General features: G+C 64.0%; 53 protein-coding genes (2 of these 53 running past the window's edge). 25 read left to right on the top strand and 28 right to left on the bottom strand.

The window, feature by feature from the left end:
• Positions 1-568: the 3' portion of an ABC transporter ATP-binding protein gene (locus HNQ08_RS06635; RefSeq protein WP_184128746.1), read on the top strand. The gene continues 125 nt to the left of window position 1, outside the view; 568 of the gene's 693 nt are visible here — the last part of the coding sequence; the start codon falls outside the window, past its left edge; its stop codon occupies positions 566-568.
• Between the two features lie 59 nt (positions 569-627).
• Here the strand turns inward: HNQ08_RS06635 and HNQ08_RS06630 are convergent, their stop codons facing one another.
• Positions 628-1,713 (bottom strand): NADH:flavin oxidoreductase/NADH oxidase, encoded by a 1,086-nt coding sequence (locus tag HNQ08_RS06630; protein ID WP_184128744.1) that lies wholly within the window; start codon positions 1,711-1,713, stop codon positions 628-630.
• 77 nt (positions 1,714-1,790) lie between these two features.
• Between HNQ08_RS06630 and HNQ08_RS06625 the strand changes: the two genes are divergently transcribed.
• Positions 1,791-2,192 carry a GNAT family N-acetyltransferase gene (locus tag HNQ08_RS06625; RefSeq protein WP_184128743.1) on the top strand — a complete coding sequence of 134 codons (402 nt, stop codon included), beginning with the start codon at positions 1,791-1,793 and terminating at the stop codon, positions 2,190-2,192.
• A gap of 189 nt (positions 2,193-2,381) precedes the next feature.
• On the opposite strand, the gene HNQ08_RS06620 is transcribed toward HNQ08_RS06625, so the two are convergent.
• The 4 genes from HNQ08_RS06620 to HNQ08_RS06605 all read right to left on the bottom strand — a co-directional run bounded on the left by HNQ08_RS06620 (position 2,382) and on the right by HNQ08_RS06605 (position 5,919).
• The gene (locus HNQ08_RS06620) at positions 2,382-3,095 is read right to left on the bottom strand and encodes a hypothetical protein (protein WP_184128741.1); all 714 of its coding nucleotides are present in this window, start codon (positions 3,093-3,095) and stop codon (positions 2,382-2,384) included.
• Positions 3,095-3,880: an ABC transporter permease gene (locus HNQ08_RS06615; protein WP_184128739.1), complete on the bottom strand. Its 786-nt coding sequence runs from the start codon at positions 3,878-3,880 to the stop codon at positions 3,095-3,097. Before HNQ08_RS06615 ends, HNQ08_RS06620 begins: the two co-directional genes overlap by 1 nt.
• Positions 3,881-3,992: 112 nt before the next feature.
• Positions 3,993-4,787: an ABC transporter permease gene (locus HNQ08_RS06610; protein ID WP_184128737.1), complete on the bottom strand. Its 795-nt coding sequence runs from the start codon at positions 4,785-4,787 to the stop codon at positions 3,993-3,995.
• A 103-nt stretch (positions 4,788-4,890) separates the two neighbouring features.
• Positions 4,891-5,919, bottom strand: a complete 1,029-nt coding sequence (locus HNQ08_RS06605) for an ABC transporter ATP-binding protein (protein WP_184128735.1) — start codon at positions 5,917-5,919, stop codon at positions 4,891-4,893.
• Positions 5,920-6,067: 148 nt separating this feature from the next.
• Between HNQ08_RS06605 and clpS the strand changes: the two genes are divergently transcribed.
• From clpS to HNQ08_RS06580, 5 genes are all read left to right on the top strand, one after another.
• Positions 6,068-6,397: an ATP-dependent Clp protease adapter ClpS gene (gene clpS, locus HNQ08_RS06600; protein WP_184128732.1), complete on the top strand. Its 330-nt coding sequence runs from the start codon at positions 6,068-6,070 to the stop codon at positions 6,395-6,397.
• Positions 6,394-8,610 carry an AAA family ATPase gene (locus HNQ08_RS06595; RefSeq protein ID WP_184128729.1) on the top strand — a complete coding sequence of 739 codons (2,217 nt, stop codon included), beginning with the start codon at positions 6,394-6,396 and terminating at the stop codon, positions 8,608-8,610. Before clpS ends, HNQ08_RS06595 begins: the two co-directional genes overlap by 4 nt.
• A 226-nt stretch (positions 8,611-8,836) precedes the next feature.
• On the top strand, positions 8,837-9,418 hold the full coding sequence (locus tag HNQ08_RS06590) for a hypothetical protein (protein ID WP_184128726.1): 582 nt from the start codon (positions 8,837-8,839) through the stop codon (positions 9,416-9,418).
• A gap of 145 nt (positions 9,419-9,563) precedes the next feature.
• On the top strand, positions 9,564-10,697 hold the full coding sequence (locus tag HNQ08_RS06585; protein WP_229789681.1) for an LCP family glycopolymer transferase: 1,134 nt from the start codon (positions 9,564-9,566) through the stop codon (positions 10,695-10,697).
• 129 nt (positions 10,698-10,826) lie between these two features.
• Positions 10,827-12,449, top strand: coding sequence for an alpha-amylase family glycosyl hydrolase (locus tag HNQ08_RS06580; protein WP_184128723.1), 1,623 nt, complete (start codon positions 10,827-10,829; stop codon positions 12,447-12,449).
• 84 nt (positions 12,450-12,533) lie between these two features.
• Here the strand turns inward: HNQ08_RS06580 and HNQ08_RS06575 are convergent, their stop codons facing one another.
• The gene (locus HNQ08_RS06575; protein WP_184128720.1) at positions 12,534-13,286 is read right to left on the bottom strand and encodes a serine/threonine-protein kinase; all 753 of its coding nucleotides are present in this window, start codon (positions 13,284-13,286) and stop codon (positions 12,534-12,536) included.
• Positions 13,287-13,418: 132 nt separating this feature from the next.
• Here HNQ08_RS06575 and HNQ08_RS06570 point away from each other — a divergent pair, with 132 nt between their 5' ends.
• Positions 13,419-14,222, top strand: a complete 804-nt coding sequence (locus HNQ08_RS06570) for a patatin-like phospholipase family protein (protein ID WP_184128716.1) — start codon at positions 13,419-13,421, stop codon at positions 14,220-14,222.
• 132 nt (positions 14,223-14,354) lie between these two features.
• Positions 14,355-15,134, top strand: a complete 780-nt coding sequence (gene lepB / locus HNQ08_RS06565) for a signal peptidase I (RefSeq protein WP_184128713.1) — start codon at positions 14,355-14,357, stop codon at positions 15,132-15,134.
• Positions 15,135-15,220: 86 nt separating this feature from the next.
• Here lepB and HNQ08_RS06560 read toward each other — a convergent pair whose 3' ends face one another.
• A complete protein-coding gene (locus tag HNQ08_RS06560; RefSeq protein ID WP_184128710.1) occupies positions 15,221-15,682 on the bottom strand; it encodes a hypothetical protein in 462 nt (153 codons plus the stop codon).
• A gap of 320 nt (positions 15,683-16,002) precedes the next feature.
• Between HNQ08_RS06560 and metH the strand changes: the two genes are divergently transcribed.
• From metH to HNQ08_RS06540, 4 genes are all read left to right on the top strand, one after another.
• Complete coding sequence (gene metH, locus HNQ08_RS06555) at positions 16,003-19,803, top strand: methionine synthase (protein WP_184128707.1); 3,801 nt, start codon at positions 16,003-16,005, stop codon at positions 19,801-19,803.
• Complete coding sequence (locus HNQ08_RS06550; RefSeq protein ID WP_184128704.1) at positions 19,800-20,540, top strand: methylenetetrahydrofolate reductase; 741 nt, start codon at positions 19,800-19,802, stop codon at positions 20,538-20,540. Before metH ends, HNQ08_RS06550 begins: the two co-directional genes overlap by 4 nt.
• 138 nt (positions 20,541-20,678) lie before the next feature.
• Positions 20,679-22,223 carry a catalase gene (locus HNQ08_RS06545; protein ID WP_184128701.1) on the top strand — a complete coding sequence of 515 codons (1,545 nt, stop codon included), beginning with the start codon at positions 20,679-20,681 and terminating at the stop codon, positions 22,221-22,223.
• Positions 22,224-22,294: 71 nt separating this feature from the next.
• Positions 22,295-22,735, top strand: a complete 441-nt coding sequence (locus HNQ08_RS06540) for a Fur family transcriptional regulator (RefSeq protein WP_184128699.1) — start codon at positions 22,295-22,297, stop codon at positions 22,733-22,735.
• Between the two features lie 63 nt (positions 22,736-22,798).
• Here HNQ08_RS06540 and HNQ08_RS06535 read toward each other — a convergent pair whose 3' ends face one another.
• The 8 genes from HNQ08_RS06535 to HNQ08_RS06500 form a co-directional block, all read right to left on the bottom strand.
• A complete protein-coding gene (locus tag HNQ08_RS06535) occupies positions 22,799-24,097 on the bottom strand; it encodes a DUF4139 domain-containing protein (protein ID WP_184128696.1) in 1,299 nt (432 codons plus the stop codon).
• Positions 24,098-24,218: 121 nt separating this feature from the next.
• Positions 24,219-25,250 (bottom strand): ABC transporter ATP-binding protein, encoded by a 1,032-nt coding sequence (locus HNQ08_RS06530; protein ID WP_425321336.1) that lies wholly within the window; start codon positions 25,248-25,250, stop codon positions 24,219-24,221.
• The gene (locus tag HNQ08_RS06525) at positions 25,247-26,305 is read right to left on the bottom strand and encodes an ABC transporter ATP-binding protein (RefSeq protein ID WP_184128693.1); all 1,059 of its coding nucleotides are present in this window, start codon (positions 26,303-26,305) and stop codon (positions 25,247-25,249) included. The genes HNQ08_RS06530 and HNQ08_RS06525 overlap by 4 nt, the downstream gene beginning before the upstream one ends.
• A gap of 73 nt (positions 26,306-26,378) precedes the next feature.
• Positions 26,379-27,521, bottom strand: a complete 1,143-nt coding sequence (locus HNQ08_RS06520) for an ABC transporter permease (RefSeq protein WP_184128689.1) — start codon at positions 27,519-27,521, stop codon at positions 26,379-26,381.
• A gap of 6 nt (positions 27,522-27,527) precedes the next feature.
• A complete protein-coding gene (locus HNQ08_RS06515; protein WP_184128687.1) occupies positions 27,528-28,508 on the bottom strand; it encodes an ABC transporter permease in 981 nt (326 codons plus the stop codon).
• Between the two features lie 102 nt (positions 28,509-28,610).
• Positions 28,611-30,377 (bottom strand): ABC transporter substrate-binding protein, encoded by a 1,767-nt coding sequence (locus HNQ08_RS06510; RefSeq protein WP_184128684.1) that lies wholly within the window; start codon positions 30,375-30,377, stop codon positions 28,611-28,613.
• A 295-nt stretch (positions 30,378-30,672) separates the two neighbouring features.
• Positions 30,673-30,897, bottom strand: a complete 225-nt coding sequence (secG, locus tag HNQ08_RS06505) for a preprotein translocase subunit SecG (protein WP_039683104.1) — start codon at positions 30,895-30,897, stop codon at positions 30,673-30,675.
• Between the two features lie 582 nt (positions 30,898-31,479).
• Complete coding sequence (locus HNQ08_RS06500) at positions 31,480-31,977, bottom strand: LEA/WHy family protein (protein ID WP_184128681.1); 498 nt, start codon at positions 31,975-31,977, stop codon at positions 31,480-31,482.
• A 76-nt stretch (positions 31,978-32,053) separates the two neighbouring features.
• Here HNQ08_RS06500 and HNQ08_RS06495 point away from each other — a divergent pair, with 76 nt between their 5' ends.
• The 4 genes from HNQ08_RS06495 (at position 32,054) to HNQ08_RS06480 (ending at position 35,663) form a co-directional block, all read left to right on the top strand.
• The gene (locus HNQ08_RS06495) at positions 32,054-33,016 is read left to right on the top strand and encodes a hypothetical protein (RefSeq protein WP_184128678.1); all 963 of its coding nucleotides are present in this window, start codon (positions 32,054-32,056) and stop codon (positions 33,014-33,016) included.
• A gap of 74 nt (positions 33,017-33,090) precedes the next feature.
• Complete coding sequence (locus HNQ08_RS06490; protein ID WP_184128674.1) at positions 33,091-33,765, top strand: outer membrane lipoprotein carrier protein LolA; 675 nt, start codon at positions 33,091-33,093, stop codon at positions 33,763-33,765.
• 169 nt (positions 33,766-33,934) lie between these two features.
• Complete coding sequence (locus HNQ08_RS06485) at positions 33,935-34,972, top strand: prohibitin family protein (protein ID WP_184128671.1); 1,038 nt, start codon at positions 33,935-33,937, stop codon at positions 34,970-34,972.
• A 130-nt stretch (positions 34,973-35,102) separates the two neighbouring features.
• Positions 35,103-35,663, top strand: coding sequence for a hypothetical protein (locus tag HNQ08_RS06480; protein ID WP_184128668.1), 561 nt, complete (start codon positions 35,103-35,105; stop codon positions 35,661-35,663).
• Between the two features lie 121 nt (positions 35,664-35,784).
• On the opposite strand, the gene typA is transcribed toward HNQ08_RS06480, so the two are convergent.
• On the bottom strand, positions 35,785-37,566 hold the full coding sequence (gene typA, locus HNQ08_RS06475) for a translational GTPase TypA (protein WP_184128665.1): 1,782 nt from the start codon (positions 37,564-37,566) through the stop codon (positions 35,785-35,787).
• Between the two features lie 320 nt (positions 37,567-37,886).
• Here typA and HNQ08_RS06470 point away from each other — a divergent pair, with 320 nt between their 5' ends.
• Genes HNQ08_RS06470 through HNQ08_RS06460 form a run of 3 tightly spaced genes read left to right on the top strand, consistent with a single transcriptional unit; the run spans position 37,887 to position 40,070 of the window.
• The gene (locus HNQ08_RS06470; RefSeq protein ID WP_221284007.1) at positions 37,887-38,384 is read left to right on the top strand and encodes a GbsR/MarR family transcriptional regulator; all 498 of its coding nucleotides are present in this window, start codon (positions 37,887-37,889) and stop codon (positions 38,382-38,384) included.
• Positions 38,381-39,292, top strand: coding sequence for an ABC transporter ATP-binding protein (locus HNQ08_RS06465; RefSeq protein ID WP_184128662.1), 912 nt, complete (start codon positions 38,381-38,383; stop codon positions 39,290-39,292). Before HNQ08_RS06470 ends, HNQ08_RS06465 begins: the two co-directional genes overlap by 4 nt.
• The gene (locus HNQ08_RS06460; RefSeq protein ID WP_184128659.1) at positions 39,282-40,070 is read left to right on the top strand and encodes an ABC transporter permease subunit; all 789 of its coding nucleotides are present in this window, start codon (positions 39,282-39,284) and stop codon (positions 40,068-40,070) included. The genes HNQ08_RS06465 and HNQ08_RS06460 overlap by 11 nt, the downstream gene beginning before the upstream one ends.
• Before the next feature lie 78 nt (positions 40,071-40,148).
• Here HNQ08_RS06460 and HNQ08_RS06455 read toward each other — a convergent pair whose 3' ends face one another.
• The 10 genes from HNQ08_RS06455 to HNQ08_RS06410 form a co-directional block, all read right to left on the bottom strand.
• Complete coding sequence (locus tag HNQ08_RS06455) at positions 40,149-41,375, bottom strand: ABC transporter ATP-binding protein (RefSeq protein ID WP_184128656.1); 1,227 nt, start codon at positions 41,373-41,375, stop codon at positions 40,149-40,151.
• Positions 41,376-41,624: 249 nt separating this feature from the next.
• A complete protein-coding gene (locus HNQ08_RS06450) occupies positions 41,625-42,701 on the bottom strand; it encodes a PilT/PilU family type 4a pilus ATPase (protein ID WP_184128653.1) in 1,077 nt (358 codons plus the stop codon).
• Positions 42,698-43,594, bottom strand: coding sequence for a pantoate--beta-alanine ligase (gene panC / locus HNQ08_RS06445; RefSeq protein ID WP_184128650.1), 897 nt, complete (start codon positions 43,592-43,594; stop codon positions 42,698-42,700). Before panC ends, HNQ08_RS06450 begins: the two co-directional genes overlap by 4 nt.
• Positions 43,578-43,946: a phage holin family protein gene (locus HNQ08_RS06440; protein WP_184128647.1), complete on the bottom strand. Its 369-nt coding sequence runs from the start codon at positions 43,944-43,946 to the stop codon at positions 43,578-43,580. The genes panC and HNQ08_RS06440 overlap by 17 nt, the downstream gene beginning before the upstream one ends.
• Before the next feature lie 502 nt (positions 43,947-44,448).
• On the bottom strand, positions 44,449-45,756 hold the full coding sequence (gene purB / locus HNQ08_RS06435) for an adenylosuccinate lyase (protein WP_184128644.1): 1,308 nt from the start codon (positions 45,754-45,756) through the stop codon (positions 44,449-44,451).
• 284 nt (positions 45,757-46,040) lie between these two features.
• The gene (locus HNQ08_RS06430) at positions 46,041-46,373 is read right to left on the bottom strand and encodes a DUF503 domain-containing protein (RefSeq protein ID WP_184128641.1); all 333 of its coding nucleotides are present in this window, start codon (positions 46,371-46,373) and stop codon (positions 46,041-46,043) included.
• Positions 46,374-46,375: 2 nt separating this feature from the next.
• Entirely contained in the window at positions 46,376-46,600 is a 225-nt protein-coding gene (locus tag HNQ08_RS06425; RefSeq protein WP_184128638.1) for a heavy-metal-associated domain-containing protein, read from the bottom strand.
• Complete coding sequence (locus HNQ08_RS06420; RefSeq protein ID WP_184128635.1) at positions 46,600-47,142, bottom strand: DUF1999 domain-containing protein; 543 nt, start codon at positions 47,140-47,142, stop codon at positions 46,600-46,602. Before HNQ08_RS06420 ends, HNQ08_RS06425 begins: the two co-directional genes overlap by 1 nt.
• A 9-nt stretch (positions 47,143-47,151) precedes the next feature.
• Entirely contained in the window at positions 47,152-48,066 is a 915-nt protein-coding gene (locus tag HNQ08_RS06415; RefSeq protein WP_184128632.1) for a ribokinase, read from the bottom strand.
• Between the two features lie 50 nt (positions 48,067-48,116).
• Positions 48,117-48,662: a nucleoside deaminase gene (locus HNQ08_RS06410; protein WP_184128629.1), complete on the bottom strand. Its 546-nt coding sequence runs from the start codon at positions 48,660-48,662 to the stop codon at positions 48,117-48,119.
• Positions 48,663-48,889: 227 nt separating this feature from the next.
• Here HNQ08_RS06410 and HNQ08_RS06405 point away from each other — a divergent pair, with 227 nt between their 5' ends.
• Positions 48,890-50,620, top strand: a complete 1,731-nt coding sequence (locus HNQ08_RS06405; RefSeq protein WP_184128628.1) for a long-chain-fatty-acid--CoA ligase — start codon at positions 48,890-48,892, stop codon at positions 50,618-50,620.
• Positions 50,621-50,717: 97 nt separating this feature from the next.
• Here the strand turns inward: HNQ08_RS06405 and tsaD are convergent, their stop codons facing one another.
• The gene (gene tsaD / locus HNQ08_RS06400) at positions 50,718-51,719 is read right to left on the bottom strand and encodes a tRNA (adenosine(37)-N6)-threonylcarbamoyltransferase complex transferase subunit TsaD (RefSeq protein WP_184128627.1); all 1,002 of its coding nucleotides are present in this window, start codon (positions 51,717-51,719) and stop codon (positions 50,718-50,720) included.
• Positions 51,720-51,777: 58 nt separating this feature from the next.
• Between tsaD and mnmC2 the strand changes: the two genes are divergently transcribed.
• The 3 genes from mnmC2 to HNQ08_RS06385 are packed head-to-tail and all read left to right on the top strand — an operon-like array spanning position 51,778 to position 54,508.
• Positions 51,778-52,446: a tRNA (5-methylaminomethyl-2-thiouridine)(34)-methyltransferase MnmC2 gene (gene mnmC2, locus HNQ08_RS06395; RefSeq protein WP_184128625.1), complete on the top strand. Its 669-nt coding sequence runs from the start codon at positions 51,778-51,780 to the stop codon at positions 52,444-52,446.
• On the top strand, positions 52,425-53,468 hold the full coding sequence (locus HNQ08_RS06390) for an FAD-dependent oxidoreductase (protein WP_184128623.1): 1,044 nt from the start codon (positions 52,425-52,427) through the stop codon (positions 53,466-53,468). Before mnmC2 ends, HNQ08_RS06390 begins: the two co-directional genes overlap by 22 nt.
• Before the next feature lie 41 nt (positions 53,469-53,509).
• Positions 53,510-54,508 (top strand): isocitrate/isopropylmalate dehydrogenase family protein, encoded by a 999-nt coding sequence (locus tag HNQ08_RS06385; protein WP_184128621.1) that lies wholly within the window; start codon positions 53,510-53,512, stop codon positions 54,506-54,508.
• A 71-nt stretch (positions 54,509-54,579) separates the two neighbouring features.
• Here the strand turns inward: HNQ08_RS06385 and HNQ08_RS06380 are convergent, their stop codons facing one another.
• Positions 54,580-55,764 carry an aminotransferase class I/II-fold pyridoxal phosphate-dependent enzyme gene (locus HNQ08_RS06380; protein ID WP_184128619.1) on the bottom strand — a complete coding sequence of 395 codons (1,185 nt, stop codon included), beginning with the start codon at positions 55,762-55,764 and terminating at the stop codon, positions 54,580-54,582.
• A gap of 275 nt (positions 55,765-56,039) precedes the next feature.
• Here HNQ08_RS06380 and dxr point away from each other — a divergent pair, with 275 nt between their 5' ends.
• Positions 56,040-56,175, top strand: partial view of a 1-deoxy-D-xylulose-5-phosphate reductoisomerase gene (gene dxr / locus HNQ08_RS06375; protein WP_184128617.1) — the 5' portion only. Its footprint extends 1,025 nt past the window's final position; only the first 136 of its 1,161 coding nucleotides appear in the window; it begins with the start codon at positions 56,040-56,042; its stop codon lies off the right edge, out of view.

Below are 56,175 nucleotides of genomic sequence, written 5' to 3'. Positions count from 1 at the left end.
GACCGGACCATCGGGCAGCGGAAAGAGTACGCTGTTACACCTGCTGGGCGGGCTGGACGTGCCAGATGAGGGGCAGATCTGGTGGGCCGGGGAGCGGGCCGACACGCTGGACACGCAGGCAAGAGCAGTGCGGCGGGCCGGCCGGGTGGGGCTGGTCTTTCAACACCATTATCTGCTGGAGGACCTGAGCGTGCTGGACAACGTACTGATCCCCATGCGGCTAGTCGGCCAGAGCGACTCCGCCCGTGCACACGCCCTGCTGGCCCGCGTGGGCCTATCCGGGCGCGAGGCCACCTTTCCAGACGTTCTCAGTGGTGGCGAGCGCCAGCGGGTGGCGGTGGCCCGAGCACTGGCCTCCGGCCCGGCGGTGGTGCTGGCCGACGAACCCACCGGGAGCCTGGACCGCGCCAATGCCACCAACGTTGCCGCCCTGCTGGTGGCCCTGGCCCGTGAGGAAGGCGCAGGCGTGCTGCTTGTGACGCACGATGACCGTCTGGCCGGATACGCCGACCGGGTGCTGCACCTGCTGGACGGCCGCTTTACCGATGAGTTGCCCGTCTACGGCTGACGAGCTTGCGGTGTGCGGGAGTGAGAGGCAGTGGGCGACGACTTTCGGCGGCGCAGCCGTTAGTCCAATCGATTGCCACGCTGGTACTGCGCGGCCACTTCTGGCTTGACCCCGAGTTGCTGCGCGGCGTGCCACGCCCAGTGAGGATCACCCAGCAACGGACGCCCCAGCGCAATCAGGGCGGCCTCATCCTTTTGAAGAATGTCCTCGGCCTGCTGCGGACTCTCGATCATGCCCACGGCCATGACTTCCAGTTCGCTTACTGCATGCTTGACCGCCGCCGCAAACGGCACCTGGTAACCCGGAGCGGACGTGATCTGCTGCGCCGTGGTCAAACCGCCGCTGCTGACGTCCAGCACGTCCACACCCTCGCGCCATAGCAGACCTGCGAGCTTGACCGTCTGTTCCAGATCCCAGCCGCCCTCGGCCCAGTCGGTCGCGCTCACGCGTACGAACAGCGGCTTGTGCATGGGCCAGCCGCCGCGTACGGCGCGCACGACTTCCATGACAAAACGTGTCCGGTTCTCAAAGGAGCCGCCGTAGTCGTCGGTGCGCGAGTTCGACAGCGGCGACATGAACTGGTGCAGCAGGTAGCCGTGCGCGGCGTGAATCTCGACGACATCGAAGCCCGCGATTTCCGCACGCTGGGCGGCAGCAACAAAGTCCTGCGTGACGCGCTCGATATCAGCGGTGGTCATGGCATTCGGGGTGTGAAAGGTGGGCGAGAAGGGCTGTGTGTCCGGCCCGATGACGCCCCAGCCCCCGTACTCATGGGCCACTGCTCCCTTCCCTCGCCACGGCGCGTAGGTGCTGGCCTTGCGCCCGGCGTGCGCCAGCTGAATGGCGATCCGACCACCCTGCGCGTGGATAAAGTCAGTAATGCGCCCCAGCGGAATGATGTGTTCGTCGGCCCACAGACCCAGATCCTCGGGGCTGATCCGGCCCTCGGGTGAGACGGCGGCGGCCTCCGTGAAAATCAGACCCGGCGCGGCCAGCGCAAACTGGCCCAGGTGGACGAGGTGGAAATCGTTCGCCAGTCCGTTGTGTGCGCTGTACATGCACATGGGCGACACGACAATCCGGTTGGGTAGAGTCAGCCCCTGAAGTTTGAGCGGTTGGAACAGCTTGGGAGTGGCGTCGGGCATGCGGTCAATGTAAGGCGATCACACAAAGTGCGCCAGATGGCCGATGCTTAGGCTTGGATCATGCTTCAGGCTGGAGCATGCACCTTCAAACGACCCTGGAAGGCATCACGCCTGCTGAGCTGAACGGCTTTTTCGAGGGCTGGCCCAACCCGCCCACACCCCAGACCCTTCACCGGATTCTTACGGGCTCCCACCGGATTGCCCTGGCTGTAGAGGGCGGGCAAGTGATTGGCTTCGTCAATGCCATCAGCGACGGCGTGCTGTGCGCGTATATTCCGCTGCTGGAGGTTCGCTCCCAGTGGCGCGGGCTGGGCATAGCCTCAAGCCTGATGGAGAGTCTGTTCGCGCAACTGGACGGCCTGTACATGATTGATACCGCCTGTGACGACGAACTGGTGCCGTTCTACAAACGTTTAGGCATGACGCGCGGCAACGCGATGATCCGCCGGGATTACGCACGGCAGGGCGGGCAAGGCTGACCCTTATTTCAGATCGAAACTTTAGCCAAAGTATGACGTTTAAAGACGACTGAGTATCAGTCCATCGGCTGATCCGCCGTCAAGACTGAAGCCGCTCCCGTAGGGCGTCCAGTTTGACGGATTCCCAGTCCGTGCCAGACAACTATTCCCATCTACCGCCAGGGAAGTAGCCACCAGAGCAGGCCCAGCTTAACGCCCATGCCTTGTCTGCCATCCCTCCCAGTCCCGCCGCGCCTGGGCCTTTGCCGCATCCCAGAAGGCGGATTCCAGCGTGGCCAGATCAACCCCCATAGCTGTGCCAGACGACTGGCGATAATCGGTGGCCTCCAGTCGGGCCAGCAATGAGGGCTGGTCCGCTTGCCCCAGAGCGGCGTCCAGCGCCTGATCTTCCTGCGCCTGCGAGGCGGCCCTGACCAGTTCGCCGTACAGTCGGCCCAGAAGCTGGAGATCGGCCACATTGGCGGTATAGACCCAGGGACCATGCTCGCCCAGCAGCCCCACCAGCCCAGACCACTGCGACTGCATGACGGCGGGGACAACCTCCTTCGGAGGCGTGCGCGAATCGAGCCATGGACGCGCGGCCAGCAGATCGGGGGCCAGCCACCGCTCGCCCGCGAATTCGCGGCCCACTCGTTCGGCGTCGGCGGGTGAAAAGACGTCGCGCAGATCAGTCAGGTGCGACAGGCGGGCGCGGGCCTCTGTCGTGAGCCTGACACGCTGGGGGCTGGCCTGTCCCAGTGCAGCCCAGGCGACCCGGCGCAGGGTTTGAAGCTCCAGAACGACGTCCTGAGATTGCAACGAGGCGTCCAGCGCGGCGAGGCTGGTGGGGTCTACCTCGGCCCGGAGCCCATAGCCCTCGCGGGACAGCGCGCCGGTCAACCGTTCCAGTCTGTCGCCCAGCATCAGCTGCTGGCACTTGTGTAACTGGCCACCGCCCGCAGCCAGAACCAGCGGGTCACGGCGAACAGCCCGGCAGCCACCAGGGGCGAGGCAATCGCCAGCGCGGGCGAGAGGCGACCCGTCATGGCCTGCGCGGGCACGGTGGTGATCAGGGCAATCGGGACGATGAACGTCAGCGCGAAACGCACTGGCAACGGAAAGGCCGTGACTGGAAAGCGGCCTGCCCCGAAGATGCCGTTGAACAGTTCGGCCACGTTCTGTGTCTTGACGAACCAGAACGCCGTGGTAGACAGCGCCAGCCAGATGCAGTACACGATGGTCAGCGCCGAGACGTACAGGACGGCGGCGATCAGCAGCCCGCTAGGCGTGGTGGTCAGCGCCGAGGCCGCGTAAACGATCAAACCCAGGCCGATCAGAAGGTCAGGCGCGCGCAGCACGTTCAGGTAGCGTGTGCTGACGCTGAACTGCGCGTCCAGCGGCTTGAGCAGCGTGAAATCCATGTTGCCGGTGCGAATGGCTTCCGCGATACGGCTCATGTTGGGTTGCACGAACACGGCGATAAAGCCCTCGGTCAGAATGAAAAAACCCGTGACCAGCAGCGCCTCGCGGAAGGTCCACCCGCCGACCGTGTCGCTGCCCTGCCCGAACAGCACGCCAATGGCCAGCAGCGCTACCCCCACCTGACCCAGACTGCTCAGGACCGCCCCGATGAAGTTGGCCCGGTACTCCAGCTGCGCCGAGACGGTGGCCCCAGTGAAAATCCGGATCAGGCGGAGGTAACGGGTCATTCGTTCCCCTGACGCGGCGCATGGCAAAACGGGCACAACTCAGAACGAGGAGAAGGCGACAGGGGATACCCAACCGCGTACAGCTTTCGCGGGCCAATGGCCTCAAGATCTTTCACGCCCCCACCGCTCCATATTTCTTCAGCCCCAGCCGCCAGACCAGCAGCCGCGCGAACCAGAAGACCACCACCCAGCCGAACAGGATCAAGGCGCCGAATCCCGCCTGAGCCAGCGTGGCCTTGCCTGCCAGCAGTTGCGCGGGCAGGCCCAGCATGTAGGGAAACGGTGTCCAGACCGCGATGTTCTGAACCCACTGCGGGTAAAAGGTCAGCGGTGCGAACAACCCACCCAGCGCGGCGTACAGCAGCCAGGCCACCTCGGAGAAGGCGGTGCTGCTTTCTGTCCAGAAGGCCAGCAGACCCAGCGCGTACTCATAGAGGAAGCGGCAGGTGAAGCCCAGGATGCACAGTCCCAGCGCGACGGGGTAGGCCCACAGGTCACGGGTGAACGACGCACCCGACAGGAACGAGAAAATGACCAGCAGCACCAGCATCGGCCCGATGCGCACGAAGCGTTCGGCGACGTGGGCGGCGTATTCCACCCACATGGGATCAAGGGGACGCAGCAGCTTGGGCGACAGCGTGCCCTGCCGGATCATGAAATCCAGTTCCCAGCCCACCCACACCACCAGCAGTTGCCCCACCAGCCACACGCTCAGGAAGTAGGTGGCGAATTCGGAGCCGTCATAGCCGCGGATCTGACCGCCAGGAGCCGCCGCCGCCTGCGCCATCCACACCAGCATCATCACCAGCGAGATGGTGCCCGACAGCATCCAGATGATGACCTCGGCGCGGTACTCGGCCATCTCTGCAAAGCGCGTGGCGAAAAGGACACGGGTCTTGCGAATCATGCGGCCCCCTGCTGAAGGGGTCTACGGTTGTCAGCGCCTTCCCTTCTCGTGGGGAAGCGGCAGTGAGGGACGATAACCAAAAAGAACAGAGTCTCAAATCTTCTCACCCGCTGACCACCTCCTTGACCTCTCCTGCTTTCTCCCCTCCCCCGAACAGCTCTGCCATCACAGCCTCAATGGGCGGGTCTTCCACGGTCAAGTCCGCCACATCCAGATCGGCCAGGAGTCTGGCGGCGCGGGTACTGACCTCGGCGCGGGGAACGGTCAGCTCGGCGCTCAGGCCGTCGACTTTCACGTCATGACCGTAGTGGGCCAGATGGGCAGCACTCACGGCCTCGCGCAGCTTCAGCTTGACCGTCTTGCCACCCTTGCCCTGCTCGGCCAGCCGCGCCAGATCCCCGTCGAACACGAGCTCCCCTCGGTCGATCACCAGAATGCGCTGTGCCAGAGCCGTCACGTCGGCCATGTAGTGACTGGTCAGGATCACGGTGGCGTCGTAGCGCTCGTTGTAGTCGCGGATAAAGGCCCGGACGGATTCCTGCATGTTCACGTCCAGGCCAATCGTCGGCTCATCCAGAAACAACACACGTGGGCGGTGCAGCAGCGCGGCGGCCAGCTCGCACTTCATGCGCTCGCCCAGGCTCAGCTTGCGGACCTGTTTTTTCAAGATGCCCTCCAGCGAGAGCACCTCCGTGAACTCGCGCATGGTGGCGCGGTACTGGTCGTCGGGAATCTCGTAGATGGCCTGGTTGACCAGAAAGCTGTCCAGCGCGGGCAGGTCCCAGATCAGCTGCTGCTTTTGCCCCATGACCAGGGTGATCTGCTTCAGGAACGCCGTCTCGCGTTTGCGCGGCTCGTAACCCGCGATTCTGGCCATGCCGTCTGAGGGATGCAACAACCCCGAGAGCATCTTGAGCGTTGTGGTCTTGCCCGCCCCGTTCGGCCCCAGGAATCCCACCACCTCGCCGGGCGCAAGCTCGAAAGACACACCCCGCACAGCCTCCACGTACTTCGTCTTGCGGCTCACGAAGCTGCGCAGGCTGCCCATGAACCCCGGCTCCTTCTCGTGGACGGCATACTGTTTTTTCAGGTCGCGGACGTGAACCGAGGCGTCCGGCAATGAATGGGTCATAAGTACAGTCAGAATACGCCGGAAACGGATTTCAAGGCGCGAGTAGGCGAAATGGCGTAACGCAGGCCAGGGCCGAACCTGTCCTCCTGAGCGGCCCACCGTAACCCTTGCCCCGTCATCCATCCGCCGTGCCCGCTACACTCCCCGCATGACGCGCCGTGACGGTGGCCGTGACGAACAAGGCCGCACCCAGACCCTAGAACGCACCACGACCCAGCGTCCCAGGCTGTACCGTGTGCTGCTCCTCAACGACGATTACACCCCGATGGATTTTGTGGTGATGGTGCTGTCCCAGTACTTCCGCAAGGCCCAGGCAGAGGCAGAGATGATCATGTTGGCGGTCCACCACAAGGGCCAGGGGGTGGCCGGAGTCTATACCCGCGACGTGGCCGAGACTAAGGTGGCGCAGGTCACGGCCCACGCCCGCCAGGAGGGCCATCCACTGCGCGTGGTGGCGGAACCGGAGGTAGAGGAATGATCGGCGATCACCTGCAAGTCACCATCGCCCGCGCCGCAGACTACGCGCGGAGCGCGGGACACGAATACGTGACTCTTGAACACCTGCTGCTGGCACTGACGCATGATCCTGAGGGCCGCGAGGCGTTGCTGGCCGTGGGCGCGGACGTGGAGCGCCTGCGCGACGAGCTGGAAGCGCAGCTGGAGGCTCTGGAATCGGTGGAAGACGCCGAGCCGGACTTTACCCTCGGTTTTCACCGCGTGGTGCAGGGCGCGATTCTGCAACTGCACGCCAGCGGCAAGGGCCAGGAGAATGCCGATGGAGCGCGCGTGCTTGTGGAACTGCTGGAGGAGGCCGACTCCCCCGCCCGCGCCGCTCTGGAGGCCCAGGGCGTGACCCGGCTGGACGTGCTGGACTACGTGTCACATGGCAGGACCAAGGTGGAGGGCCGCAGCCGGGAGCGCCGGGTGGCGGGCGTGGAAGAGGGTGCGCCGGAGGCCGAGGCCGAGCAGGACCCGCTGGAGGCGTATACGCAGGACCTGACCGCCGCCGCCAAAGCGGGCGAATTTGACCCTGTGATTGGGCGTGAGGCCGAACTGACGCGCACGGTGCACATCCTGGCGCGGCGCGGCAAGAACAATCCTGTGCTGGTGGGTGAGCCGGGCGTGGGCAAAACCGCTCTGGCCGAGGGACTGGCACAGAGGGTGGCCGACGGCCTGGCCCCCGGCTTTCTGAAGGGCGCGTCGGTGTATGCCCTCGATCTGGGGGCGCTGCTGGCCGGCACCCGCTACCGGGGCGACTTCGAGGCAAGGCTCAAGGCGGTGCTGGCAGCGCTGGACGGCAAGAACAGCGTGCTGTTCATTGACGAGCTGCATACCCTGGTGGGGGCGGGAGCCACCGAGGGCGGCAGCGTGGACGCCGCCAACCTCCTTAAACCCGCGCTGGCCCGCGGTGGATTGCGGGTCCTGGGGGCCACCACGCCCGCCGAACTGCGCCACCTGGAAAAAGACCGGGCGCTGTGGCGACGCTTCCAGACTGTGGAGGTGGCCGAGCCGTCCGAGGTGGACGCACTGGAGATTCTGCGCGGGCTGGCCTCCAAGTACGCCCAGCACCACAGCGTCAGCTATACCCCGGAGGCCCTGGACGCTGCCGTGCGCCTGAGCGTACGCCACCTGCGAGACCGTTTCCTTCCCGACAAGGCCATCGATGTGATTGACGAGGCCGGGGCGGCCCGCAGCAGCGCCGGGACGGGCGGCCAGATCGACGTGACCGACATCGAGGCCACCATCGCCCGGATGGCCCGCGTCCCCGTGGGCGCGGTCAAGTCGGAGGAGGTGCAGTCTCTGGCCACGCTGGAAGCGGATTTGAAGGGACGGGTCTATGGGCAGGACGCAGCGGTGGGGGCCGTTGCCAGCGCTGTCAAACTGGCCCGCGCGGGGCTGCGTGATCCGCAAAAACCGCAGGGGGCGTTCCTGTTCGCCGGACCGACGGGTGTGGGCAAGACCGAGCTGGCCCGCGCGCTGGCAGACCGGCTGGGCATCCACCTCGCCCGCTTCGACATGTCCGAGTATCAGGAGGCCCACACGGTGGCGCGGCTGATTGGGGCACCTCCCGGCTACGTGGGCTTCGATCAGGGTGGCCTCCTCACCGACGCTGTGGCGAAGAATCCTCACGCGGTGCTGCTGCTCGACGAGATCGAGAAGGCGCATCCGGACGTGTACAACATCTTCCTGCAACTGATGGATCACGGCACCCTGACCGATCACGCAGGTAAGCGGGTGGATGGGCGAGGCCTGATCCTGGTCTTTACCACCAACGCCGGGGCCGCCGACGCGAGCCGCCCGGCCCTGGGCTTCGGGCGCGAGGGCCGGGCAGGCGAGGAGGCCGAGGCGATCAAGCGCACCTTCACCCCGGAATTCCGCAACCGCCTGGACGCCGTGCTCTATTTCCGCCCGCTATCGCGCGAGGTAATGGCCGGGATCGTCGACAAGTTCCTGCGCGAGTTGGAAGCACAGTTGGCCGAGCGGGGTGTGACCGTCCGGGTGTCTCCGGAGGCCCGCGCCCGCCTGGCTGAACTGGGCTATGACCCGCAGATGGGAGCCCGCCCACTGGCCCGCGTGATCGAGGAACGCCTCAAGCGCCCGCTGGCCGATGAATTGCTGTTCGGCGCGCTACAGACGGGGGGTGTGGTGACCGTTGGTCTCTCGCAGGGCGAGTTCACCTTCGACACATAACTCGGGATCGTGGAGACTTTGCGACGGCAGCATTGAACTGGAATCAGAAGAGTCGGACTTCAGCTAACGGCCCATCAATTCCGCCTCGCTTCACTGGAACCGACACCCGTTGGGGCGTGCGTTACGACCGCTACGCTGGTCAATTCTTAATGGTCTGTGGGTCAGGGTAAAGGTTAGCTCCAGTTCTTTTCACAAGAGCATGATGCTTCCGTCAGACAATCAAGTTATGAAAAACATCCTGCTTATCCTGTTGACTGGCTCCATGTTGGCCGCCTGCACCCCCAAGAGCGAGACCACCACAACCACAGAGACGACCACCACCGACGCGGCAGTGCCCGACACAACCGTGACCGATACCACCGCCACTGACGCCACCACGACCACGGACGACACGATTGCCACCGACGATACTGCGGTGACCGATGATACGGTTGGCACTGACGACGCTGGAATTGATAACCCCATTGCCGAGGGTGAAGGGGCCACTGATGACGCCGCTGATCCTGGCGTGGACAGCACACTGACCAACGCCGACGACGCCAACGCCAGTGAGGAAACCGACATGGCCGTCGGCGATGGCCTGGAAGGCACCGTCACAGATTTTGATGGCACCGCTCAGACCTTCACGCTCAACGAGAACGACGCCAACTACGCCGTGACAGTCACGCCGGACACTGTTTTCGAGGGCACCGTGACCACTGCCGAGGAGTTCTTCGGCACCGACCGCGCCAATGCCAACGTGGCAGTTGAGGGTGAGGTCGACAGCTCGGCCAACACGCTGACCGCCAACAAGATCACGCTGAACTGAGCCACCGAAGATAAGGGGGCGGACCTGCAGAGGTCCGTCCTTCTCTTTTTTACCTTCTGATTTCGGAGGCTCCCATATCGCGAAACCTGCTGGCTCATCCGAAAGACGCTCGCGGTCCTTACCTCGTAGCCGCTATGCTCGGAGCGTGCGGCGGCGTGTGATCGGTCTGGTGGTTCTGGCGGGTGTGGTGGCGGTGGCGGCTCCTGCCTTTCCTTTTCTGGCGCGGTATGGAACCGTTCCCCGTAAACCCGATGGGCCGGTGACCGTACTGCTGGCGGGCGTGACCCCCAAATACGATGACCGGGCCCCAGTGTGGCCTTGGCCCGCCCGCCCCGAGGATTACAGCGGTCTGACCGACACCATTGTGCTGGCCCAGCTGCGGCCAGACGGCACCACCAACATGCTCAGCATTCCGCGCGACACCTGGGTCAATGTTCCGCAGTACGGCTGGGGCAAGATCAACGGCTCGAATCCCCACGGCGGCCCAGAAACACTGATGGGCGCGGTGCAGAACCTGACAGGCATCAAGGTGGACGCCTACGCCCTGCTGTCGTTGAACGCCATGCGCGCCATGACGGAGGCGGCGGGTGGCGTGACGCTGGACGTGGCCCAGGACATGAAGTATGACGACAACGCAGGCAAGCTGCACATCGACCTCCAGGCGGGCCGCCAGCACCTGACGGGCGAGGAGGCCGAGGGCTACCTGCGCTTTCGCAAGGACAATCTGGGCGACATCGGCCGGGTGGCGCGACAGCAGAACTTCTTGGGCGCGTTGCTGAACAAGGTCAAGAACCCCCTCAACTGGTGGCGCTTGCCCGGGATGGTGGGCGCGGTGGACAGCAATATGAAGAGCAACCTCAGCCGGGAGCAGGTGGCCGGGATCCTCGGGGCGGCCCTGAGCGGCCCCAAGGTCAGCATGCACACCGTTCCCGGAGATTTCGGCGGGGGGGGAACCTGGGTGGCAGATCGCATTGCGCTGGCCCAGCTGGTCGATCAGAACTTCACTGACCCCAACGACCCGCGCCGCCTGAGCATTGCCGTGATCAATACGGCTGCCCCCGCTGGCAGCGCCCGCCGGCTGAAAGACCGCCTGGAGAGCCTGGGATACTTGCAGGTCAGCGTGTCCAACGGCCCGCAGGCCAGCGCCGTGACCACGGTCACCGGACCACAGGCAGACCGGATCCTGCGCGATGTGGGTCACGGTCAAGTGATCCAGGCTCCGGGTGTGCCCGGAGCGGATGTCACAGTGCGGCTGGGCAGCGACACGCCTGCGAACTGACTGCCGGACAGCAAAGCCCATTGAGCTGTGAAGCTCTCGGTTGAGCCCTTCTGAACCTGAGCAACCAATATCCATACCAAATGATCTGAATCGTTTAAGTCATTAATGATTTCCTGCTAGCCTGTACGCATGCGCGATTCAGAGTCAGGCCAGACCCACACGGCAGCACAGGATCTGAAGTGGTGGCAGAGCGGCATCATCTACCAGATCTACCCGCGTTCATTTCAGGACAGTGACGGCGACGGCGTGGGCGATCTGCGCGGCGTCACGGCGCGGCTGCCTTACCTGAAAAGCCTGGGAGTGGAAGCCGCGTGGCTCTCGCCTATTTTCACCTCTCCCATGCGCGACTTCGGCTACGACGTGGCCGACTACTGCGACATCGATCCGCTGTTCGGCAATCTGGCCGACTTCGACGCCCTGGTGAAGGAGGCGCACAGCCTGGGCCTGAAGGTCATGCTGGACTACGTGCCCAACCACACGTCCTCGAATCACGCGTGGTTCCAGGAGGCACTGGCAGGGAAGGACAGCGAGAAACGCGACTGGTACGTGTGGCGCGACCCGGCGCCGGACGGCGCGGTGCCCAACAACTGGAAGTCCTTTTTCGGTGGCCCGGCCTGGACCCTCGACGAGGCCAGCGGGCAATACTACCTGCACCAGTTTCTGCCCAGCCAGCCGGACCTGAACTGGCGCAACCCGGCAGTGCGGGAAGCCATGTTCGACGTCCTGCGCTTCTGGATGCGCCGGGGCGTGGACGGTTTCCGGGTGGACGTCATCTGGCTGCTGGCCGAGGACGAACGCTTTCTGGACGAGCCCATCAACCCTGACTGGAAACCGGGAGATATTGAGCACAACAGCGTTCAACACATCTACACCCAGGATCAGCCGGAGACGCACCAGTACATCCGCGAAATGAGAAGGGTGCTGGATGAATTCGACGACCGCATGATGGTGGGCGAGATCTACCTACCGGTGGATCAGCTGTTGCCGTACGCCGGAACGCCCGACGCCGCCATGGTGCATCTGCCTTTCAACTTTCACCTGATCCTGCGGCCCTGGCAGGCGGGGGCGGTGCGTGCCTTTGCCGACGACTACGACGCCGCCTGCCGCCGACTCGGCACCTGGCCCAACTGGGTGCTGGGCAACCACGATCAACACCGCTTCAAGTCGCGGGTGGGCGCGGCCCAGTACCGTGTGGCCCAGACCCTGCTGCTGACCCTGCGCGGGACCCCCACCGTGTATTACGGCGACGAGATCGGCATGGAAAACGTCCACATTCCCCTGGAGCGCATGGTTGACCCGGCCGGACTTCAGCAGCCCGACTCACCCGCCGCCAGCCGCGATCCGGAGCGCACCCCCATGCAATGGGACGCCTCGCCCAACGCCGGCTTTGCTCCTGCGGGGGCGACGCCGTGGCTGCCTCTGGCCGACGATTTCACAGCCGTGAACGTGCAGGCGCAGGAAGCTGATCCGCATAGCGAGCTGAACTACTTCCGCGCCCTGACGCAGCTGCGGCGGGAGCACCCCGCATTGGTGGGTGGTGACTACCACAGTCTGGACAGCAGTCACGACGATGTGTTCGTCTTCCGTCGCACGCTCGCCAACGAAACGGTTACCGTCCTCCTCAACTTCGGGGCGGGCGAGCATGACATGGGCGCTCTGACGACAGGCCAGCTTCTGCTCAGCTCGCTGAACGACCGCCCCGCCAGCGGCGCGAACCTGCGGCCCAACGAAGCTCGAATCTTGCTGGGTTAGAAGCGGCGGGCCAGAGTCGCCAGGGGGCTTTCTTCCCGCTGGCGGCTTCCTGTATCGGCCGCCAGCGGGTCTCAGACCGCCTGTTCAGAAGTCCAGACTGGACAGCTTCAGAATCCTTTCGCGGACCCAGGCGGCGTCGCCCGGGCGCCGCTGGCGGTCCTGGCGCGTCAGGGTCAGGTACAGCGAACACAACGGATCCGGATGATACGGTGCGGAACCCTTGGGGTCCGGCAGCGAGCCGAAAAGGGCCCAGCCCAGCAGCATGCCCACGCCGTACAGGTCCGCCTCCGGCCCCAGCGGTTCGCCGCGCGCGGCTTCGGGACTCTGGAAGACTGCTGTACCGACACGGGTAGGCACCGGGAAGACCTCCAGCGCTGGGCCGGACAGGTCTAGATCCACCAGTTTGGCGCTGCCGTCGGGCTCCACCACGATGTTGTCCGGTTTGATGTCGCGGTGGACCAGCCCGTGCGAATGCAGGTAGGCCAGGGCGTCAAGAAGATGCGCCAGTGTCAGTAGAAAGGCGCGACGCTCGGTCTGCAAGGCGGGCCGCCGCAGGTAACGCGAGAACAGCACTTCCCCACGGGCCAGGGTACTGATCAGCACCGGACGGCCTTCCAGGGTGTCGCGGCCCAGCACCGAGGCCAGCCGGGGATGCTCCAGCCCACTGGCATGCTCGAATTCGCGTTCGGCAAAGTCGAGCATGTCGGCATGGAAAATCTTGACCGCACAGGGCTGCCCGCCGGCATCCACCGCGAAATAAACCAGGCTGTGGGAGCCCCGGCCGATGGGCCTGATCAACCGCACGCCGTCGCCCACCCTCTGTCCAGCCAGAGCCATTGCCCACACAGTAACGCAACCGGAGCCACCACACTCAATGGGTGGACGTAAAGGACGCTCAACCGCAAGATTCCCCGCTCCCTGGCAGGGCTACAATCACGCCATGAACAGCGGTGGGCACGGAAGACGGATGTGAGTGGGTACGGGCTGGTGCTGGGAGGGGGCGGCGCACGGGGGCTGGCCCACATCGGCGTGTGGCAGGTCCTGGAGGACGCCGGCCTCAGACCCAGCGTGGTGACCGGCACCAGTATGGGTGGGCTGGTGGGCGCTTTCATCGCAGCGGGCTACAGCGGAGCCGAACTGGAGCGCATTTCAGGCACCGTGTCGTGGCGCCGCCTGCTGGACTGGCGGCCCGGCACTGGTCTCTTCAAGATCTCAGCGATGGAAGGCTGGCTGGCCCATCACCTGCCGCCGACCTTCGAGGAACTGCCCACTCCGCTGGCGATCACTGCCACCGACATGTTGACAGGCCGGGGCGTGTACCTGGCGCGCGGCAGCCTGTTCGAGGCAATCCGGGCCACCAGCGCCTATCCGGGCGCACTGGACAGCGTGCCGGTGCGCGACATGCTGCTCTCGGACGGGGGCATTCTGAATCAGGTGCCGGTGGACGCGGCGCTGTTTCTGGGCGTCCGAAAAGTGCTGGCGGTGGACGTAACAGCTCCCGATCCGCTGGAGTTGCACGAGCGGCGCGTGCTGATCTGGAAACGTGAGGCCCATCTGGGGCCGGTGCGGGCGCTGCGCCGCGCCGTGGAGATCATGCAGGCGCAACTGACCGACGCCCGCCTCAGCCTGTACCGGCCTGACATACTGCTGCGCCCGAATCTGGGCAGCATCGACCTGATGAACTTCAATCGCACCGATCAGGCCATCGCCGCAGGCCGGGACGCCGCAAAGGCGGAATTGCCACGCTTGAAGACGCTGCTGGGTGAAGGCTGAGGAACGGGCCGACTCATTGGACTTCTGGCTGTCAACCTATGTTGAGAGGCGCCCAGTGTGGCAGGCTGCTGCGCCCTGTACCGCGGACCGTCAGCCAATCATCCTCATTCAATCCGCTATCCTGCCCGGTGCATGACCAGACTCCAGTCCACCGCCCCCACCACCCTTCAGAAAGTGTGGAAGGATTTCCTAGAACCCATTGTCTTCGCTGTGGTGATCACGCAGTTTGTGGCGACACTGGTGGGCGTGGACGGCGTGAGCATGATGCCCAACCTGCGCGACCGCGAAAGAGTCTTCGTACCCAAGTACGAGACGTGGCTGCACAAGGCGGGCGTGGGCGATTTCAGCCGGGGCGACATCGTGATCTTTAAGCCGCCACGTGAGGCCGCCGACAAGATCGGCAACCTGAACAAGAACTTCTTGGGTCTGTGGAACTATCGCCCGTTCCTGATCAAGCGCGTGATCGGACTGCCCGGTGACAAGATCAGGGTGGAAGGCGGCGAGGTCTTCGTCAACGACGTCAAGCTGGATTCCGGCTGGACCACCGATTACTGGCGGCAGCAGGGCTGCTGGGACGCCCAGAGCGAACTAGCGAACAACGCCACCTCCAGCCGTGCGGGTGTGATGCCCGATCAGGCCGAGATCACGGTGCCCCCCGCACACTATTTCGTGATGGGCGACAACCGCACCGCCAACGGCTCGGAGGACTCACGCCTGTTCGGCCCAGTCCCTAGGCGTGACGTGGCCGGACGCGCCGCCGCCGTGGTCTGGCCGATCATGCGGAAGACCAACGCCAGCTACGACTGCGCCAGCGAACGCGTCGGCGAACTGAGCGGCCCGAACGTGCTGAACTGGCGCGTGCTGAACCGTCCCGAGGCCTTCGATACCCTGAAGAGTGAGTTGGCGAAATAGACGAGGGAAATCAACAAAAGACCTGAGTCTGCCTCATCTAATGGAGCCAGGAGACTTTGTCGTACCAGCTAGCGTCGTAGAAGAGCCTAGAAAAATACTCCACCACGGGGTCTGGGCACGGGTGTGCTTGGCTTTTTATGAGCGACCACTTTGATATAGTGGCCGCTCTTTCCAACAGTCAGATGACCTTGCACGATATATATCTGACCACCGATGATCACTTCCGCTCGCGATTTTCTCGTGGGATTCCCAGCTTTCGATTTCAGCTGCTCGCTGAAAGGAAGCAGGTTGCCTTCGACGCGCAGAAGAGTTTGAATTCCATCAGGGAGTGAGAGCCCAGTCATGGAAAAATCGTAGAACGTATTGCCCGCCTGGCTGAGTCTGCCAGCTATGGCGACTCTCACAGGGCCGTTCAGCCACGACTGATCTATCTTATTTGCTTTAACGAACTCTTCCCCCATTTCATAGAAAATGACTGGCTGTCCACTGGGATGAAAAAACTCAAGCTGGATATTTTGAGGAGCCGTATGGGCAGATTCAGCTTGCACACAGCAATACTACCCAATACATAATCTCTGAGTGTCCAACGCTGACCTGTCCACCCCACCCCCCTTTTGTCCGCTCTGCGCCGCGCTATCCTGACCGCATCGCGCCTTCAAAGCGCGGTCATCCAGAGCGTCCGAGGGTTTTTTCTGCCCGGTGACGACGCGGCAACCGCGCCCCCATAGCGGCCACGGTGCCTTTCAGAAAAGCCTCCTGCTGGGGTGCGCCGACGATGGCGCGGGCGGGAAGCGATGGCCGGAAGCAAGCGCATGGCGCAGAGAAATTCTCAGGCCGTATAGACGGTCTGTTTTGCCAGAGGTGGACAATGGACAGAGACATTCGCGCTGCGGCGCGTGAACGCATTCTGGTGCTGGACGGCGCGTGGGGCACCATGCTTCAACGGGCCAATCTGAACGAGGCCGATTTTCGGTTCGACGGGGCCGATCCGCTGCAGATGTACCGGGGCAATTTCGATCTGCTGCAACTGACCCGTCCGGACGTGATCCGCGACGTTCACCGCGCGTACTTCGAGGCAGGTGCGGACATCGCCAGCACAAACACCTTCAACAGCACCACCATTTCTCAGGCGGATTACGGGACAGAGGCTCTGGCCCGCGCCATGAACGAGGTAGGCGCACGGCTGGCCCGTGAGGTAGCCGATGAGTTCGAGGCCGCCGACGGCAGGCCACGCTGGGTGGCCGGAGCCATCGGACCGACCAACCGCACCGCAACCCTCTCTCCCGACGTGGAGAGGCCGGAATTCCGCAACGTGACCTTCGACGACTTGGTGGAAGCCTACGCCGCCGCCGCGGAGGGGCTGATCGCGGGCGGGGCCGATCTGCTGCTGCTGGAAACGGTGTTCGATACCCTGAACGCCAAGGCTGCGCTGTTCGCCTGTGAAGAGGCCTTTGCGCGCACTGGCAAGACGCTGCCGGTGATGCTTTCAGGGACCATTACCGACGCTTCCGGGCGCACGCTGAGCGGGCAGACCCCGGAAGCCTTCGCCATCAGCACGGCGCACGCCAATCTGTTCAGTCTGGGCCTGAACTGCGCTCTGGGGGCAGACCTGCTGCGCCCTCATCTGCGCTCGATCGCGGCGAACACCGAAACACTGGTCTCGGTCCATCCGAACGCGGGCCTGCCCAATGCCTTCGGCGAGTACGACGAGACCCCCGAACACACGGCGTCCATCCTGGCTGACTTCGCCCGCGAGGGCTTGGTCAACATCGTGGGTGGCTGCTGCGGCACCACGCCAGAGCACATTCGCGCCATTGCCAACGAGGTGGCGAACATCTCGCCCCGCAGTGCGCCGAAGTTGACGCCCCACCTGCGCCTGAGCGGCCTGGAAGCGCTCACGGTCACACCCGAGCTGAACTTCATCAACGTGGGCGAGCGCACCAACGTGACGGGCAGCCCACGCTTCAGCAAGGCCATTCTGGCCGGCGACTTCGAGACTGGTCTCAAGATCGCGCGGCAGCAGGTGGAGAACGGCGCGCAGATCGTGGACATCAACTTCGACGAGGGCATGCTGGACGGCGAGGCCGCGATGGTCAAATTCCTGAACCTGCTGGCCGGGGAACCGGACATCAGCCGTGTGCCGCTGATGCTGGACTCGTCCAAATGGGAGATCCTGGAAGCGGGCCTCAAGCGGGTGCAGGGCAAGTGCGTGGTCAACAGCATTTCCCTTAAGGACGGCGAAGCCAGGTTTCTGGAACGGGCGCGGCTGCTGCGGCGTTACGGAGCCGCCGCCGTGGTGATGGCCTTCGACGAGCAGGGGCAGGCCGACAACCTGGAACGCCGCAAGGAGATCACCTCCCGGGCCTACAGATTGCTGACCGAACAGGCCGATTTTCCGCCGCACGACATCATCTTCGATCCCAACGTGCTGACCGTGGCGACCGGGATCGAGGAGCATGACCGCTACGCGCTGGACTTCATCGAGGCGACGCGCTGGATCAAGGCTAACCTGCCTGGGGCGCTGGTGTCCGGGGGAATCAGCAACGTGTCCTTTTCCTTCCGGGGCAACAATCATGTGCGTGAGGCGATGCACTCGGTCTTCCTGTACCACGCCATTCGTGCCGGGCTGGACATGGGCATCGTGAATGCGGGGATGCTGGCCGTCTACGAGGACATCGAACCCGGGTTGCGCGAGGCGGTGGAGGACGTGATTCTGGTGCGCACACCCGCTTCAGGTGAACTCAGCGCCACCGAGAACCTGCTGGCCCTGGCCGAGAGCTACAAGGGCGTCAAGCGCGAGGCCGCCGCCCAGAGCGAATGGCGTGAGCGCCCGGTGGCCGAACGCCTGAAGCATGCGCTGATCTCGGGCATGACCGACTTTGTGGTGGAGGACGCGGAAGAGGCGTACCGCGAGCTGGGTTCGCCGCTCAAGGTGATCGAGGGGCCGCTGATGGACGGCATGAACGTCGTGGGCGACCTGTTTGGGGCCGGAAAGATGTTCCTGCCGCAGGTGGTCAAGTCCGCCCGCGTCATGAAGCGCGCCGTGGCCCACCTGACCCCATACATGGAGGCCGAGAAGCAGGAGGCCGGGGGCAAGGGCAAGGTGCTGCTGGCAACGGTCAAGGGCGACGTCCACGATATCGGCAAGAACATCGTGGGCGTGGTGCTGGCCTGCAACGGCTACCAAGTGACGGATCTGGGCGTCATGGTGCCCACTGAGAAGATTCTGGACGAGGCCGCCCGCCTGGGAGTGGATGTGATCGGCCTGAGCGGCCTGATCACCCCCAGCCTGGACGAGATGGTGGGCGTGGCCCGCGAGATGACGCGGCGGGGCGGCACGCTGCCACTGTTGATCGGCGGGGCCACCACCAGCCGGGCGCACACGGCGGTCAAGATCGACCCGGCCTACGCTGGGCTGGTGGTCCATGTGCTGGACGCCAGCCGCGCGGTGACCACCACCGCCGACATCCTGGCCGATCCGACGGGGGTGCAAGAACGCATCAGGGCCGAATACGACGCCCTACGCGAACGTCACGGCAAGCGTGAGGTCCGGCTGATTCCGCTTGAAACCGCCCGCCAGCGTGCCCACCGCCTCTCCCCCGCCCTGCCACCCGCGCCGCGCGAACCCGGCCGTCAGATCATCGAGCAGCCGCTGGTGGGCCTGCTGGATTACATCGACTGGACGCCTTTTTTCATCGCCTGGGAGATGAAGGGCATCTATCCCAACATCCTGACCGACCCGCTGCGCGGCGAGCAGGCCCGCACGCTGTTTAACGACGCGCAGGCCCTGCTGCGCCGCGTGATCGACGAAGGGTTGCTGACAGCCAGAGGAGTGATTGGGCTGTGGCCAGCCGAACGGCGCGGGGACGACATCGTGGTGGGCACGGGAACGCACGGTATCGGCCTGCAGGACACGCTGGATCACCAGACCCACGAGATCGCGGCGGGGCGCGAAACGCTGCCAGAGGTAGCCGTGCTGCACACCCTGCGCCAGCAGCGCGACCAGGCCACCCCGAACGGGGCGCTGGCCGACTTCATCGCCTACCGCGGCGATCACATCGGGGCCTTTGCTGTCGCCATTCACGGTGCCGAGGAACTGGCCCGCGCCTTTGAGGCCGAACACGACGACTACAACGCCATTCTGATCAAGGCGCTGGCGGACCGGCTGGCCGAGGCCTTCGCGGAAAAACTGCACCGCGACGTGCGGGTCAACCACTGGGGTTACGCGCCGGACGAGGCGCTGGACAACAACGACCTGATCCGCGAGCGCTATGACGGTATCCGTCCCGCGCCGGGCTACCCATCCCAGCCAGATCACACCGAGAAACGCACCCTGTTCTCGCTGCTGGGGGCCGGAGACATTGGTCTGGAACTGACCGAATCCTGCGCCATGACCCCTGCCGCCGCCGTCTCGGGCCTGTATTTTGCCCATCCGGAAGCGCGGTATCTGGCCGTGGGCCGCATTGACCGGGATCAGGTGGAGGATTACGCTGCCAGAAAAGGCTGGAGCCTGGAGGAGGCCGAGCGCTGGCTGGGGCCATTGCTGGCCTATGACCCGGCAGAGCGGGCTGAAGCCCCCAACGCCGATGAGTCCGGCGGCAGGAGTGCCGAGCCCCCCAGACCTTCAGAGCCTCAGCCCTTCAGTCGCATCGCCGGCGGCCCGCAGTGACCCGCATCTCCATCGAGCTTGTCCCCCGCTCGCGCTCGGGGTTGAGGGCCGAACTGATGGCGGTGGCCGAACATCTGCCGGGCGCGGACACCATCAACATTCCCGACTTTCCGCGCTTCACCACACGCTCGTGGCATGGCTGCGCCTTTGCCCGTCCGCGTTACCGCGCCATTCCGCACATCCGGGCGGTGGACCTGAATCCCCGTGCACCGCTGGAGATGGCCGCGCACCTGCACGAACATGGGATCGACGAGGTCATCGTGATCACCGGGGACGCGCCCAGCGATATGAATGCGAAGGTCTACAACGTGGATGCCGAGGCCGCCATCCGACGTATTCGCCGCGAGCTTCCTCACCTCAAGGTCTACGCGGGCCTGGACCCCTACCGCCAGTCGCTGGCCCGCGAGCAGGATTATCTGGAGCGCAAGCTGGAGGCCGGGGCCTGTGGGTTTTTTACCCAGCCCTTCTTCGACCTGCGCCTGATGGACGCCTACGCCGATCTGCTGCCAGAAGGCGCCGAGGTCTGGTGGGGGGCCACCTCCGTGACCTCCGAGGGTTCGCTGGGGTACTGGCGCACCCGCAACCATGCCGTCTTCCCCAGGCAGTTCCAGCCCACTATGGAATGGAATCGCCGCTTTGCTGCAGACCTGCTGACCTTTGCCCGTGAGCGCGGCCAGCACGCCTATTTCATGCCGATCAAGGCAGACGTCAGGGAATACCTGGGGGGCATCGTTTAAGAGCGTTCACCATTTGTGGTGGACATCTTAATTCATAATCATTATGGTTACGGGGACTGGGCCAGCTTTCCGCGCCCGGCTTTTCCCTATTCGGGTGGAACGCGTCTACCGAGTGCGCCGACTGCCGAGGAGTTTCCCATGATCGAGCCGAAAGACAGCAAGCAGCAGGACGGCAACGCACAGACCCTGACCACCCGTCAGGGCCACCCCGTCAGCAACAACCAGAACCAGCGTACCGTGGGCACGCGTGGTCCTGCCACACTGGAGAACTACCAGTTCCTGGAGAAGATCAGCCACTTTGACCGCGAACGCATCCCCGAGCGCGTGGTGCATGCGCGCGGCGCGGGCGCGCATGGCGTTTTCAAGGCGTACGGCAAGGTGGGCGATGAGAGCATCAGCAAGTACACCCGCGCCAAGCTGTTTCAGACCGAGGGCAAGGAAACGCCGGTGTTTGTGCGCTTCTCCACGGTGATCCACTCGGGCCACTCGCCCGAGACGCTCCGTGACCCGCGCGGCTTCGCCGTCAAGTTCTACACCGAGGACGGCAACTGGGACCTGGTGGGGAACAACCTCAAGGTGTTCTTTATCCGGGACGCAATCAAGTTCCCAGATGTGATCCACTCCCTCAAACCAGATCCTGTTACCAACCGCCAGGACGGGGGGCGCATCTTCGACTTCATGAGCAACACCCCCGAAGCCATGCACATGCTGACGTGGCTGTTCTCGCCCTGGGGTATTCCCGCCAACTACCGCCAGATGCAAGGCAGCGGCGTCAACACCTACAAGTGGGTCAACGACAAGGGCGAGGGTACCCTGGTCAAGTACCACTTTGAACCCCTGCAGGGCGTTAAAAACCTGACTCAGCCAGAAGCTGAGGAGATCCAGGCCAAGAACATCAACCACGCCACCCAGGATCTGTACGAGGCCATCGAGCGCGGTGACTTCCCCCAGTGGGAAATGCGCGTGCAGTTGATGAGCGACGGCGAGCACCCCGAACTGGACTTCGACCCGCTGGACGACACCAAGATCTGGCCCGAGGACCAGTTCCCGATGATGCCGGTGGGCGTGATGACCCTGAACCGCAACCCGGAGAACTACTTCGCAGAGGTGGAGCAGGCCGCTTTTGGCACCGGTGTGCTGGTGGACGGCCTGGACTTCAGCGACGACAAGATGCTGGTAGGCCGCACTTTCTCGTACTCCGATACCCAGCGCTACCGCGTTGGCCCCAACTACCTGCAGTTGCCGATCAACTCGCCGCGCGCCGCGGTAGCAACCAACCAGCGTGACGGCCAGATGACCTACCACGTGGACGCCGTTCCCGGTCAGAATCCGCACGTCAACTACGAGCCGTCCAGCATGAATGGCCCCAAGGAAGCGCCGCGCAACCTGCCCGAGCACAGCCCGCATGTTGAGGGCCGCGTGCAGCGGGCCAGCATTGAGCGCACCAATGACTTCAAGCAGGCGGGGGAACGCTACCGCGCCCACGATGAGCGTGAACGTGACGACCTGATCAACAACCTGGTGGCTAATATCTCGGCAGCCATTCCCGAGGTCCAGGCCCGTATGGTGGAACTGTTCACCAAATGCGATCCCGACTATGGCCGCCGTGTGAATGAGGGCCTGAGGGCGGCGCGTCAGGCGAAGGAAAAGCAGGAAGGCCAGCGCGAACCCCAAACGGTTTAACGCCAGTTGGCGGCCGAAGACTGGTGTGACACTGCGCAGGCTAATGTTTCCATCCATGATAACGGTGCGCCATGACCCTCTCTGAATTGCAGCGGCATCTGGAGCGGCGGGGCCTGCGAACCACCCAGCCCCGCCTGCGGTTGCTGCAATTCTTCGCGCAGACCAACGGTCATTTCACACCTGAGGAAATTGCAGAGCGTTTCCGTCTGGCCGGGGAACCTATCCCCATTGCCACGCTGTACCAGAACCTGCGGGTGTTCAGCGAGCATGGCCTGGTCGGCGAGGTGATCGGCGGGGGCGGTGAGGTGCGTTACGACACCAATCTCACCCCGCACTCTCACCTGCGGTGCAACGGGTGCGGCACCCTGCTGGACGTTGCCCTCAGTCTCCCGGACCTGCATCTGCAGGGCCAGGGTCACGACTGGCAGATCACCGGGGCCAGGGTGGAGTTGCAGGGCCTTTGTCCGGCGTGTCAGCTCGGGCCCCCTTTCCTGCCGACACCGACTCTGTAATCAGTTCAGCAGAAGACCGCCGCCAGAGCATTTGCGCTCTGGCGGCGGCTGTGTTCTTCCGTCCTACGAGTTGTCCACCACCACTGTGAAGCTCCGGCTGACCTTGCCCTTGGCGGGCACATCCACCTTCAGGCTTGCGACGCCACCGTTTCTGGTGGGAGCGGCGCTGTCGATGATGATGATGCGTCCGCCCACACGCTCGGTGATCTCTGCGCGGACACTGCGCTCTTTACTACTCTCGAAGGCGTAGGTGACCTTGTAAGTCGTCTTGACGACCTCGCCTTTGGTGTTCTTGGTCTGGTTGACCGTCTGCACGGTGCGGGTGTATTCCACGTCTGGATCATCACCCAGGCTAAAGTCCACTGTGCCACCCTCCCGCGTCTCGTCCAGACGGGTCTGCCCCACCAGGCGCCCTTCCTCGCGCACGGTGATCGGGCCGGCGGGCAGACGGGCATCGGCCTTGAAGCGGTACGAGCGGTCCAGGGTTCCGGTCCGGGTGGCGATGTCGAAGAAGGTGTTCAGTCCCACGTAGCGCTCAAAACTGGTCAACTTGGGCGTCAGGAACGGCAGGGTCACGACACTGTTGGCCGGCAGCGTGAACGGTGTGGACAGCGCGTAGCGGTACAGGCCGCGCAGCTCAGCGCCGTCGCCGATCTTGGGGGCCGGGGCGGCCACGGGAGCCGGGGCAGCCCGCATCACCATATCCGCCGCCTCGTAGTTGGCCTGCGCCTGCGGGTTGGCCTGCACGTTCACGTCGCCGGAATACAGTTCGGTGTCCTTCACGTCGTAAGGCAGCTCAGTGGTGTTGCGGATATCGGCTAGGGCAGAAAGCTGAGCGCCAGCATTGCTGGCCTTCAGCGTGTAGCGCGGTGACCAGCCCACACTGCGGGTTAGGTAGACCAGCGTGCCGCTCCCCGCTTTGGGCAGGGTGTAGCTGAGCGTCTGTGAGGGGCTGAGCGGATTGGTGGGCGGCGGCGTGTCGAAGCGCAACTGCTCATAGCGCACGTTAAAATACCGCCCAGCCGCGTCCTTGACCAGCAAGTCACGGGCACGAATCAGGGTCACGGGTTCGGTCTTTTCACTGTTCCCGTCACCCTGCATCAGGAAGACCGTCTTACCCTCCAGCCCACTGAGCCAGTTGGCCTCCAGCTTCTGCACGGCGCCGTTAAAGACGAGCCCTTCCAGATCCAGCGAACCGGCCAGCACGTTTTCCCAGGCCTGCTGGGGCAACGAAACATTCAGGGTATTGCCCGTACTGGTAACAGGCTGACGCACTTCAGCAAACGAGGGGTAAATCCGCAGATCGGTGGCATTGGCTGCGCCGAGGGTCAAAGCAGCGACCATCATTAAGATTCTTTGCATGGCCCTATGGTGGCCGATGCCACTTTATGAGATGTGAGAGGGTCAGTCAGATGGAAGTTAGAAAAGCCCGCCCCAGACAGGGAGGCGGACTTCAGATGGTGAAACGCTTGAGTCGACTGGCTTAAAGAATGTCGTCCCGAATGCAGGCCTTGAAATGCTGTGGCGCAACCTCGCGTAATTCGGGGACCACCTTGGCGCAGTCGTCAAGGGCGTAACGGCAGCGCGTGCGGAACACACAGCCTGAGGGCGGGTTGATCGGGCTGGGAATGTCGCCTTCCAGGATGATGCGCTGCCTCTTGATCGTGGGATCGGGCACTGGGGCTGCAGACAGCAGCGCTTCGGTGTACGGATGCTTGGGGTTGTTGTTTAGCTCGTGGCTGGGCGCGATTTCCATGATGCGGCCCAGGTACATCACGATGATGCGGTCGCAGATGTACTCCACCACGGCCAGATCGTGCGCGATGAACAGCACAGTCAGGCCCAGTTCTTCTTGCAGGTCCTGCAGCAGGTTCACCACCTGCGCCTGAATGGAGACGTCCAGTGCGGAGACCGGCTCATCGGCCACGATGAACAGAGGGTCGACGGCCAGGGCGCGGGCGATGCCGATACGCTGACGCTGTCCACCAGAGAACTCGTGCGGATAACGGCGCATGTGCTCGGGGCGCAGGCCCACCTTCTGCAGCAGTTCCGCGATGCGGTCAATGCGGCCCTTGCCCGGATTCAGGTTATGAATCTGCATGGCCTCACCGATGATGTCCGAGACCGTCATACGCGGGTTGAGCGACGCGAAAGGATCCTGGAAGATGATCTGCATCTCGCGGCGGTAGTCGCGCATCTGTCCCTTGGACAGCTTGGTCACGTCTGTGCCGTTGAAGATCACCTCACCGCCGGTGGGTTCGATCAGGCGCAGGATGGCGCGGCCCGCCGTGGTCTTGCCGGAGCCGGATTCGCCCACCAGCCCCACCACTTCCCCGCGTCCCAGCTTGAAGCTGATGTCGTTGACCGCCTTGACGTTGCCCACCACGCGCGACAGCAAGCCCCCACGAATCGGGAAGTATTTTTCCAGGTTACGCACTTCCAGCAGCGTGTCACCCTTCTGCGTCATGCCGCGCGAATCGGCGGCGGACGTCCTGGCAATAACAGGAGCGGTCATGCCGTCGCCCCCTGATCAACCTTGGCGAACTCCCGCCAGCGAATGCAACGGGCCGTGTGGCCGCCTCCGGTGTCTTCCAGCGCGGGAACCGCCTTGGAGCAGTCGGGAATGGCGAACTTACAGCGCGGCTCGAAGGCGCAGCCGGGCGGCAGGTTCAGCGGGTTGGGCACGTTGCCGGGGATGGCTTCCAGACGGGCGCGCGGCGTGCCAGGCACATGCGCGTCCACACCAGGGCGGGGAATCGAGTTCAGCAGACCCATGGTGTACGGATGACGCGGAGCCTTGAAGATCTCGATCACGTCGCCTTCCTCGACCACACGCCCGCCGTACATGACCACGACGCGGTCGGCCATCTCGGCCACCACACCCAGGTTGTGGGTGATGAACAGGATGCTCATCCCGATGTCTTTTTGCAGCTTGCGCATCAGGTCCAGAATCTGGGCCTGGATGGTCACGTCGAGCGCGGTGGTCGGCTCGTCGGCAATCAGCAGGGCCGGGTTGCAGCTCAGGGCCATGGCGATCATCACGCGCTGGCGCATCCCGCCGGACATCTGGTGCGGGTACTCGTTGACGCGCTTTTCCGGAGCGGGAATGCCCACGAAACGCAGCATATCGGTGGCTACGCCCATCGCGTCCTTGCGGTTCTTGTCCTGGTGCAGCATGACGGCCTCGGCGATCTGGTCGCCTACGGTGTACACCGGGTTCAGGCTGGTCATGGGTTCCTGAAAGATCATGGAGATATCGTTGCCGCGAATCTTGCGCATCTCGGCTTCCGACATCTTCACGATGTCCTGCGGTTTACCGTCACGGCCTGAGAACAGGATTTCGCCGCCTGCAATTTCGCCCGGCGGCATCGGGATCAGGCGCATGATGCTCAGGCTGGTGACGCTCTTGCCCGAGCCGGATTCACCCACCACACCCAGGGTTTCGCCCTTGTTGATGTGGAAAGTCACTCCGTCCACGCTCTTGACGACGCCGTCATCGGTGTTGAAATAGGTTTTCAGGCCGTTCACGGCCAGCAGCACATCCGCATGATCGGTGGCGTGGTCGGTCATTGTTCCTCCATTGTTCGCACGTCATGCATCATACATGCCCTGCACACAATCCTCTTCATATCAGCCTGCCTTATTACTGTCGTTTGCGTGGGTCGAAAGCATCACGCAGGCCGTCTCCCAGAAGCTGGAAGCAGCCCACTGTAAACACGATGAAAAAGCCGGGAATCAGAACCCAAGGTCGGCTGTTCAAGCTGGACAGCCCGCCTTCCTGCGCCTGCGCCAGCAGACTGCCCCAGCTGACGTAGGGTTCCACGGCCCCAATCCCTAGGAAGCTCAGGCCGGATTCCAGCAGGATGAAGCCGGGAATACTCAGTGACAACGTCACAATGATGTAAGTGGTCATGGTAGGCAGCATGTGCCTCCACATCACGCGTCCATCGCCTGCGCCCAGCGCTTTGGCGGCCGACACAAAGTCCTGTTCACGCACGCTCAAAAGTTGCCCGCGCGTCACACGTGCCAGTCCACCCCAGCCGATAAAAGCCAGAATCCCCAGAATCACATACAGCGCGAAGATCGGGTTGATGTTCTGTGGAAACACCGAGCGCAGGAGCAGCAACAAAAACAGGTAGGGAATGGCCGAAATGACCTCGACCAGACGCATGACCACAGTATCCACAATGCCACCGAAAAAGGCTGCCATGGCGCCCATGAACAAACCGATCAGCGTGCTGACCAGCACTGCGACTACGCCGATGGTCAAACTGATCTGAGAGGCGTACAGAGTACGAGTCAGCAGGTCACGGCCCAGTGCCTCGCCACCAATCAGAAAGACGTTGCAACCCTGCTGATCACTCCCCGTGCCGAACAGATGCAGGTTGCCCGGAATGAAACCCAGAAGCTTATAGGATGCCCCGCGCACGCCGAAATAGATCGGGCAGCGCTCCGTCGTCGGTTTGTATTCGTTAACGAAGGTATCCATGTTGAGTTGCTGGGTGTACTTGTAAACGTACGGACGGGTCAGGGCACCTGTCTGTGCATCACGAATGTGAATTGGTGTGGGCGGTTGAAACCGGGTGATGTCCGTCGTGGAATAGCTTGAGAGACTGTCAGGTGCGAGAAATGGCGCAAAAATGGCCATCAGATAGATCAGGATCAGTCCTAGGCCGCCAGTCTGAGCCAACCGATTTTTACGGAACTGGCTCCAGGCAACGGAGAACTGGGACTGTCCCTGTGACCGGGGTTTCGCTTTTTGCTGTTGAGGCGCTGCGGTTGTCATTTCACCTCACCCGACCTTGATGCGTGGGTCGACCACAGCCAGGAGAATGTCTGAGAGGGCATTACCGATAACCAGCAGGATCGTGGAAATGACTGTGAAGCCCGCAATCAGGTACAGGTCCGACGCGGTGATGGCCGTCAGCAACATGGGTGTGATTCCGGGATAGGCGTAGACCACCTCCACGAAGCCCGCGCCACTAATGGCGGCGGGCAGTAGGCCCCCAATGCCCGCAACGATGGGCAAGATGGCGTTGCGGAAGGTGTGCTTCCAGATGGCAGTGCGCTCGCTGACGCCTTTAGCCCGCGCCGTGCGGATGTAATCCGAGCGCATCACTTCCAACATCAGACCCCGGATCACGCGGGTCAGGCCCGCCGCATCGGTAATTGCCAGCACCGCCGCCGGGATCAGCAGGTGCCGCAGGACATCCCAGAACTTGCCAAACGCCGACAGTTGTTCATAGTTGTTGCTGGTCATGCCCCCCAGTGGAATGTCCCAGCCCGTGGCGTTGCGGATTTGCAAGATGAAATAGATCACGATCAGGAACAGGAAGAAGCTGGGAAAGCCCAGCAGGAAGTACAGCACCACATTGATAGCCTTGTCGCCAAAACTGTTCTGCCGTACTGCCCCGTACACGCCGATGGGAATAGCGATGGCGTAGAAGAACACCAGGTTGAGCAGCACCAGATACACCGAGTTGACGATGCGTGGCCAGATGACCGGCAGTACGGGTTGGGTGTACTGGAACGACAGGCCAAAATCGCCCTGAAGCATGTTCTTCATCCAGTAGAAGTACTGAACGTAGGCGGGCCGGTCCAGCCCAAAACTGACGCTCAGGTTCCTGAGTTGTTCATCACTGATCCCAGGGTTCAGGCGGGCAGGGGTCAGGAAGTCGCCCGGCGCCAGAGAGATCACGAAAAAAATCAGCACGCTGGCCAGCAGCAGCGTGGGAATGGCCTGGAAAAAGCGCCGGACTAAAAATGGGATCATGCCTTTCTCCGTCAGCTCTGAGAATCGTCAAGGGTCAGAAATTCAATGTAAGGGGGGCAGTCCGCCCATAGCAGACCACCCCCTGAAGAGAACGTGGCTGGATTACTTGATGAAGGTCAGCGCGATGTCACGCGAGCCGTAGTAAGCGTCCATCAGGTCGGCGGGGTACTCGCCGCCCACGCGGTCGTTAAACGTCACGTGGTAGTTGGTGCCCACTAGGTAGATGACGGGCTGCAGCTCGCCTTCGTTCTTCATGAGCTGTGCACCGATGGCCAGGCGCTTGGCGGTGTTCAGCTCGGCGTCGCCCTGGTAGTACTGCTTGGTCATCAGCTGTTCCTGGCTGGTCAGGCACTTGCCGTCGGTGGGGTTGTTGTAGCTGTGCAGGTTGGTCCCGCACGGCACAACGTTCACGCCGAAGGGCCAGATGTTGGTCCCGCCCGACAGACCCAGCAGGATCGCGTCGAAAGGACGGTTCTCGCCCTTGGCGGTCAGCTGACCCACCAGGGTGTTGAAGTCGATGGGCGTGAAGTTGACCTTGACCCCTACCTTCTTGGCCTCGTCGCGGAAGATCTGGCCCAGCTGCTCACGGACGGTGTTCCCCGCGTTGGTGGCCAGGTTGAACTCCAGCACCTTGCCCTTGCTGTCGACCAGGTAGCCGTCAGCATTCTTCTTCTTGTAACCCATCTGTCCCAGCAGCTTGCTGGCCTGCGCCAGATCGTACTTGTAGGTGGGGGCGCCGGCCTTGAGGCCCGCGTTGGTCTGGTCCTTGAAGATGGGGTAGACGCTGAAGTAGACCTCGCTGCCCAGGCCGCCCAGCGCCAGCTTGATCATGGCGTCACGGTTGGCGATGTGGCTCATGGCGCGGCGGAAACGGACGTCGCGGAACAGCGCCTGCTTGGCGGGATCCGCCGACTTGTTCCAGTTAAAGGTGATCCAGGAGGAAGTGGCGTTGGGGCTGACGTTGGCCTTCAGAACCGCCTTGAGGTTGCCAGCGTCAATGGCCTTCTTGATCTGTGCCAAGTCATCGGCTTTGCTGGCGCCGAAGGTATCGATCTGTCCGGCCAGGAAAGCGGCCAGGCCAGCGTTCAGGTCAGGCACGATGCGGTACGAGTAGGTGTTCAAGTACGGCAGGGCATTGCCCTTGCTGTCTTTGTTCCACTCGCCGAAGAACTTGTTGGCCTTCAGAACGACGCGCTCGCCTGCCTTGTAGCTTTCCAAGGTCCACATGCCCGGCGAAACAATTTCACTGGGGTTGGTGCCCAGGCCCCACATCTTCTTGATGGCCTCTGCGCCGCCAGCACGGTACGCCTTGCCGAACACGTGGTCGGGCCAGGGGTTGAAGCTCATGATGCTCAGCGCGGTCGAGCTCTGCGTGGGGAAGTCGAACTGCAGAGTCATGTCGTTGATCTTCTTGATGGTGACCGGCTTGTCGTTGATGAAGAAGGTGTCGAAGCTGTTGCTGCCCACCTTGTCATCGGTGTGGATCTTCCAGGTGGTGATCCAGTCGTCGGCGGTGATGGGCTGGCCATCACTGAACTTCATGCCAGGACGAATCTTGACCACAAAGCGCTTGTTGTTGTTGCTGACCACAGCGGGGCCTTCGGCCATGTAAGGGATGAACTCGTTGGTGCGCGGATCCTGACGGAACAGGCCGATGCTGGCGTCGGCCATGGTGCCGGGGACGCTTGTGGCCTCAGCGCTGGTGAATGGGTTGATGGTCTTGAAGTCGGAGAGCGTGTAGTTGCGGAACTCGCCGCCGCGCTTATTGGCGGTGTTCTGCTCGGCGGTCCAGGCCGCGGGGAAAACGAAGGGGGCAGCCATCGAGGTGGTTGCGGCCATGGCCAAGGCCAGGAACAGTGCTTTCTTCATGTGAATCCTCCGATGAGGTGGTCAGGGGAACAATTTCCGGAATTTCCGAATTGGGCTTCTGGAAATAGCGACGCTCCGGCGAGAGCCGGACGGGTACCGAGTTGTCGTGGGGTTTCCAGCGCGGTCAATATATGAAGTGGCCTAGTCCAGGTCAAGCATTAAATCACTATTCCTTAACCCCGAGCTGATTTAATGCTGACAACCTTACAAACGCAAGCCAAATCTTCTGGAATTTCTCAGCGAAAACCCAGAAGCAGCCTGGAGCGGCGACTTCTGGGAAGGATGAAGAAGGCGATTAGCGCGAAACGATGCCGATCAGCAGGGCCAGTAGCATGAAAAAGCCGCCCAGCACGCTGGTAATGCGGACCAGGCCGCCCTCTACACCACGGCCGCCCAGTAGCGAACCACCGGAAGCCATGCTGGCCGACAGACCTGCCTGACGCGGCACCTGCAACAGGATAAAGAAGACCAGCGCCACACAGATCAGCGCGAAAAGCACGAGAAACAGATTCAGGATCATGGGTTACCTCTGGAGTTATACCGACTGTGGCTCGTGAATTCACGAATCTTCCCGCTCGTTTCCGAGTCGGCAGTCGGGCAGCCACCAGCATACACCAGGGTCTGAAGCCAGCCCCTCTCTGGTAGCAAGTCGATTACAGATCGGGTCACCCAGCGCAAGGCTGTTCAACTGAACAGCAATTGCATTCCGCTCTCTATCCGCAAAGGAGAAGTCTCCTGGAGCGTCTCAGGACGTGATAGCGATGGAAGGTGGCGCGCTGCACCTAAAAGATCAACCCAGCCCTTCCCATCTGCCTGTGCTTAAGCTCTCTCGTGGGTTGAAGGAGCAGCTGTCTGAGGGATCAACTGCGTCAAAGCGGGTCCTGAAACAAAGCCTTTCAATAATGCGGCCCTGAGCTGTGGCTCTATGCCAGCGGATGTCAAGGCAAGGCGCAGATAACTCTCGCGCTAGCAGGAACCGTAAGAGGAGGACAGGGCACCGTTGATAGCCTGACACTCACAGCACTCTTGTGGCGCAGATTGCCCAGGCTGAATGCGGAGAGTGCTCCCAGGGCCGTTCCCGCTCCCTCCTTTGAAGCCTCAATTAGAATGGGATGATCGGATTCTGCTTCCACTGCCCCTGACTCAGCGTGAAAGGCCCGAAATTCTTGGGGCCAAGGGGCCCAAAGTCAGCGGTGAAGGTGCCGTCCAGACGATAGGTAACCTGCTGCCCGCGCGCCACTTTCAGAAATGAGGCGGCGGTAGACAGAGTGACCGGAATGGAGACATCAGCCTCCTGGTCTGCCGATCCGCGTGCTGGGACGTTGACGCGGGGAAACTCCGCACGGCCCACCTGCGCGCCGTCGATCACCAGCGTGGCCTGAATGTTGGTCATCTTCAGGGGCACCACGTTGGGGTTAGACACGCGCAAGTTCAGTTTCAGGTCTGCCACGGGTGCACCGCCCAGTCCGCCCGGCAGTGACAGACGGGTCAGACGCACGCTCTGAACCTCGATAGACGGTACCTGCAACACCTGGGACGCAGGCGCACAGGCGACCAGACCACAGGCGACGAGGGCGGCAGTGGGCAACAGGGAACGCATGGCAGGAGCCTAACCGACCCGCAGCTGAAAAGGCTGATGAAGATCACCCGTGCTCCGGCACTGCTACCCTGCGCCCATGACGAGAGGATGGATGGCCCTGGCCCTGACGCTGGCGGGAACAGCGGGCGCAACCGCTCTGGATTTCGGCGTGTCCTACAACGGTGGGCCGCAGGGTGGGGGCTGGGCACGAGTGGGCGTCTCGGATTTACCGGCGCTGGGGGGACGCGTTGCGGCGGGCCTGTCCACCCGCGCCGCTGAGGTGGGGTACGGGCGCAGTCTGGCGGTGCCACCGCTGGGCGCAGTCACGGCCCGCGCAGATGTGGCGGTGGCCTTTAGCGGGGGCGTGCGGGCCTCCACACGGCTGGGCGGCAGCGTAGGGCCGGTGGCGCTGAATCTGGCGGCCACAGGCTTCACCACCTCTGCCGGGCGCATCGACCCTGTGGCCCTCTGGAACTTCGCTGCCACCGATAGCCGGGAACGCGGCTTCAATGCTGACATCGGTGCCCGCTACCGCATCAACCGGAACCTGATCGCCGTGGTGGGCGGCGAGTTCGGTGGGCAGAACATGGCGACTGTGGGGGTCGAGGGCCGCCGCGAGCTGACCCGTACTGTGCCACTGGACGCAGACGCGCAGCCCGGCGACGAACCGGAAACTGAAGTTGTGGGCACGCTGACCTGGCGCGCGGGCGTGCGGGCTGGACAGGATGTTCTGGGCGCCACCGGGGGAGTGTCCTACGCCACAGACTCTGGGATAAACCTGGGACTGGACACGCTGCTGGGGCCGAAAGCGTTCGGAGTAACGGGAAGCGTGGATATGGGCGAACTGCTCGGCCCTGGCAACAGCGTGCAGCTCTATGCGGCTTACGAACCGTGGCGCACGTCCAGCACTCCCCTACGCGCGGGCCTGACAGCCTCCCGGCCCCTCGGAGGAGGAGAAGTGGGACTGAACGTCAGTGGTGGGCGCACGTCCGATGGCCAGACCGGTTATAGCGCGCGGCTGACCTACACCCTGCCGCTGGGAACCGACAGCCAGCCCTGAGGCCGCACACAGCGTGAACCCCACGTCAGCCGGCGCCCCCCCTTCTCATGAGAGTGGGCGCGATACTGCGTGGCATGAGGAAACCTCTCAACTTCACTTCCATTCTCGCCCTATGCGGCGTGTTGCTGACCCCTTCCGCCAGTGCCCAGAGCGTTCAGGACATCATTGCCAAGGTGGATGCTGCGCAGAAGGCCGCCAAAGATATTTCCTTCCGACTGAGCGGCAGCGCCTCGCTGGAATCCAGCGCCCAGAAAATCGACCTCACGGTCAAGAGTATTCCCGCGCAGAGCATCGCCCGACTGCAATTCAACGCGCCCGACGCGCTGGCCGACAATATTGTGGTGGCCGACAAGAACGAGATCCGTCAGTACCTGTTTCTGACCAATCAGGTCACGGTGACTTCCACCAAGAAGGCGGCCGACGGTGCCGGCTTTGGCGGGCTGGACTTCACGCAGCTGAGCAATGCGGCCTCCTTGCTGTCGCAGTACAACGTGAAGCTGCTGTCCACCACGGGCGCAGCGGGCAAACGCCTGTTCCAGCTGGAGGCCATGTCCAAGAGCGGCAACACCACCGACAAGACCCGCGTGTTCATCACCGAGGCAGGCTGGCGTCCAACCCGCATTCAGATCGTGAGCAGCGCCGGCAAATCGCTGGCCGATCTGAACGTCAGCAATTACAAGGTCAATTCCGGTCTCAGCGTTTCCGGGCTGAAGAAACTTCCTCAGGACGCCGAAATCGTCAGACAATAAGGCCACACGTTCAATCGACAGACATCACAGGGGTACGCGGAAGCGGCCCCTCTTTTTTGCCTTTTCTCCTGACTTCAGCCGCCTGCTCCATAGGATTTCAAGCCTCTGAGCCGAGGTTTGTTCTGCCCTGGCCGGCAACTTTAGTCGCATTGGACGCGTATCAGGAAGTATGACCAACCCTAGTGGTGACCATGACCGTGGCTTCTCGCCCCTTCGTCCCGATCCCGTCAACAATCCCACGAGCAATGGCCCGCCCGCCTCGCCGCCCGCCCGCTTCTCCCCACGCCTGGGCTTGATCATCGGCGGGGTGGTGGTCGCGGGCCTGATCGCAGCTCAGAGCATCACGGTCATTCCGGCGGGCTTCGTGGGGGTGGTGTTCAGCTCCTTTAGCGGAGTCAAGCCCATTCCGTTGCAGGAGGGGCTTCATTTCGTGCTGCCGTTCGTGGACCATGTGACCACCTACGACGCCCGCCTGCAAGAGGTCACCCTGGCACAGAACACCGCGCAGGGCGATGAGGGGTCCATCCGCGCCCGGAGCAAGGAGGGGCTGGATATCACGGCAGATGTCACGGTCCAGTTCCGCATTGACCGTAGCAAGGCTGCCATCCTGCACAAGGAACTGGGCCGTAATTACATCAACACCGTCTTGCGGCCGCAGGTTCGCAGCAAGGTGCGCGACTCGATTGGACAGTTCGGGGCCGCAGACCTGATCAGCAACCAGCGCACCCAGCTGGAAGCCAGCATCACCACCGAACTGAACAAGTCGTTCTCGCGCAACAATCTGGTGCTGGACGCAATCCTCTTGCGTGAGCTGAAGATTCCCGAGAGCGTGGCCCAGGCCATCGAGCAGAAGCAGACCGCCGAGCAGCAGGTGGCGGTAGAAAGGAACCGCCTGCAGCAGGCCGAGATCAGTGCCCAGCGTGACGTCGTACAGGCGCAGGGCAAAGCCAAGGCCGCCATCGAAACGGCCAAGGGCGAGGCCGAGGCGCTCTCGCTACGCGGGCGCGCCCTCAAGGAAAACCCGCAACTGATCCAGCTCACGGTGGCCGAGCGCCTGGCCCCCGGAATCCAGACAGTGATGCTGCCCAGCGATGGCAACTTCCTGCTCGACATGAAATCGCTGGGAACGCAGTCGCTGCCGAAAACGGCCCAGAATCCTGCCCCTCAGACGCCAGCGGCGCCTGCTGCGCCCCAGTCCGGCAATTGAAGCCCGTGTCAGGTCAGGGGAAAAGTGTTCAGTGGGGCACTGGAGGGGTCAGGGCGGCACCTGCGGACGTTAGACTGGCCGGGATGAGCCGAACGACATTTCTGGAGTCTGCCTGCTGGAGGTCCGCCCCATGATCGCTGTCCTGATTCTGCTGGTCATCTTCGGCGGCATCACAGCCATCATTTACGTGGACAACGCGGGCAAGACAGCCCGCAAGGCTATGACCTTCACGCCGGAGGAAGCCACGGCACTCCCCGCTGCTGCCCAGCCCTCGTTGCCCCGGTCGCAGGCCGACGCCCCGGAATCGCTGGCCCTGCGTCTGCCCGAACCGGCGCGCACCCAGGCCTGGACGTTGCTGTGCATGGTCATCGACGCCCGCAAGGACGGCGTGGACAGCGACAACCGCACCGCCTATCTGCTGACCCAGACACGTGAGGCGTACCTGCCCGACACCCTGCGCGCCTACCTGAACCTGACAGACGGCGCGAGGCGCACTCTGGAAAGCCAGGGCCAGCCCCCCGAAACCCTGTTGACCGAGCAGCTCGGCCTTCTCGAAGACGGCGTGCGCGAGGCCCTGCGTCATGACCACGCCACGGCGGACCGTCTACTCAGTCAGGGCCGTTTTTTACGCGAACGCTTTGGCGCGGCGGAATCGGAACTGAGCCTGAGGCCAAACCTCCGCAAGAGCTGACAGGCCTGGCGGCCTCCTGCAAGAGAGGCGGGGACCAGAGACCACAAAGATCAGCACCACACCCAAAAGCCCCCGCTCCTGGAAAGGAAGCGGGGGCCTCGCTTTTAAAAGCGACTCGGAATTATTTCCGCAAGCTGGGGTTCAGCACCTTCTTCCGCAGGCGGATGTTGTGCGGCGTCAGTTCCACCAGTTCATCGCTGCCGATGTACTCCAGAGCATCTTCCAGGCTCATCCGGCGCGGCGGGGTCAGGGTCAGGGCCTCGTCTGCGCCGCTGGAACGCACGTTGGTCAGCTTCTTGTTCTTGCAGACGTTGACGTTCATGTCCTGCTCGCGGGCATTTTCACCCACGATCATGCCGACGTAAACTTCCGCACCGGCGTCGATGAAGAACGAGCCACGATCCTGCAGCTTCCAGATCGAGTACGCGAAGGCTGGGCCGTCTTCCATGCTGACCAGCGAACCGTTCTGGCGGATCTTGATGTCGCCGGCCCACGGCGCGTACCCGTCGAACACGTGGCTCATGATGCCCTCGCCCTGGGTCATGGACAGGAACTGGGTGCGGAAACCGAACAGCGCGCGGCTCGGAATCTTGAATTCCACGCGGCTGCGGCTGCCCTGCGGCTCCATGTTGACCATCTGGCCCCTGCGCGCGCCCAGCACACCGATCACGGTGCTGGCGTGTTGCTCCGGCACATCGATGACCAAATGTTCCACCGGCTCGTGCTTGACGCCGTCGATCTCGCGGACGATCACCTGCGGGCTGCCGACCTGGACCTCATAGCCCTCGCGGCGCATGGTCTCCAGCAGGATGCTCAGGTGCAATTCGCCGCGCCCGGAAACGATGAACTCGTCGGGGCGCACCTCATCCACCTTCAACGAGACGTTGGTCATGACCTCACGCTTCAGGCGGTCATTCAGGTGACGGCTGGTGACGTACTTGCCGTCCCTGCCAGCGAAGGGGCTGGTGTTCGGCTGGAAGGTCATGCTGACCGTGGGCTCGTCCACGGTGATGATCGGCAACGCTTCGGGGTCGGCCAGATCCGCCACGGTCTCGCCGATCTGCGCGTCCTCGATCCCAGCCAGCGCCACGATGTCGCCCGCACTGACCTCGTCGACCTCGATGCGGCGCAGTCCCATGTGCGTAAACGGCTGGACGACGCGTGACTTGGTCATGGTGCCGTCCTTGTGCATCAGCTGCACAAATTCGCCCTTCTTGACCGTGCCGCGCTGGACCCGGCCCAGCACGATGCGCCCCAGGTACTCGGAGTAATCCAGATTGGTCACCAGCATCTGGAAAGGGGCTTCCAGATCCGCAGGTGGGGCAGGGATGTGCTCCAGCACCATCTCGAACAGCTCGTGCATGTCTTCCTGGGGGTTGTCCAGGTCCCGGAACGCCTTGCCTTCACGGGCAATTGCGTACAGGATCGGGAAGTCGAGCTGATCGTCGTTGGCGCCCAGTTCGGCCATCAGGTCGAAGGTCAGGTTGACCACTTCTTCAGGGCGCGCGTCGATGCGGTCGATCTTGTTGATGACCACGATGGGCTTGAGGCCCAGTTCAATGGCCTTGCGCAACACGAAACGGGTCTGGGGCATCGGGCCTTCCGCCGCGTCCACCAGCACCAGGCAACCGTTGACCATGCCCAGAACGCGCTCCACCTCGCCGCCGAAGTCCGCGTGGCCGGGGGTGTCCACGATGTTGATCTTCACGCCGTTGTATTCCACCGCAGTGTTCTTGGCGAGAATGGTAATGCCACGTTCCTTTTCCAGATCGTTGCTGTCCATGGCCCGCTCGGCGATCTCCTCGCCGTGCCCGAGTTTCAGGGTCTGACGGAGCAGTGCGTCCACCAGGGTGGTCTTGCCGTGATCGACGTGCGCGATGATAGCGATGTTCCGGTATTCCATAGTCTTGCCTCTCTTCTGCCCGGCACTGCCCGCCGGGAGAGGCGGTGGAAGGACAGGTTCTGTTGTTTGTGTGGTGCTGCCGGTCTGCGCCGCATACCTTAAGAAGCGCGATGGGTGCCAGGACCGACCTCAAAAAGCCCACCTCAAATGCTGCGCCAGACAGACTGGCTGCGAGTGGGCGGGACACCCAAACGAAGATTTTAGCAGATTCGTGGCAGAGAGGTAGCAGACGTGGGTCACGTTCCCAGGGACACTCGTCTGATTCTCGGAGGCCTTCCAATGTAATTTCAGTTATGACTGAAATGTCTTACACTTTAGTCATGTCAGACACACCACCAGCTCCTGACGTTGCTGCCCCTACTGCCGAAAGCGAGCAGTTCACGGAACGGGCGGGCCTGCTGTTTGAGATGGTGGGCATGCCGCGTGCAGCGGGACGGGTTCTGGGGGCACTGCTGGTGGCCCCGGCAGGCGGGCTGACCCCTGCGGAACTGGCCGAACGACTCCAGGCCAGCCGGGCGGGTATCAGCGGGGCAGTCAAGCACCTGATCCTGCTGGGCCTGGCCGAACGAGCGCCCAATCCCGGCGAGCGGGCCGACCGATTCCGGGTGCGCCCCAATGCCTGGGCCACCCTGACCGAGCAGGGCAACCGCAAGTTGCAGACCCTGCATGATCTGGCCACCGATGGCCTGCGGGCGCTGCCACCGGGAGCCGAGGCCACCCCACTGCGTGAGATGCAGCGCTTCTACGGCCACTGGCTGCGCCTGTTCCCCGCCGTGCTGGAAGAGTGGCACCGGATCAACCAGGAGGAGAGGTCATGAACGCCATCGAAACCACCGACCTGAGCAAGCTGTACGCCCCCGGCGTGGGACTGCAGGCGCTGAATCTGAGCGTGGCGGCAGGTGAGGTCTTCGGCTTTATCGGCCCGAACGGCGCAGGCAAAACCACCGCCATCCGTACATTGATGGGCTTTCTGCGGCCCAGTGGCGGCAGCGGTCGCATCCTGGGCCACGACATCTGGCAGGAGCGTGTGGCGGTCCACAGGTGGGTGGGCTACCTGCCCGGCGAGGTTCACCTGGGCCGGGACCACACGGCCCGCGAGCTGATGAGCCGCAGTTGCAGGCTGCGCGGCGGGGCCAGTAACGCTTACGGGCTGGAGGTGGCCCGGCGACTGGAGCTGAGGCTGGACGCCCGGCTGGGCACGTTGAGCAAGGGCAACCGCCAGAAGGTGGGGCTGACCCTGGCATTGATGCACCGTCCCGATCTGCTGGTGCTGGACGAGCCGACAGATGGCCTGGACCCGCTGGTGCAGGAAACGGTGCTCGGCCTGCTCAGAGAGGCGCAGAGCGAGGGCCGCACGGTCTTTCTGTCCAGCCACGTCCTGAGCGAGATCGAGCGCATCGCTGGACGGGTGGGCATCATCCGGCGCGGTGAGCTGATCCGGGTGGAGGGGGTTCAGACGCTGAAAGCCAGCCTGCCGCAGCAGGTGGCGCTACGTTTTGCCCGGCCCCCGACCGTCGATCTCGCTGCGCTGGACGGCATGAGCGGGGGCGTGGCCGACGGGCTGGAGTTCCGGGGACAATGGCGCGGCGGCCCCGACCCGTTGATCCGGGCGCTGGCCGGCGAGTCGTTGACCTCGCTGAGCCTCACGCCATCCACGCTGGAGGACGCCTTCATGGATGAGTACCGCAGCGAACCGGCACGCGCAGAGGTGCCCCATGTGGCTTGAAGCGTGGACGCAGACCCTGAAGGACTCGCGCCGCAGCCTCCTGTGGTGGGCCGTAGGGCTTGCCCTGTACACGGTGATGCTGCTGGCCTTCTTCCCCATGCTCAAAGGCAACGCGGCTCTGGGTGACCTGATGAACAGCCTGCCCGAATCGTTGCGGGCGCTGGCCGGCGACAATCTGGGCACGCCCGCCGGGTATGTGGGCGGCAAACTGCTGAGCCTGATGCCCATCCTGCTGACCCTGTTCGCGGCGCTGCAGGGTTCGGCGCTGATCGCGGGCCAGGAGGAGCGTGGCTGGCTGGAGTTCCCCCTGGCACAGCCGCTGCCGCGCGCCACGCTGCTGCTGGGGCGCACCCTGGCACTTTTCACCATGTTGCTGGTTCTGGGGGCCGTGTTGTTTGTGAGTATCTGGCTGGCCGGACAGGTGTTTCAGGCCCCACTTCCCGCTGGACGGCTGCTGGTCACGGTGGCCCTGCACACCCTGGGCGCGTGGCTCTTCGGTGCCCTGGCCCTGGCTATCGGCGCGGCGACGGGCCGGCCTGGCTTGGCCGTCGGTATCGGTGCGGGCCTGGGCGTCGGGTTGGTGGTGGTGCAGAGCGTGACCTCCCAAGTGCCTTTCCTGAGTGAGCTGGCCTGGCTCAACCCCTGGAAATACGCGCTGAGCGATCTGCCACTGGAACACACGGTCACCCCCACGCCGCTGCTGGTGTGCCTGCTGCTGGGGGCCGCGCTGGTCTGGATCGCCGCGCCCATCTTCGAGAATCGGGACGTGCACGGCTGACCTCACGGGGAGCCCATCAACGAGTAGGGCCGGACTGCGATCACGCCTCCGGCCCTTGTTGGTTGATTGACTTTGGAATCAGTCGCTGCTGACGATGATGGTTTCCTTGGCTTCTTTGCTCAGCATGGCTTCCGCGCCCTTTTTGGCCACGCCAGGATACTCGTAGCCCAGGTCCGGGGTGTCGGCCTGGCCGCGCTTGCCGATGGCTTTACCCCGGTCGATGGCCAGTTCGGTGGCGGCATCGAAAGCGTGCAGACGGGTCTGATCGATAACCAGTTCGATGTCGTCACCGGGCTGTACCAGCGCCTGACCTTCCACCTTGACCGTCAGGTCCTGTCCAGCGACCTCCACGATCAGGTCGGTCTGCGCGCCCAGCGGCTCGACAACCACCACTTTGCCGTGCAGCACATTGGTCCCCACCGGCGTTTCGGTCAGCCCGACGAGGCCGATGTGCTCGGGGCGGATCCCCATCGAGACTTCCTTGCCCTCGTAGGCCTTCAGGCTCTGCGCCAGTTTGCCCATCGCGTCCACGCGGTCATTGCCGACCACGAACTGGCCATTCTGGATGCGGGCGTTGATCAGGTTCATGCTGGGACTGCCGATAAAACCCGCCACGAACTTGTTCTGTGGGAAGTCGTAGAGGTTCATGGGCGTGTCCACCTGCATGATCAGGCCGTCGCGCATGACCACGATGCGGTTGCCCAGCGTCATGGCCTCCACCTGATCGTGGGTCACGTAAACAATGGTGGCGCCCAGGCGGCGGTGCAGCTGGTTGATCTGCGAACGCATCTCGACGCGCAGCTTGGCATCGAGGTTGGACAGCGGCTCGTCCATCAGGAACACGGCGGGTTCGCGCACGATGGCGCGGCCCATCGCCACGCGCTGGCGCTGACCGCCGGACAGCTCCTTTGGCTTACGGCCCAGCAGGTGCTCGATCTGGAGAATCTTGGCAGCGTCACGGACGCGGCGCTCGATCTCTTCTTTGGGCGTCTTGCGCAGTTTCAGGCCGAAGGCCATGTTCTCGTAGACGTTCATGTGCGGATACAGCGCGTAGTTCTGGAACACCATCGCGATATCGCGGTCCTTGGGCGGCACGTCGTTGACCACGCGGTCGCCGATCTTCAGAATGCCGTCGCTGATGTCTTCCAGGCCCGCGATCATCCGCAGGGTGGTGGACTTACCGCAGCCGGACGGCCCCACGAAGACCATGAACTCGCGGTCTTCGATATGAAGGTTGAAATCCTTCACCGCATGCTGCTTGCTGCCGTACATCTTGTCGATGTGTTCCAGGATGACTTCTGCCATGAGTACGCCTACCTTTCGCCCCTACTCTTGTCCGTGAATGGGTACGGAACACGCTCAGAACGTGCCGATACGGTTCGGACAACCGGGGTACGAGAACGAGAAACCCGTTGCTTACGCTTATGCCAATCTGACGCTCACAGTGTAGCACCCTCTCTGCCTGAATGAGGAGAGGTCTAAACGACGCACGGTCAGCGTGACTTAGCAGGGGCTGGTTTACGTGATGGTCTGCCTCTCAGGCAAGAACCGTGTTCAATAGGCAAAACCGCTACGCGTCACCATCAGCTTCAGCTCGTGGCCGCTGGTGGCGGCTTCCATCGCCTCGTCAAGGGTGATCATATTGTGGTGGTACAGCTGCGCGAGGTGCTGATCGAAGGTGTGCATGCCGCGGATGTCGTCTTCCATCAGGGCGTCCTTGATCAGCGGGGTCTTGTCCTCGTCCTTAATGTACTCCTGCACCAGCGGCGTGTTCAGCATGATTTCCAGCCCTAGCACACGCCCCACCCCGTCCGAGCGGCGCAACAGGCGCTGGCTGACGATGCCCACCAGCGTCTCGGCCAGTTGCAAGCGGATCTGATCGCGCTCGTAGGGGGCGAAGAAGTCGATGATACGGTTGACGCTGCGAATGGCGTCTTGCGTATGTAGCGTGCTGAGAACCAAGTGCCCGGTCTGAGCCGCGCTCAGGGCGGCTTCCACCGTTTCCTTGTCACGCATTTCGCCGATCATGATCACGTCGGGGTCCTGACGCATGGCGTATTTTAGGGCGGTGCGGAAATCGCGGGTGTCGCTGCCGATCTCGCGTTGCACGACAATGCTCTTCTTATTCTTATGCAGGATCTCAATAGGGTCTTCCACCGTGATGACGTTGTAGGCAAACGTCCGGTTGATGTGATCGATCAGGCTCGCCAGGGTGGTGGTCTTGCCCGAGCCGGTGGGGCCGGTGACCAGAATCAGGCCGCGCGGGGACTCAGCCAGACGTTGCAGCACCCCGGCAGGCAACCCCAGCGACTCGAAGCCGGGGATCGCGTCGGTGACCACCCGCATGACAATCCCCACCGAGCCGCGCTGCCGGAAGATGTTGCAGCGGAAACGTCCCAGCCCCGAGACGCCGTAGGCCAGGTCCATCTCGTTGCGGTAGGAAAAATCGTCCCATTGCTCCGGCGACATCAACGACTGCGCCAGCAGCGCCGTGTCGGGAGGCATCAGTGCCTGCGCCCCGAACGGCAGCAGTTGACCGTCCACCCGGCCCATCGGCGGACTGCCCGCTTGCAGGTGGATGTCCGAGGCCCGGCGGCCCACCATCTCCTGCAGCAGCTCGTCGAGGGTCACGCGGAATCCATCTCCGGGCGCACGGAAACCAGCGGCATGTTGTCGATCAGCCGAACGCCGAACATACGGGCCGCCACCAGAACACGGGTCATGGGATCATTGTCCACAACTTCTCTTTCCTGCATGTCACGGCCCACGACGCTCAGGTAGTCCAGCGTGACCTCAGGGTCTTCAGACAGCACGTCCAGGCCAGTCTGGCGCAGCTTGCTGGCCTCCCGCTCACCAGCCGCATAGGCACTGCGTACCGCCGCCAGGGCGCGCGACAGCACGGCGGCCCGTGCCTGCTGTTCCGCCGTCAGGTAGCTGTTGCGGCTGCTGAGGGCCAGCCCGGACGGGGCGCGGACGGTGGGAAGGCCGACCACCTCGACGGGAACGTTCAGGTCACGAACCATCTGGCGCAGCACGGCCAGCTGCTGCCAGTCCTTCTCGCCGAAGAAAGCCACATCAGGACGCACAAGATTCAGCAACTTGAGAACCACCGTCGCCACGCCCACGAAATGGCCTGGCCGCGAGGCACCGTCGAGCCCCTCGCTGACGCCGGAGACCACCACGCGGGTGTCGAAGGCCGGCGGGTACATGGTCTCGGTCGACGGCATAAACACCACGTCCACCCCGGCCTCACCCACCACACCCAGATCACGCTTCAGGTCACGGGGATAGGCCGCCAGATCCTCGCTGGGACCAAATTGCAGCGGATTGACGAAGATGCTGACCACCAACACGTCGCAGACCTCCCGGGCGCGGCGCATCAGGGTGGCGTGTCCATCGTGCAGGTAACCCATCGTCGGGACCAGCCCCACCCGGCCCCGTCCACTCAGCGCCGAGCGCAGGGCCTCCGGGGAGTGGACCACCTGCGGCTGCACCTGGGCGGCCCCTTCAGCCACGTTTGCCATCCAGGCCCAGCGCACCCACAAGCGCGTCCAGCAGCCAGGAGATGACGGTCAGAATCAGGGCACCCACGATGGCCGCGCCGAAGCCCGCCGTGTTGAGCGCCGTGATGGCCGCCACCAGCGCCAGCACCACGCCGTTGACGACCAGCGTGAACAGCCCCAGGGTCAGCACGGTCAGCGGCATCGAGAGCAGCAGCAGCACCGGGCGGATCAGCGCATTCACGATGCCCATGACCAGCGCGGCGATCAGCACGCTGCCCACCCCCGCGCCACCCTCGAAAAACACGCCCGAATACACCTGCGTCAGCAGATACAGTGCCAGCGCATTAACCAGAAGCCGGAGAATAAATCCCATACAGGCAGGATACGGGATGCTGGAATGTGACACCTCAGGGAGGCGGCTGCCTCTACATTCCAACGGCGACACGGATTGTCTTTATGCTCGGCACTTCCCTGGCGGCCTGTGCCCCGGCTGTCACGTCGCCCATCGCCTCGCTACCGTTGAAAAGGTCAACTCTGGCAGTACACGGGCAAGCCCGAAGGTCAGCCGCCCATCACCGACATCATTTCCGCCAAGACCTTGAAATTTACAACTCTCATCGATGCGCCGAAGAAAGATACCACCGCATTGATGGTCGGTGAGATAAGTAGGGGAGCGTCTCTGCTCTCTTTCCCTAAAAGCGGAACGATAAAATTGTCGCTCTACTCAGAGCTGAACCAGGAGACGGGGCACTGCACCTTGGTGTTCACGAAAAAGCATCAGAAAGCGACTGCCTAAGACTACTTTGCCGCCTGGAAATCTTCGCGCGTGACTGGGAAGGGTGAGCTTCGGCTGATCAGCTGAGCGTGGCTTCAACTCACATCCCGAACCGTCCGTAGATCTCGTCCACGTGGCGCAGGTACCACGCCAGATCAAACGCCTCGTCCAGTTCGGTGGCATTCAGGGGGCTTTCCGGGTCAGCGGCCAGCAACTCGCGCAGGCCCTCGCCGGTTTCCCAGCTTTTCAGGGCGTGGCGCTGAACCAGATCGTAGGCGGCCTCGCGCGACATGCCCTTCTCGTCAATCAGGGCGTGCAGCACGCGCTGGCTAAAGACCAGACCGCCCAGATCATCCATGTTCTTGAGCATGCGTTCGGGGAACACCACCAGATCACGCAGTACGCCAGTCAGGCGGCGGGTGGCGTAACTGGCGGCGCTCGTGGCGTCGGGCAGGATGACGCGTTCGGCGCTGGAGTGGCTGATGTCGCGTTCGTGCCACAGGGCCACGTTTTCCAGCCCCGTCGCCAGGAAGCCGCGCAGCAAACGGGCAAAGCCAGTGACATTCTCGGTGAGAATCGGGTTTTTCTTGTGCGGCATGGACGAACTGCCCGTCTGCCCCTTGCCGAAGGGCTCCATCGCCTCACGGACTTCCGAGCGCTGAAGATGGCGGATTTCCACGGCGATCTTTTCCAGCGTGGTGCCGAAGATCGCCAGCGCCGCCAGCACCTCGGCATGACGGTCACGGGCCAGGGTCTGGTTGGTGATGGGAGCCGCCTCCCAGCCCCAGGCGCGGGCGACTTCCACTTCAACCTGTGGGGAGACGTGGGCGTAGGTGCCCACCGAACCGGAGAGCATGACCACCTGAATACGCCGCCGGGCCGCCGTCAGACGCTCCAAGTCGCGGTCCAGTGCCGCCATCCAATTCAGGAACTTCAGACCAAAGGTCATCGGCTCGGCGTGGATGCCGTGGGTACGGCCCACCGTGGGCGTGTGCCTATATTCCAGCGCCTGTATGCGGCAGACTTCGCGCAGCGCACCTGCGTCCGCCAGAATCAGCGCCAGAGCCTCGTCCAGCAGCAGGTTCTGGGCGGTATCCACCACGTCGGTGCTGGTCAGGCCATGATGAATGAAACGAGCCTCCTCGCCGTAGCGCTCGCTGAGGGCGCGGGTAAAGGCCACGATGTCATGGCGGGTGACGGCCTCGATCTCGGCCACGCGGGCCGCGAAGGCGTCATCAATGGGATCGGCGGCGGTCTGCTCCAGCAGCGCCGTGTGGGCCTCGCGCGGCACTTCTCCCTGATCGGCCTGGGCGTCCATCGCGGCCAGTTCCACGCGCAGCCACGCGCGGTACTTGCTGGCCTCGGACCAGAGGGTCTTCATTTCGGGCGTCAGGTAACGTTCGATCACGCGGCGAGGCTAACACGGGCTTGCCGCGGGTGAGGGCACACAACTTGATGGCCCGCCGTGGAGGATAGGAGGGGCAGTACCGTGGTGCGTTCTCTGCCCCAATCTGATCTGGAGATCGTTTCCTAAGATGCGAAATAATCGGGGTGGAAGCCCTGACGGAGAGGAACTGGCTGCTTCGCCCAGTAATCGAGGCCAGGCGCAGACGCTGGGCCCAATTGACCATGATTCCACTGGCCCACAGCCGGCAGTAGGCGCGTCGCAGTCAAATGACGCGCCGGGAGTCTTCAATCCTCCAACTCGTCCTCGTCCAGATCGCCCTCACCAATCATCGTGATCTCGGTTTCTTCAGAGGTGACGCGGTATGGCCCCTCGCTGGCCACATAGTCGGCAGCCATTTTCAAGGTTTCCTTGACCCAGCCGTAATCGTTGCTGATGGTCGCCACGCCGATGACTTCCCAGTCATGGGCATCCAGACCGTCCAGACGGGCGACGGTCAGGGGAAAGCGCACTTTCAGGCGCTCCACCACCGGGCGCACCAGGGCGCGTTTTTCCTTGAGGTTGCCCACCCACGGCATTTCCAGCCGCATGGTCAGCACCCCCACGTAACCCAGCGCCACGGTTACAGCATTCCGGCCAGGAAGCCCTGACCGCGCACCGCCCGCACCAGATCCATGACGGTCAGTTGCGATGGATCGTAATGCACCTCAAGTTGTCCGTCGTCAGGCGTGACCTTCGAGACGCCGGGCAGGGCGGACAGGGCGGCGGCAACGGTCTGCCCGGCGTCTCGGGACATGCCGCGAACGCCCAGCAGCACACGGGTGGCGGGAGTGGTCATGCCTGCCATTATGCGCTCCCCCCCACTTCCGGAAGGCCGGAAACTTCACCACCCCCACCGGGGTGTGAGGTGGCTGTCAGCCGCTGACCCGGCGAGGTTTCCAGACGGCTGCCCAGATGACGCACCGCGTACGCGCCGAGGACGACGGCCTCCTCGGCCCGCGCCGTGTCCTCCAGACCGGGCGTTATCGGGAAATGGACCTCATAGACGGCGGTGTCGTAGGCACTCTTGATGGTGGCGTGCAACAGGCCCTGCGCCGTTTCTGTCGGGGCCCCGGGCGATACGCTCAGGGTCCGCATCAGCACGATCGGCTTGTCCCCCTGCCACACCGATTGCGCAAAGATGAACCCCACCATCTGCCCTTCCTTCTCGGCCACGAACGAATGCTCGCTACGTTCGTAGAACTTCAGCGCAGGTAGGCTGGTGCTCAGGCGGCCCTCGCGCTCGCGTTCGGGCAGTGAATCGAAGGCGGGATCAAGGTGCCGCTGCACAGTCAGGTCCAGCGCCTGCAACGCGTCAGTGTCCTGTTCGGTGAAAATCCGGTAACGCATGGGGGCAGGCTAACAGGGGACCGGGGCAGGAACCACATCTAAGCGTTCACTCTCCCGCTGAACTTCGGCCCAGGTGGGCATGGCGTCCTGCGCGCCGGGGCGGGTACAGGTCAGGGCAGCGGCAATGCCGGCCCAGCGCAACGCCACTGCCAGTTCTTCACCGTGCGAGAGCCGCGCCGTCAGGACGCCGCAGAAAGTGTCACCCGCTCCGGTGGTATCCACCGCGTGGACCGGGTGCGCGGGAAGGCGGTACGTCCCCCCCGCGGTGACGGTCAGGCTCCCCGCGCCGCCCAACGTAACGGTCACAGCCCGCGGCCCACGGGCCAGCAAGGCGCGGGCACTGGTCTCTGACTCTCCCCCTCCAGCCAGCGCGGCGAGTTCATGTTCGTTGACAAGCAGATGGTCGGTCAGACTCAGCAGTTCTGGAGCAGTGTCGCGAGTGGGGGCCGCGTTCAGGACAACGGTCAGCCCCGCAGCCGACCCACGCCGGGCCGCTTCCAGAGTGATCTCTGGCGGCAATTCCTGTTGCAGCAGCAGGTGTGTGAAGGGGCTGAAATCGGCGGGCAGGTGGTCCGGCGTGAGGCGGGCATTCGCGCCGCTCGCCACAGTGATGGCATTCTCGCCCGCGTCTGAGACCGTGATCAGGGCCAGACCCGTCGGGGCGTCCAGGGTTTGCAGGCCGCCCAGGTCCACGCCCGCCCGCCTCAGCCCGGAAAGGGCCACTTCACGAAAGGCGTCGTCACCCACTGCCCCCACCATCGACACCTTCGCGCCAGCCAGGGCCGCCGCTACTGCGCCATTTGCCCCTTTGCCCCCCGGGGAGGTCCGCGTGTCTCCGCCCAGCACGGTCTCGCCCGGACCGGGAATGCGGTGGGCCCGGACCGTCAGATCAGCGTTGACGCTGCCCACCACCAGCACGCTCATATCCGCCCCCGATTGAAGTGCTTCATGATCCGGATGATAGTCGGTCCGACTCAGACGCCTTCAGTCTCTGCCGGGTACCTCTGACGCCACAGCGCCCAGCCCTCGTCGGGAAAAGCGCGTTTGGCCTCGGGGGCGAACAGGCGCGCGCCCTCCGTTTCCAGTTCAGGCAGGGGGCAGGGGACGATCTCGGTTTCCTGCATGGCCGGGTGATCGGACCACGCCAGAAGGCGGCCCGAGCCGCCCCAGGCGTCATCGGTGGCCCACACGATCCGGCCCACCTCCAGAAGGGCAGAGGCCCCCCCGCACATCAGGCAGGGTTCCAGGCTGGAATACAGGGTCAGCTCCTGCGGATTTTCCAGCTTGCCCGCCTGGAAAAACACGTCCATCTCGGCGTGCGCCACGCTGGCGTCACCCACCCGCTCGGCGGTCTGCGGCTCGCCCACGCGGTTGCGGCCCCGCGCGATCACCCGCCCCGTCTTGTCCACCAGCAAAGCGCCGATGGGCGAACTGCCCCGGTCCAGGGATTCGCGGGCCAGGGCCAGGGTCTCGCGCAGGTGGGCTTCATGGACGGAGGCATCAGGGGTGGAATCGGGCATGTCGCCAGTGTGCCAGCCCGGTGCGCCCGCCATGTCCAGCACAGGCTGCATTCTGTCTGCACCCAACCTTGAGTCCGCACACATCCGGGGGAAATGGTGGGGGTTGGCTTGAAGACCGGATCACCCATCTGTAATAGTTAGACCAAGTTCAATTCTTCCCCCCTTCTGCCGGCTCCGGCGGCCCAACACCCTGCCAATCCACCCCCGCCCCAACCCAGAGGAGCGCCATGTCACCTATCCCACCCGCCGAATCCTCCCTGCCCCGCCCCTGGCTCAAGCATTACGAGCCCGGCGTGCCGCACGACTTCACCCCCAGCGATCTGACGCTGCCTCAGATGCTTGAGAGGGCCGCGCAAAAGTACCCGGACCGCGTGGCCCTGGGCTTCCTGGGGGCCAACACCAGCTACCGGGAACTGTGGCAGAACGTGCAGAAGCTGGCGCTGGCGCTGCAGAAGATGGGCGTGAAGCCGGGGGACCGGGTCTCGGTGATGCTGCCCAACTGCCCGCAGTTCGTGACGGCTTTTTTCGGCACGCTGCTGGCTGGGGCGGTGGTGGTCAACACCAGCCCGCTGTACGTTGCCGACGAACTGGCGCACCAGCTGATCGACAGCGGCAGCGAGACCCTGCTGCTGCTCGACACCTTCTACCCACGTTATGCCCAGATCAAGGATCGCGTGCCTGTGAAGCGGGTCATCGTGACCGGAATTCAGGATGCCCTGCCGTTTCCCAAGAACCTGCTGTATCCCGTCAAGGCGCGGCGCGAGGGCAACTGGGTCGACGTGCCCAGTGACGCGCACATCCTCCGCTACACCGAACTGCTGAAGTTCCAGTCGCCCGCTCCCAGCCCCACACCGCGTCAGCCCGGCGATCTGGCCCTGCTGCAATATACCGGCGGCACCACCGGCGTTCCCAAGGGCGCCATGCTCAGCCACCGCAATCTGGTGGCCAACGCTGAGCAGGGCCGCGCGTGGATGACGGACCTGAAGGACGGACAGGAGGTCACGCTGGCCGCCATTCCCTTCTTCCACGTTTACGGCATGACCGTGGCCATGAACCTCAGCATCCTGACCGGCGCGACCATGGCGCTGATTCCGAATGCCCGCGACATCAAGATGGTCCTGTCGCAGATCCAGGCGTCGGGGGCCACGCTCTTCCCCGGCGTTCCCACGCTGTACAACGCCATCAACAACCATCCCGATACGCCCAAGTACGACCTGACCAGCATCCGCGCGTGCATCAGCGGCAGCGCGCCCCTGCTGCTGGAAACCGCCCGAAAGTTCCGCGAGATCACGGGGGGCGCGAATCTGGTGGAGGGCTACGGCCTGACCGAGGCCAGCCCCATCACGCACACCAATCCCATCTTCGGCGAGCAGCAGGAGGGCAGCATCGGCCTGCCCATGCCCGGCGTGGACGTGATCGTGGTGGGCGAGGACGGCAGGGTTGTGGAGACTGGCGAGGTGGGCGAACTGTGGGTGGCCGGCCCGAACATCATGCTGGGCTACTGGCAGCACCCCGAAGCGACCGCGAAGACGCTGCGCGAAATGCACGGCAGGACGTGGCTGCTGACCGGTGACATGGCGACGATGGACGAGGAGGGCTACTTCCGCATCGTGGACCGCAAGAAGGACCTGATCCTGGTGGGGGGTCACAACGTCTACCCCCGCGAGGTAGACGAGGTGCTGAACGCCCATCCCGCCGTGCTGGAGGCCGCCGCCGTGGGTCTGCCCGACGACTACCGGGGCGAGACGGTCCACGCCGTGGTGCACCTGAAACCCGGCACACAAGTCACCGAGGCCGAGCTCATCGCCTTCTGCCGCCAGCACCTCAGTTCGTACAAGGCACCGCGCAGTGTGGAATTCCGGAGCCAGGAATTGCCGAAGACAGCGGCCATGAAGATCCTGCGCCGCCAGCTGGCCCAGGAAGCCCGAGACGCACGCGAGAAGCAGCTGAGCGCGTAACCCAGACTTCCAAGGAGGAAGGCCCCCGCCCAGATGGGTGCGGGGGCCTTCCTCCTTGGATGGAGGCGATCAGGAGGGCACGGTCCCTCAGTCTCCCCTACCCGTTTGCCAGTGGCGCGTATGCCGTCGCGCCCGATGACAGCGGACTGGGCAGGCGGCCCGCCTTCAGCGCGGCGGCCCCGGCCAGGGCGATCATCGCGCCGTTGTCGGTGTTCAGCCCCTTGCCAGGGAAGACTACTCGCAGATCGGTTGCGGCAAAGGCTTCACGCAGGGCAGCGTTGGCCGCCACCCCGCCCGAGACCACCACCGTCCGCCGCCCGTACGCCTCGGCAGCGCGGCGGGTGGTCTTGACCAGCACCCCAACGGCGGCCTTCTGAAAACTGGCGGCGAGGTCTTCCGGGGCTGCACCCGCCCTGTGCGCCAGCAGCGCGGCGGTCTTCAGGCCGCTGAAGCTGAACTCGAAAGCCTTCTGTCCCTGCAACGGCTCCTTGAACGGTACGGCGTCAGGGTTGCCGCGCAGAGCGGCCTCGGCAATCGCTGGACCGCCCGGGTAGCCCAGCCCTGCCAGCCGCGCGATCTTGTCGAAGGCCTCGCCCGCCGCGTCGTCGCGCGTTGCGCCCACCAACACGTACTGGCCAACCTCGGGCACGTCGAACAGGTGGGTGTGCCCGCCACTGACCACCAGAGCCAGATACGGGGCCTCCAGATTCTCCTCTGAGGCCGCCGCGAAAATGTGGCCCTCCAGGTGGTGCGCGGCGAAAAACGGCACGTCCAGCGCCTGTGCCAGCCCTTTGCCGTACATCAGGCCCACCAGCAGCGCCCCCACAAGACCGGGGCCGGAAGTGGCAGCCACCGCGCCGATGTCGGTGACCGCCAGACCGGCCTCTTCCAGGGCGTGCGCCATCACGCCGTCAATGCGCTCCACATGCTCACGGCTGGCGAGTTCGGGCATGACGCCGCCGTACTGGGCGTGAACCGCCTGGGTCCAGATGCGGTTGGCACGTACCTGAACACCGCCCCCCGACAGTTCCACGATGCCCACGCCGGTATCGTCGCAGGAGGTATCGATGCCCAGGATGTACAGCGGCGCGGCACTCATCGCCGGGGAGTGTAGCAGGGGCGCACTGCATCGAAAGAAAGCCCTATCCTCGCGGCCTATGGAACGCGCCGCCGAATCACCCAGCATCATCGAGACGCCAGACGGCTCGCGCACCGCCTTCAACGCCCGCTTCGGCGAGGCGTACGGTTCGCGGCACGGCGCGCAGACGCAGGCACGGCATGTCTTTGTGGAGGGCACCGAAACCCACAGGCATCCGGCCCCGAGGGTGCTGGAGATCGGCTTCGGCCTGGGCGTCAATTTCCGCGCCACGCTGGCTGACACGGCGGCGCGCGGTGTTCCCCTCCAGTACGTGGCCTATGAATTCGACCCGGCCCCGGTGGGCTGGCTACGCGAGGTGTCGAAAAATGAGCCTGGGGCAGAGCATCCGGCGTGGCAGGCAGCGCTAGCGCAATGGCCGAATGGCCCGGTGGAAGTGCGCGCGGAAAACGTCCATTTGACCGTCCACGTCGCCGACGTGCTGAACGCCGACTTGCCACAGAACTGGGCCACCGCCCTGTACCTGGACGGCTTCTCGCCCTCACGCAATCCGGAGGTCTGGACGCCCCAGTTCGTGTCGCGGCTGGCGGGCACACTGGCACCGGGCGGCATTCTGGGGACTTACAGCGCCGCCGGCCATGTGCGCCGCTCACTCGAGGCGGCAGGGCTGACCGTGGAACGCAGACCGGGCGCGCCGGGAAAACGCGAATGCTTGCGGGCGGTGCGGTGAGTCCGGTTCTGGTGATCGGCGCGGGGATCGCTGGAGCCTCTGTGGCCTACTTCCTGTCGGAACTGGGGGTCCGGGCCACGGTGATCGACGCGGGTATCCATGCGGCCAGTTCGGTGCCGTCTGCCCTGATCAATCCGGTGCGCGGTCAGTCGGGCGGGGTGGACGCCCGCGCCCTGGAAGGCATGGAGCTGACGTGGGCGCTGCTGCGAAAGCTGAGCGAAGGGGGGTTCAAGGTGCCACATGGCCAGACCGGCGTGCTGCGGCCCATCCCGGACGACCGGGCGCGGGCAAGGTTCGAGCGCAACCTGCCGCCCGAACTCGCGCACCGCTGGTTGAGGAGGGATGACCTGTCCGTGCCGCTCGCCCCTGCCTGGGCACACGCCCTGTGGCTTCCGGAAGGGGGCTGGGTGGACGGCGCGGCGTTCGTGGGGGCGCTGCTGGAGGCGTCAGAGGCGCAGGTCATCCGTGGACGGGCGTGGCGATGGACGGCGCATTCGGTAGAGGTGCGAGGGGCAGCAGGCTCCAGCCCGCTTTCGTCCACCTTCCAGGCTGTCATCCACTGCGGCGGCTCCATCGGCTCAGGCTGGGCAGGCGAGAGCCGGACCCACCGGATGGGCAGCCTGCTGACGTTGGACCGCCCGGCGGCAGAATTTCCTCTGAGTTTTGGCGCCTACCTGGCCCCTTCCGCAACGGGCGGTGTGCTGGGCGCAACGTATGAGTCCCCGGCCCAGACCTGGCAGGAGCCGACGCTGCCGCTGGCCTCGCTGGGCTGGCTGCTGGGAAAGGGGGAAGCACTGACCGATCTGAGCGGCGTGGGAGTGACCGGGCGCTGGACCGGTTCACGTCTCTCAGGACTGAAGATCGGGCAGGACGCTGGCGGAGTGTGGCATCTGTCCGGCCTGAGCAGCAAGGGCTTTCTGCTGGGGCCGTTGCTGGCGCGCGAACTGGCCGGACAGGTAGCGCTGTCGCTCGCGGAGCCGCCCGCAGGCGGCCGGTCCCACACCCCGTCACAAGCCCGGTAACGCCCCCCGCACCTCAGCCCGTGTGAACTAGACTGTGCATCATGGCGAAATACCGCATCTGTTCTATCGAGGGCGATGGCATCGGCCACGAAGTCATCCCCGCCGCCCGCCGCGTGCTGGACGCCGCCGGCTTCGACGCCGAGTACGTGGACGCCAAGGCCGGCTACGAGTACTACCTGGACCACGGCACCAGCGTCCCGCAGGCCACCTACGACGCGGTGGAAAACACCGACGCCACCCTGTTTGGCGCCGCCACCAGCCCCAGCGGCGAGAAACCCCCCGGCTTCTTCGGCGCGATCCGGCACCTGCGCCAGAAGTACGGACTGTACGCCAACGTCCGTCCCACCAAGACCCGCCCGGTGCCCGGCGCGTACGAGAACGTCGATCTGGTCATCGTGCGTGAGAACACGCAGGGCCTGTACGTGGAGCAGGAGCGGCGCTACGGCGACACCGCCATCGCCGACACCGTGATCACCGGCGAAGCCAGCCTGCGGATCGGCAAGTACGCCGCCAACCTCGCCATGCAGCGTGACAAGCGCCTGACCGTGGTGCATAAGGCGAACGTGCTTCCCGTGACCCAGGGCCTCTTCCTGAACACCATTCTGGACCACACCAAGACGGTGGAGGGCCTGAACGTCAGTACCATGATCGTGGACAACGCCGCCATGCAGCTGGTCCGCAACCCACGCCAGTTCGACGTGATGGTCATGACCAACATGTTCGGTGACATTCTCTCGGACCTAGCGGCCGGTCTGGTGGGCGGTCTGGGCATCGCGGCCAGCGGCAACGTGGGCGACAAGTTCGGCATCTTTGAATCGGTTCACGGCAGCGCCCCCGACATCGCCGGACAGGGCGTCAGCAATCCCACGGCCACCATCCTGGCCGCCGTGCTGATGCTGGACCAGCTCGGGGACCACGAGACCGCCCGCCGCATCGATAACGCCGTGAACAAGGTACTGGTGGAAGGCCCACGCACCCGCGATCTGGGCGGTACCGCAGGGACCAGGGAGTTCACGGACGCGGTAATCGCGGCGCTGTAAACCGCGCAAACCTGTCAACAGGATCAACACGAAAGGTGGCCGTCGATCCACGGCCACCTCTTTTTGCCTCCCTATTCCAGAGCGCCCTCGAAATCCCCCAGCAGATCGCCGATGTCCTCGATGCCCACGCTGATCCGCAGCAGCCCAGGCGTGATACCCAGGCGGCGGCGCTCGGCCTCGGGCAGGGCGCGGTGTGAGGTCCCCCAGGGCCACGACAGGGTGGTGACCACGTCGGCCAGACTAGGGGCCAGTGGAATGCGCCCTGCCAACGCCCTGACGAAGGCCGGAGCGTCCTCAATGTCGGCGGCCAGCATCCCACCGAAACCGTTGGGATACAGGTCCTGAGCCAGGTGAAACTGGGGGTGATCGCTGAGGCCAGGGTGGTACACCGCCGCCACGCGCGGATGGTTGACCAGCACGTCGGCCACCGCCTGTGCATTGCCGGAGTGGGCGCGCATTCGCAAACCCAGCGTCTTGAGGCCCTGCATGGTCATCCACGCGTCAAAGGCGGACATGGTCCCGCCCAACCGCAGCAGGCGGGTCCGCGCCAAGGCCACCAGATCGGCACGGGCACACAGCACTCCGCCGAACGCGGTGCTGTGCCCACTCAGGTACTTGCTGACGCTGTGGGTGATCAGGTCCGCGCCGTGCAGGGCCGGGCGGAAGACAGCGGGGCTGGCGAAGGTGTTGTCCACGCTCAGCAATGCGCCGTGATCATGGGCCAGCCGCGCCAGGGCAGGCACGTCCGGCACGGTCAGCAGCGGATTGGTCAGGCTCTCGACGTGCACCACCTTCGTGTTTTGGCGAAGGGCCGCTTCTACCTCGTTCAGGTCGCAGGCGTCCACGAACGACACCTCAATGCCCAGGCGCGGAAATTCCTCGGCCAGCAGCGCGTAAGTCACACCGTACACGCGGGCGTCGGTGATCACATGGTCGCCAGTTTTCAGCACGCCCAGCAGCGCCGCGCTGATCGCGGCCATGCCGCTGGCCGCCACCAGGGCTGCCTCGGTGCCCTCCAGCACAGCCAGGGCGCGTTCCAGCGTCGCGGCGTTGGGCGTGCCGTTGCGGTAGTAGAAGGCGGCAGGTTCCGCGCCACTCATGGCCCCGTCCAGCGCGTCCAGATCGGGGAACGCATAGACGGTGGACTGGTAGATGGGTTCGACGAGCGGCGCCGAGGCATTGGGGCGGGCCTCCTCGCCGGCGCGGGCGGCCAGGGTGGTGAGATCGTAGTCGGCGTGGTTGTCGGCGGGAGTCACGCGCACAGGCTAGCGTCTCCGCTGCGGGAAGGACTTCACTACCGCGCTTCAGTCGCCTATCGTTCTTCAGAAGCTGCCCCAAAAACCCGCACTGATCAGGCACAGCCAGAAATTGCTGACACAAGGGCTCGTTGGCCGCCCTCCAGCATCACCCGTCCCAACGGATCAGAGGGTGGCCTGAGGGTTCCCTCAGCATGCGGTAACCGTTGTCCACCCCTCACCCACGTTCCACTCCCCACACTCTGGGCGCCCGCCATACGTCATGCTGGGACGCAATGGAGCTTACGGTTTTGGGCAGCACGGGCAGCATCGGCACGCAGGCGCTGGACGTGGCGCGGGAGCGTGACTACACAGTGACGGCGCTGGCGGCGGGACGCAATCTGGAGCTGCTCTCGGCCCAGGTGCGCGAGT

Source organism: Deinococcus humi (genome assembly GCF_014201875.1).
GTDB classification, from domain to species: domain Bacteria; phylum Deinococcota; class Deinococci; order Deinococcales; family Deinococcaceae; genus Deinococcus; species Deinococcus humi.
The sequence above is the reverse complement of the archived record's forward strand: the minus strand, read 5'-3'. Positions and strand labels throughout refer to the sequence as shown.

What these genes read in the sequence shown, in the direction of transcription:
- HNQ08_RS06630 (WP_184128744.1), bottom strand. Translation starts at nt 1,713, where the DNA reads ATGCCCGACGCCACTCCCAAGCTGTTCCAACCGCTCAAACTTCAGGGG.
- HNQ08_RS06625 (WP_184128743.1), top strand. Translation starts at nt 1,791, where the DNA reads ATGCACCTTCAAACGACCCTGGAAGGCATCACGCCTGCTGAGCTGAAC.
- HNQ08_RS06620 (WP_184128741.1), bottom strand. Translation starts at nt 3,095, where the DNA reads ATGCTGGGCGACAGACTGGAACGGTTGACCGGCGCGCTGTCCCGCGAG.
- HNQ08_RS06615 (WP_184128739.1), bottom strand. Translation starts at nt 3,880, where the DNA reads ATGACCCGTTACCTCCGCCTGATCCGGATTTTCACTGGGGCCACCGTC.
- HNQ08_RS06610 (WP_184128737.1), bottom strand. Translation starts at nt 4,787, where the DNA reads ATGATTCGCAAGACCCGTGTCCTTTTCGCCACGCGCTTTGCAGAGATG.
- HNQ08_RS06605 (WP_184128735.1), bottom strand. Translation starts at nt 5,919, where the DNA reads ATGACCCATTCATTGCCGGACGCCTCGGTTCACGTCCGCGACCTGAAA.
- clpS (WP_184128732.1), top strand. Translation starts at nt 6,068, where the DNA reads ATGACGCGCCGTGACGGTGGCCGTGACGAACAAGGCCGCACCCAGACC.
- HNQ08_RS06595 (WP_184128729.1), top strand. Translation starts at nt 6,394, where the DNA reads ATGATCGGCGATCACCTGCAAGTCACCATCGCCCGCGCCGCAGACTAC.
- HNQ08_RS06590 (WP_184128726.1), top strand. Translation starts at nt 8,837, where the DNA reads ATGAAAAACATCCTGCTTATCCTGTTGACTGGCTCCATGTTGGCCGCC.
- HNQ08_RS06580 (WP_184128723.1), top strand. Translation starts at nt 10,827, where the DNA reads ATGCGCGATTCAGAGTCAGGCCAGACCCACACGGCAGCACAGGATCTG.
- HNQ08_RS06575 (WP_184128720.1), bottom strand. Translation starts at nt 13,286, where the DNA reads ATGGCTCTGGCTGGACAGAGGGTGGGCGACGGCGTGCGGTTGATCAGG.
- lepB (WP_184128713.1), top strand. Translation starts at nt 14,355, where the DNA reads ATGACCAGACTCCAGTCCACCGCCCCCACCACCCTTCAGAAAGTGTGG.
- metH (WP_184128707.1), top strand. Translation starts at nt 16,003, where the DNA reads ATGGACAGAGACATTCGCGCTGCGGCGCGTGAACGCATTCTGGTGCTG.
- HNQ08_RS06545 (WP_184128701.1), top strand. Translation starts at nt 20,679, where the DNA reads ATGATCGAGCCGAAAGACAGCAAGCAGCAGGACGGCAACGCACAGACC.
- HNQ08_RS06540 (WP_184128699.1), top strand. Translation starts at nt 22,295, where the DNA reads ATGACCCTCTCTGAATTGCAGCGGCATCTGGAGCGGCGGGGCCTGCGA.
- HNQ08_RS06535 (WP_184128696.1), bottom strand. Translation starts at nt 24,097, where the DNA reads ATGCAAAGAATCTTAATGATGGTCGCTGCTTTGACCCTCGGCGCAGCC.
- HNQ08_RS06530 (WP_425321336.1), bottom strand. Translation starts at nt 25,250, where the DNA reads ATGACCGCTCCTGTTATTGCCAGGACGTCCGCCGCCGATTCGCGCGGC.
- HNQ08_RS06525 (WP_184128693.1), bottom strand. Translation starts at nt 26,305, where the DNA reads ATGACCGACCACGCCACCGATCATGCGGATGTGCTGCTGGCCGTGAAC.
- HNQ08_RS06520 (WP_184128689.1), bottom strand. Translation starts at nt 27,521, where the DNA reads ATGACAACCGCAGCGCCTCAACAGCAAAAAGCGAAACCCCGGTCACAG.
- HNQ08_RS06515 (WP_184128687.1), bottom strand. Translation starts at nt 28,508, where the DNA reads ATGATCCCATTTTTAGTCCGGCGCTTTTTCCAGGCCATTCCCACGCTG.
- HNQ08_RS06510 (WP_184128684.1), bottom strand. Translation starts at nt 30,377, where the DNA reads ATGAAGAAAGCACTGTTCCTGGCCTTGGCCATGGCCGCAACCACCTCG.
- secG (WP_039683104.1), bottom strand. Translation starts at nt 30,897, where the DNA reads ATGATCCTGAATCTGTTTCTCGTGCTTTTCGCGCTGATCTGTGTGGCG.
- HNQ08_RS06500 (WP_184128681.1), bottom strand. Translation starts at nt 31,977, where the DNA reads ATGCGTTCCCTGTTGCCCACTGCCGCCCTCGTCGCCTGTGGTCTGGTC.
- HNQ08_RS06495 (WP_184128678.1), top strand. Translation starts at nt 32,054, where the DNA reads ATGACGAGAGGATGGATGGCCCTGGCCCTGACGCTGGCGGGAACAGCG.
- HNQ08_RS06490 (WP_184128674.1), top strand. Translation starts at nt 33,091, where the DNA reads ATGAGGAAACCTCTCAACTTCACTTCCATTCTCGCCCTATGCGGCGTG.
- HNQ08_RS06485 (WP_184128671.1), top strand. Translation starts at nt 33,935, where the DNA reads ATGACCAACCCTAGTGGTGACCATGACCGTGGCTTCTCGCCCCTTCGT.
- HNQ08_RS06480 (WP_184128668.1), top strand. Translation starts at nt 35,103, where the DNA reads ATGATCGCTGTCCTGATTCTGCTGGTCATCTTCGGCGGCATCACAGCC.
- typA (WP_184128665.1), bottom strand. Translation starts at nt 37,566, where the DNA reads ATGGAATACCGGAACATCGCTATCATCGCGCACGTCGATCACGGCAAG.
- HNQ08_RS06470 (WP_221284007.1), top strand. Translation starts at nt 37,887, where the DNA reads ATGTCAGACACACCACCAGCTCCTGACGTTGCTGCCCCTACTGCCGAA.
- HNQ08_RS06465 (WP_184128662.1), top strand. Translation starts at nt 38,381, where the DNA reads ATGAACGCCATCGAAACCACCGACCTGAGCAAGCTGTACGCCCCCGGC.
- HNQ08_RS06460 (WP_184128659.1), top strand. Translation starts at nt 39,282, where the DNA reads ATGTGGCTTGAAGCGTGGACGCAGACCCTGAAGGACTCGCGCCGCAGC.
- HNQ08_RS06455 (WP_184128656.1), bottom strand. Translation starts at nt 41,375, where the DNA reads ATGGCAGAAGTCATCCTGGAACACATCGACAAGATGTACGGCAGCAAG.
- panC (WP_184128650.1), bottom strand. Translation starts at nt 43,594, where the DNA reads ATGGCAAACGTGGCTGAAGGGGCCGCCCAGGTGCAGCCGCAGGTGGTC.
- HNQ08_RS06440 (WP_184128647.1), bottom strand. Translation starts at nt 43,946, where the DNA reads ATGGGATTTATTCTCCGGCTTCTGGTTAATGCGCTGGCACTGTATCTG.
- HNQ08_RS06425 (WP_184128638.1), bottom strand. Translation starts at nt 46,600, where the DNA reads ATGGCAGGCATGACCACTCCCGCCACCCGTGTGCTGCTGGGCGTTCGC.
- HNQ08_RS06420 (WP_184128635.1), bottom strand. Translation starts at nt 47,142, where the DNA reads ATGCGTTACCGGATTTTCACCGAACAGGACACTGACGCGTTGCAGGCG.
- HNQ08_RS06415 (WP_184128632.1), bottom strand. Translation starts at nt 48,066, where the DNA reads ATGAGCGTGCTGGTGGTGGGCAGCGTCAACGCTGATCTGACGGTCCGG.
- HNQ08_RS06410 (WP_184128629.1), bottom strand. Translation starts at nt 48,662, where the DNA reads ATGCCCGATTCCACCCCTGATGCCTCCGTCCATGAAGCCCACCTGCGC.
- HNQ08_RS06405 (WP_184128628.1), top strand. Translation starts at nt 48,890, where the DNA reads ATGTCACCTATCCCACCCGCCGAATCCTCCCTGCCCCGCCCCTGGCTC.
- tsaD (WP_184128627.1), bottom strand. Translation starts at nt 51,719, where the DNA reads ATGAGTGCCGCGCCGCTGTACATCCTGGGCATCGATACCTCCTGCGAC.
- mnmC2 (WP_184128625.1), top strand. Translation starts at nt 51,778, where the DNA reads ATGGAACGCGCCGCCGAATCACCCAGCATCATCGAGACGCCAGACGGC.
- HNQ08_RS06390 (WP_184128623.1), top strand. Translation starts at nt 52,425, where the DNA reads ATGCTTGCGGGCGGTGCGGTGAGTCCGGTTCTGGTGATCGGCGCGGGG.
- HNQ08_RS06385 (WP_184128621.1), top strand. Translation starts at nt 53,510, where the DNA reads ATGGCGAAATACCGCATCTGTTCTATCGAGGGCGATGGCATCGGCCAC.